This window comes from Mucilaginibacter sp. GW822-FHT03E02 (assembly GCF_058801545.1).
This window is the reverse complement of sequence record NZ_JBXANJ010000001.1, coordinates 5,937,408-5,995,078: the sequence shown is the minus strand read 5'-3', so window position 1 is coordinate 5,995,078 and position 57,671 is coordinate 5,937,408. Positions and strand designations below refer to the sequence as shown.

The 57,671-nt window shown below is 43.3% G+C and carries 51 protein-coding genes and 1 tRNA gene (1 of these 52 only partly in view); 21 read left to right on the top strand and 31 right to left on the bottom strand.

Annotation, left to right across the window (positions count from 1 at the left end):
• Positions 1–73 precede the first annotated feature (73 nt).
• From AC1RM2_RS25015 to AC1RM2_RS25000, 4 genes are all read right to left on the bottom strand, one after another.
• Positions 74–622 carry a 2OG-Fe(II) oxygenase gene (locus tag AC1RM2_RS25015; protein ID WP_492987841.1) on the bottom strand — a complete coding sequence of 183 codons (549 nt, stop codon included), beginning with the start codon at positions 620–622 and terminating at the stop codon, positions 74–76.
• Between the two features lie 333 nt (positions 623–955).
• A tRNA-Arg gene (locus AC1RM2_RS25010) sits at positions 956–1,029 on the bottom strand.
• A gap of 527 nt (positions 1,030–1,556) precedes the next feature.
• The gene (locus AC1RM2_RS25005) at positions 1,557–2,315 is read right to left on the bottom strand and encodes a DUF4184 family protein (RefSeq protein WP_492987840.1); all 759 of its coding nucleotides are present in this window, start codon (positions 2,313–2,315) and stop codon (positions 1,557–1,559) included.
• A 9-nt stretch (positions 2,316–2,324) separates the two neighbouring features.
• Positions 2,325–2,516: a hypothetical protein gene (locus AC1RM2_RS25000; protein ID WP_492987839.1), complete on the bottom strand. Its 192-nt coding sequence runs from the start codon at positions 2,514–2,516 to the stop codon at positions 2,325–2,327.
• A gap of 106 nt (positions 2,517–2,622) precedes the next feature.
• Here AC1RM2_RS25000 and AC1RM2_RS24995 point away from each other — a divergent pair, with 106 nt between their 5' ends.
• A complete protein-coding gene (locus tag AC1RM2_RS24995; protein WP_492987838.1) occupies positions 2,623–3,558 on the top strand; it encodes a Nif3-like dinuclear metal center hexameric protein in 936 nt (311 codons plus the stop codon).
• A 322-nt stretch (positions 3,559–3,880) separates the two neighbouring features.
• The gene (locus AC1RM2_RS24990; protein WP_090644932.1) at positions 3,881–4,741 is read left to right on the top strand and encodes an N-acetylglucosamine kinase; all 861 of its coding nucleotides are present in this window, start codon (positions 3,881–3,883) and stop codon (positions 4,739–4,741) included.
• A gap of 190 nt (positions 4,742–4,931) precedes the next feature.
• On the opposite strand, the gene AC1RM2_RS24985 is transcribed toward AC1RM2_RS24990, so the two are convergent.
• On the bottom strand, positions 4,932–5,624 hold the full coding sequence (locus tag AC1RM2_RS24985) for an NUDIX hydrolase (RefSeq protein WP_369829634.1): 693 nt from the start codon (positions 5,622–5,624) through the stop codon (positions 4,932–4,934).
• A gap of 128 nt (positions 5,625–5,752) precedes the next feature.
• Between AC1RM2_RS24985 and pfkA the strand changes: the two genes are divergently transcribed.
• Genes pfkA through gap form a run of 3 tightly spaced genes read left to right on the top strand, consistent with a single transcriptional unit; the run spans position 5,753 to position 8,593 of the window.
• Positions 5,753–6,739 carry a 6-phosphofructokinase gene (gene pfkA / locus AC1RM2_RS24980; protein WP_492987837.1) on the top strand — a complete coding sequence of 329 codons (987 nt, stop codon included), beginning with the start codon at positions 5,753–5,755 and terminating at the stop codon, positions 6,737–6,739.
• Positions 6,740–6,742: 3 nt separating this feature from the next.
• Complete coding sequence (locus AC1RM2_RS24975) at positions 6,743–7,591, top strand: hypothetical protein (protein ID WP_492987836.1); 849 nt, start codon at positions 6,743–6,745, stop codon at positions 7,589–7,591.
• A gap of 6 nt (positions 7,592–7,597) precedes the next feature.
• The gene (gap, locus tag AC1RM2_RS24970) at positions 7,598–8,593 is read left to right on the top strand and encodes a type I glyceraldehyde-3-phosphate dehydrogenase (RefSeq protein ID WP_492987834.1); all 996 of its coding nucleotides are present in this window, start codon (positions 7,598–7,600) and stop codon (positions 8,591–8,593) included.
• Positions 8,594–9,439: 846 nt separating this feature from the next.
• Here gap and AC1RM2_RS24965 read toward each other — a convergent pair.
• Complete coding sequence (locus tag AC1RM2_RS24965) at positions 9,440–11,845, bottom strand: ABC transporter permease (RefSeq protein ID WP_492987833.1); 2,406 nt, start codon at positions 11,843–11,845, stop codon at positions 9,440–9,442.
• 635 nt (positions 11,846–12,480) lie between these two features.
• On the opposite strand from AC1RM2_RS24965, the gene AC1RM2_RS24960 reads away from it, so the two are divergent.
• The gene (locus tag AC1RM2_RS24960) at positions 12,481–13,584 is read left to right on the top strand and encodes a Gfo/Idh/MocA family protein (protein WP_492987832.1); all 1,104 of its coding nucleotides are present in this window, start codon (positions 12,481–12,483) and stop codon (positions 13,582–13,584) included.
• A gap of 6 nt (positions 13,585–13,590) precedes the next feature.
• Entirely contained in the window at positions 13,591–15,879 is a 2,289-nt protein-coding gene (locus AC1RM2_RS24955; RefSeq protein WP_492987831.1) for a glycosyl hydrolase family 95 catalytic domain-containing protein, read from the top strand.
• Positions 15,880–16,173: 294 nt separating this feature from the next.
• Here AC1RM2_RS24955 and AC1RM2_RS24950 read toward each other — a convergent pair whose 3' ends face one another.
• The 15 genes from AC1RM2_RS24950 to AC1RM2_RS24880 all read right to left on the bottom strand — a co-directional run bounded on the left by AC1RM2_RS24950 (position 16,174) and on the right by AC1RM2_RS24880 (position 38,447).
• Positions 16,174–18,873 (bottom strand): putative phage tail protein, encoded by a 2,700-nt coding sequence (locus tag AC1RM2_RS24950; protein ID WP_492987830.1) that lies wholly within the window; start codon positions 18,871–18,873, stop codon positions 16,174–16,176.
• 292 nt (positions 18,874–19,165) lie between these two features.
• On the bottom strand, positions 19,166–19,453 hold the full coding sequence (locus tag AC1RM2_RS24945) for a hypothetical protein (RefSeq protein ID WP_492987829.1): 288 nt from the start codon (positions 19,451–19,453) through the stop codon (positions 19,166–19,168).
• Between the two features lie 619 nt (positions 19,454–20,072).
• Positions 20,073–21,161 (bottom strand): AAA family ATPase, encoded by a 1,089-nt coding sequence (locus AC1RM2_RS24940; RefSeq protein WP_492987828.1) that lies wholly within the window; start codon positions 21,159–21,161, stop codon positions 20,073–20,075.
• Between the two features lie 363 nt (positions 21,162–21,524).
• A complete protein-coding gene (locus AC1RM2_RS24935; protein ID WP_492987827.1) occupies positions 21,525–21,830 on the bottom strand; it encodes a DUF3784 domain-containing protein in 306 nt (101 codons plus the stop codon).
• A 133-nt stretch (positions 21,831–21,963) separates the two neighbouring features.
• The gene (locus tag AC1RM2_RS24930) at positions 21,964–22,170 is read right to left on the bottom strand and encodes a DUF2683 family protein (protein ID WP_477361183.1); all 207 of its coding nucleotides are present in this window, start codon (positions 22,168–22,170) and stop codon (positions 21,964–21,966) included.
• Positions 22,171–22,220: 50 nt separating this feature from the next.
• Entirely contained in the window at positions 22,221–22,412 is a 192-nt protein-coding gene (locus AC1RM2_RS24925; protein WP_090644396.1) for a hypothetical protein, read from the bottom strand.
• A gap of 93 nt (positions 22,413–22,505) precedes the next feature.
• Positions 22,506–24,677 carry a 1,4-alpha-glucan branching protein GlgB gene (gene glgB / locus AC1RM2_RS24920; RefSeq protein ID WP_492987826.1) on the bottom strand — a complete coding sequence of 724 codons (2,172 nt, stop codon included), beginning with the start codon at positions 24,675–24,677 and terminating at the stop codon, positions 22,506–22,508.
• Between the two features lie 231 nt (positions 24,678–24,908).
• Positions 24,909–27,389 (bottom strand): glycoside hydrolase family 31 protein, encoded by a 2,481-nt coding sequence (locus tag AC1RM2_RS24915; RefSeq protein WP_492987825.1) that lies wholly within the window; start codon positions 27,387–27,389, stop codon positions 24,909–24,911.
• A 112-nt stretch (positions 27,390–27,501) separates the two neighbouring features.
• Positions 27,502–28,863: an MFS transporter gene (locus AC1RM2_RS24910; protein WP_492987824.1), complete on the bottom strand. Its 1,362-nt coding sequence runs from the start codon at positions 28,861–28,863 to the stop codon at positions 27,502–27,504.
• A 286-nt stretch (positions 28,864–29,149) separates the two neighbouring features.
• Positions 29,150–30,958 carry an alpha-amylase family glycosyl hydrolase gene (locus AC1RM2_RS24905; protein ID WP_492987823.1) on the bottom strand — a complete coding sequence of 603 codons (1,809 nt, stop codon included), beginning with the start codon at positions 30,956–30,958 and terminating at the stop codon, positions 29,150–29,152.
• 238 nt (positions 30,959–31,196) lie between these two features.
• Complete coding sequence (locus tag AC1RM2_RS24900) at positions 31,197–33,506, bottom strand: glycoside hydrolase family 65 protein (RefSeq protein ID WP_492987822.1); 2,310 nt, start codon at positions 33,504–33,506, stop codon at positions 31,197–31,199.
• Between the two features lie 86 nt (positions 33,507–33,592).
• Positions 33,593–34,240 (bottom strand): beta-phosphoglucomutase, encoded by a 648-nt coding sequence (gene pgmB / locus AC1RM2_RS24895; protein WP_090644372.1) that lies wholly within the window; start codon positions 34,238–34,240, stop codon positions 33,593–33,595.
• A gap of 45 nt (positions 34,241–34,285) precedes the next feature.
• Entirely contained in the window at positions 34,286–36,148 is a 1,863-nt protein-coding gene (locus AC1RM2_RS24890) for an alpha-amylase family glycosyl hydrolase (RefSeq protein WP_492987821.1), read from the bottom strand.
• Between the two features lie 185 nt (positions 36,149–36,333).
• Positions 36,334–37,035: a L,D-transpeptidase family protein gene (locus AC1RM2_RS24885; RefSeq protein ID WP_492987820.1), complete on the bottom strand. Its 702-nt coding sequence runs from the start codon at positions 37,033–37,035 to the stop codon at positions 36,334–36,336.
• 104 nt (positions 37,036–37,139) lie between these two features.
• Positions 37,140–38,447, bottom strand: a complete 1,308-nt coding sequence (locus AC1RM2_RS24880; protein WP_492987819.1) for a flavin monoamine oxidase family protein — start codon at positions 38,445–38,447, stop codon at positions 37,140–37,142.
• Positions 38,448–38,647: 200 nt separating this feature from the next.
• On the opposite strand from AC1RM2_RS24880, the gene AC1RM2_RS24875 reads away from it, so the two are divergent.
• The 7 genes from AC1RM2_RS24875 (at position 38,648) to AC1RM2_RS24845 (ending at position 44,764) form a co-directional block, all read left to right on the top strand.
• The gene (locus tag AC1RM2_RS24875; protein ID WP_492987818.1) at positions 38,648–39,049 is read left to right on the top strand and encodes a LiaF transmembrane domain-containing protein; all 402 of its coding nucleotides are present in this window, start codon (positions 38,648–38,650) and stop codon (positions 39,047–39,049) included.
• A gap of 796 nt (positions 39,050–39,845) precedes the next feature.
• Positions 39,846–40,745: a LiaF transmembrane domain-containing protein gene (locus tag AC1RM2_RS24870; protein WP_492987817.1), complete on the top strand. Its 900-nt coding sequence runs from the start codon at positions 39,846–39,848 to the stop codon at positions 40,743–40,745.
• A gap of 152 nt (positions 40,746–40,897) precedes the next feature.
• Positions 40,898–41,263 (top strand): DUF4288 domain-containing protein, encoded by a 366-nt coding sequence (locus AC1RM2_RS24865; RefSeq protein WP_492987816.1) that lies wholly within the window; start codon positions 40,898–40,900, stop codon positions 41,261–41,263.
• 141 nt (positions 41,264–41,404) lie between these two features.
• Positions 41,405–42,439 carry a sensor histidine kinase gene (locus AC1RM2_RS24860; protein ID WP_492987815.1) on the top strand — a complete coding sequence of 345 codons (1,035 nt, stop codon included), beginning with the start codon at positions 41,405–41,407 and terminating at the stop codon, positions 42,437–42,439.
• Complete coding sequence (locus AC1RM2_RS24855) at positions 42,436–43,182, top strand: LytR/AlgR family response regulator transcription factor (protein ID WP_090644331.1); 747 nt, start codon at positions 42,436–42,438, stop codon at positions 43,180–43,182. The genes AC1RM2_RS24860 and AC1RM2_RS24855 overlap by 4 nt, the downstream gene beginning before the upstream one ends.
• A 670-nt stretch (positions 43,183–43,852) precedes the next feature.
• Positions 43,853–44,044: a hypothetical protein gene (locus AC1RM2_RS24850; RefSeq protein WP_492987814.1), complete on the top strand. Its 192-nt coding sequence runs from the start codon at positions 43,853–43,855 to the stop codon at positions 44,042–44,044.
• Between the two features lie 6 nt (positions 44,045–44,050).
• The gene (locus AC1RM2_RS24845; protein WP_492987813.1) at positions 44,051–44,764 is read left to right on the top strand and encodes a hypothetical protein; all 714 of its coding nucleotides are present in this window, start codon (positions 44,051–44,053) and stop codon (positions 44,762–44,764) included.
• Between the two features lie 170 nt (positions 44,765–44,934).
• On the opposite strand, the gene AC1RM2_RS24840 is transcribed toward AC1RM2_RS24845, so the two are convergent.
• The 6 genes from AC1RM2_RS24840 to AC1RM2_RS24815 form a co-directional block, all read right to left on the bottom strand.
• Positions 44,935–45,327, bottom strand: coding sequence for a hypothetical protein (locus AC1RM2_RS24840; RefSeq protein WP_492987812.1), 393 nt, complete (start codon positions 45,325–45,327; stop codon positions 44,935–44,937).
• A 94-nt stretch (positions 45,328–45,421) separates the two neighbouring features.
• On the bottom strand, positions 45,422–46,732 hold the full coding sequence (locus AC1RM2_RS24835) for an AAA family ATPase (protein WP_492987811.1): 1,311 nt from the start codon (positions 46,730–46,732) through the stop codon (positions 45,422–45,424).
• Positions 46,733–46,823: 91 nt separating this feature from the next.
• Positions 46,824–47,039 carry a hypothetical protein gene (locus AC1RM2_RS24830; RefSeq protein ID WP_492987809.1) on the bottom strand — a complete coding sequence of 72 codons (216 nt, stop codon included), beginning with the start codon at positions 47,037–47,039 and terminating at the stop codon, positions 46,824–46,826.
• Between the two features lie 36 nt (positions 47,040–47,075).
• Positions 47,076–47,771, bottom strand: a complete 696-nt coding sequence (locus AC1RM2_RS24825) for a hypothetical protein (protein WP_492987808.1) — start codon at positions 47,769–47,771, stop codon at positions 47,076–47,078.
• A gap of 305 nt (positions 47,772–48,076) precedes the next feature.
• Entirely contained in the window at positions 48,077–48,496 is a 420-nt protein-coding gene (locus AC1RM2_RS24820) for a hypothetical protein (RefSeq protein ID WP_492987807.1), read from the bottom strand.
• Complete coding sequence (locus AC1RM2_RS24815) at positions 48,486–49,235, bottom strand: N-acetyltransferase (protein ID WP_492987806.1); 750 nt, start codon at positions 49,233–49,235, stop codon at positions 48,486–48,488. The genes AC1RM2_RS24820 and AC1RM2_RS24815 overlap by 11 nt, the downstream gene beginning before the upstream one ends.
• A 413-nt stretch (positions 49,236–49,648) precedes the next feature.
• Here AC1RM2_RS24815 and AC1RM2_RS24810 point away from each other — a divergent pair, with 413 nt between their 5' ends.
• A complete protein-coding gene (locus AC1RM2_RS24810) occupies positions 49,649–50,173 on the top strand; it encodes a hypothetical protein (protein ID WP_492987805.1) in 525 nt (174 codons plus the stop codon).
• Positions 50,174–50,362: 189 nt separating this feature from the next.
• The gene (locus AC1RM2_RS24805) at positions 50,363–50,824 is read left to right on the top strand and encodes a hypothetical protein (RefSeq protein WP_492987804.1); all 462 of its coding nucleotides are present in this window, start codon (positions 50,363–50,365) and stop codon (positions 50,822–50,824) included.
• A gap of 80 nt (positions 50,825–50,904) precedes the next feature.
• Here the strand turns inward: AC1RM2_RS24805 and AC1RM2_RS24800 are convergent, their stop codons facing one another.
• Together AC1RM2_RS24800 and AC1RM2_RS24795 are read right to left on the bottom strand one after the other, a co-directional pair.
• The gene (locus tag AC1RM2_RS24800) at positions 50,905–51,624 is read right to left on the bottom strand and encodes a hypothetical protein (RefSeq protein ID WP_492987803.1); all 720 of its coding nucleotides are present in this window, start codon (positions 51,622–51,624) and stop codon (positions 50,905–50,907) included.
• Positions 51,625–51,760: 136 nt separating this feature from the next.
• Positions 51,761–52,123, bottom strand: a complete 363-nt coding sequence (locus tag AC1RM2_RS24795; RefSeq protein WP_090644288.1) for a winged helix-turn-helix transcriptional regulator — start codon at positions 52,121–52,123, stop codon at positions 51,761–51,763.
• Between the two features lie 109 nt (positions 52,124–52,232).
• Between AC1RM2_RS24795 and AC1RM2_RS24790 the strand changes: the two genes are divergently transcribed.
• From AC1RM2_RS24790 to AC1RM2_RS24770, 5 genes are all read left to right on the top strand, one after another.
• Entirely contained in the window at positions 52,233–52,985 is a 753-nt protein-coding gene (locus AC1RM2_RS24790) for an SDR family NAD(P)-dependent oxidoreductase (RefSeq protein WP_492987802.1), read from the top strand.
• Positions 52,986–53,045: 60 nt separating this feature from the next.
• Positions 53,046–53,669, top strand: coding sequence for an NADPH-dependent F420 reductase (locus AC1RM2_RS24785; protein WP_492987801.1), 624 nt, complete (start codon positions 53,046–53,048; stop codon positions 53,667–53,669).
• Positions 53,670–53,875: 206 nt separating this feature from the next.
• Positions 53,876–54,463, top strand: a complete 588-nt coding sequence (locus AC1RM2_RS24780) for a Crp/Fnr family transcriptional regulator (protein WP_492987800.1) — start codon at positions 53,876–53,878, stop codon at positions 54,461–54,463.
• 285 nt (positions 54,464–54,748) lie between these two features.
• Positions 54,749–55,510 (top strand): SDR family NAD(P)-dependent oxidoreductase, encoded by a 762-nt coding sequence (locus AC1RM2_RS24775; RefSeq protein ID WP_492987798.1) that lies wholly within the window; start codon positions 54,749–54,751, stop codon positions 55,508–55,510.
• Positions 55,511–55,761: 251 nt separating this feature from the next.
• On the top strand, positions 55,762–56,562 hold the full coding sequence (locus AC1RM2_RS24770) for a hypothetical protein (protein WP_492987797.1): 801 nt from the start codon (positions 55,762–55,764) through the stop codon (positions 56,560–56,562).
• Between the two features lie 270 nt (positions 56,563–56,832).
• On the opposite strand, the gene AC1RM2_RS24765 is transcribed toward AC1RM2_RS24770, so the two are convergent.
• Together AC1RM2_RS24765 and AC1RM2_RS24760 are read right to left on the bottom strand one after the other, a co-directional pair.
• Complete coding sequence (locus tag AC1RM2_RS24765) at positions 56,833–57,267, bottom strand: VOC family protein (protein WP_492987796.1); 435 nt, start codon at positions 57,265–57,267, stop codon at positions 56,833–56,835.
• A gap of 41 nt (positions 57,268–57,308) precedes the next feature.
• Positions 57,309–57,671, bottom strand: the 3' portion of a protein-coding gene (locus AC1RM2_RS24760) for an SRPBCC family protein (protein ID WP_492987795.1). 129 nt of this gene lie beyond the right edge of the window; only the last 363 of its 492 coding nucleotides appear in the window; its start codon lies beyond the right edge, outside the window; the stop codon is at positions 57,309–57,311.

Sequence of the window (57,671 nt, the reverse complement as noted above, 5' to 3'; positions counted from 1 at the left end):
ATTCTTAGTTTTTTTTCCACAGCTATTGGTCTGGCTATAGCATACCCCAAACAGTAACGGAGGGGGGGGCTTATTATTCATCTAACCTAAACATAATATCTGTTCGTAAAACGTATTTTATTCCTCCGCTAACCGGGCTGCCCTCATGCTCTAAATTATGAAAGAAAACCAGGGCCATGCCTTGTTTAGGCTTAATGGCTAAATCGCCAAAAATTGTATCTCCGCCATCGTAGCCCTCATTCAAATAAATCATGAAGGTGTAATAGCTTGCCTCGCCATTATTCCGGATATAACTTTGGTCCCGGTGGCGTTTAAATTCCTGCCCTGGTTGATATTTATAAAACCTAAAAAGTTCATTCAAGCCAACGACTTTACTGTTATCTATTTGTTTTGGAGCAAATGGCATTACTTGTTGCCAAAGCCTTCTGGCAAGTTCATAGTCTTTATAAATTACGCGGTTGTTGTTACGTACGCTTGTAACTACTTTTTGCCCGCTTTCGGTTTGAATGGTGGCAGGTTCAAACCCAATGGCCTCACTTTTCAAAATGAATTTATCACACGCTTCAGGCGTCCAAAATTGGTCTATTGTGAAGATATTATTTGTAAGGATGCGTTTTTGCATGGCGTTTCTTTACCTGGTTAGTGTATCTTGCTTTATCACAGCGCATTGTTCCTTTACTTTTTTGTTGGCTTTACGCCCGTAAATAAACAAGTAAAGCGCTGCAAATAATGATACGCAGGCATTGATTAACGTTCCTATGCCTTCGCCCCTATGGGCGCCGTGATGTGAATTTATGCTTTCAATCCCATTATAAACATCTCAAATGCAGTATAAAAACATAAAAATGCTTGCAACGAGCACAATTTTTCGGTACTTAATAAAAAAGGACAGACATGGTATTGGTTTAGTGTTAAATGCAAAAAAGCAAGCCACTCTCGGCCTGCTTTTATACTGTGATCCCATTTGGATTCGAACCAAAGACCTACAGATTAGAAATCTGTTGCTCTATCCAGCTGAGCTATAGGACCATCGGTAAAATCAACGACTTTGTGGCAAGGTATCTTGCCATCGTGTTTTTCGCGGTGCAAATATGCAAAATTATGCTGGATTATCAATCACAAATTTGTGATTTGATTAACGAACTGTTCTTTTTACGATTCTTTTATATAGGTATTCGGTAAATCGTGCATTCACATCATCGGGAAATTTCCAGTTGGGATAGTATTGTTTTTTAATGTATTTTAAACTACCAAAGAATAGAATACTTATTGTCAACAATAAACAAAGCGAGAGCAATATTGCTCCAAAGGTAATAACAAAGTCCATCTTAATTAGTATTTTATTGTTATTACGCAAATAAATTGTAAAGGTTATACATTTTTTTTGCCAGCGATTGTTTGATGGAAAAAATAAAAGCCCCTCGCACTCGCTGCTTGGGGCTTTAAACCTAAACCTTATCACAATTAATAAGTGTGGAACACTTACCTTATGAGGTGGCAAATATAGGGCACTTAAGTTTATTTTGCAACACCGGAGTGTAAATAGGACACCCCGATTATAAAATTAACAGAAATGTTACCTTTTTGTTAACTCCGTTATTCTTAACTAAAATAAGCGAAGCGATAATTAACCCGATTAACCCTCCCGCAATAGCGGTTACCAATAAATTCCCAAACTGATGTAATTTAAGGCCGGTTGATAATCTTATGATGATTGTTAAAACAATCGTTAGCACCACTATTGCCCAATATTTAGCCACTGAACCTTTCCTGACAACTCCCTTTTTAGGCATCGGCATAATAACTGCCGCGATGGCGGCGAACCCAATGAGTGTACTGCTGTGCTGTAGTATCTTATAAATAAACACGCGATGCGCCCCAAAACTTATCGTTGTTGCAAGTAGAAGAAAATATTGTACAAAATATCCATGAGGATGAGTAAAGCCATCCCAAAAAAGATGCGAGGCCGACCCAATTAAAACCGAACACGCCATGACAGCGACAGACAATAACGAAATGTTTAAAGGCAGGTGTCGATACTTCGCAAAGCGGTTGTTAAGGAACCGGGGCAAATTACCAATAAACTGATCCCTTATCAGTAACAGGTAAACATAACTAAGCAACATACCCAAGGGCACATCAAACCAAAACAAACCCGGCAATGTATGGCTGTAATTACTTTTTACCTGCATCCTGGTAAAATATTCAAAATCGGGCGTCATGCTGCCAACTATTAAACCGGTTAAGGAGTACCAGCGTTTGGGCAGATGTTTTAAGGGTAAGATGATGGCCGGATGGGCGAAGGTAAAGGGCATGAGGTTTGGTTATGCCTTAATTTGTTTTTCAATATCGAATGCATATTCCCTGCAGGTATTAAGCCCGTGTTCAAAATCAGCATCTGTCGTTCCAACCTGTCTTCCGGATCCATCTGTGGCTACAAATCTAAAAACGCCATTAGATACTTCTTCATAGGTTAATAACCAACCAGGCAGTATTTCGCTTGTATTTCTGTTCATTGTTGTTTCTTTCACGAAGATAACATGATTCTTTTAAATGTAAACCAAATGCGCTATTCATTTCAACCCCTATTATCTATATTTGATCAATCCCAACAATACCATCATGAATACAGCAAAAGAATTTTCCCCTTTAAATGAGTACCATAGCCGCCGTAAATTCATTGTCAATGTTGGCAAAGTTGCTGCAGCTTCGGCACTACTAAGCACTCCATATGTGGGCAGCGCTGCCAGCTTTTTTGATGTTAAAGAGGATGTTACCGTTGGGCAGATCATTGATAAATTTATCAGCCAGATTCCCGGAGCTCCCTTCCCCAAAACGGTTGATACGCTTAAATCGGGCAGTTTGGATATTAAAGTTACGGGCATTGTTACTACCATGTTTGCCACAATTGATGTTATAAAACAAGCCGTTGCGTTAAACGCCAATTTCATTGTAGCCCACGAGCCTACTTTTTATAACCATGCCGATGAAACCGACTGGCTGGCAAATGATGATATTTACCAATACAAAGCCAAGCTGCTTAAAGATAACAACATTGCCGTGTGGCGTAACCACGATTACATCCACAGCCTTAAACCCGATGGTGTAGGCATGGGCGTACTAACCCAATTAAACTGGGGTGCCTATTACCGGCCCAATTTAGGAAATGTGCTGGTGTTGCCCCCTACCAACTTAGCTGCGCTAATTGATTACCTGAAAAACAAATTATCCATTAACAAAGTACGCTACATTGGCAACCCGGCACAAAACTGCCAAAAGGTTTTATTTTTACCCGGTGCAGCAGGCGGCAAAAGGCATATAACCGAAGCCGGCAAAGTAAAACCCGATGTATTAATAGTTGGCGAAATACAGGAATGGGAAACTGCCGAATATGTTAGGGACGCGCAGGCTAAAGGCGATAACCTGGCCCTGATAGTACTGGGCCATATTGCCAGCGAAGAACCAGGATCGGAGTTTATGGCGGGCTGGTTAAAGCAGCGTTATCCGGCAATAAAATCTGTCCATATCCCTTCAAAAAACTCACTATCATTTATGTAATACAAATTGCCTTAGTGTAATTATATACAAGTATTTTTATTAGGGGTTGCTAAATAATTTAACATTACGTACAATTGCAAAAAAAACTAAACGTAATGGCCTAAACCTCAATTACATGTTAATTTTACATTTATTATAATACCGGGTGTAGTAAAAATGTGTTATTAATAATGATACTTTAAACCATTAACGTTAGATTTTGTGTAAAAAGAAAGTGTAAACAGCGTGAAAATGGCAATTTTTATGATTTAGGTTACAAAGTGTTTTTTTTACAATAAGTTAATCATACTTTTAACCCAATTTTTCTAATAAAACTTTATTTATGATCATAATTGCTGACGGTGGCTCAACTAAAACAAACTGGTGTCTGGTTACCGAAGAAGGTAAAAAAGTGTATTTCAACACTGAGGGATATAACCCCTATTTTTCAAGCACCGAGTACATCATCCAATCGTTAAACGAGAGTTTGCCTACCGACCTTGATAAAAACGAGATAACCGAAGTTAATTACTACGGTGCAGGTTGCTCAACAGATGATATGCGTAACCTTGTAAAGGTGGCGATGGAAGCTGTTTTCACTAAAGCTAAGGTTTACATAGGCCATGATTTGCTTGCTGCCGCACGCGCCCTGTTAGGCAATACCGAAGGCTTTGCAGCCATTTTGGGTACAGGTACCAATTCTTGTATTTACGATGGTAAAAATGTTGTACATAACATCGATTCGGGCGCTTATATCCTGGGCGATGAAGGCAGCGGCTGTTACATTGGCAAAAAGCTTTTAGTTGATTATTTACGCGGTTACATGCCCGAGCCTGTGCGCAACCTGTTTTGGGAAACCTTTAAACTTACGCCCGATGATATTAACGAGCAGGTTTATACCCAGCCACGTGCCAATCGTTTTTGTGCCAGCTTCAGCAAGTTTGTTTACGATAACAATGTGCACATTGAATACTCACGCAATTTAGTACGTACCTCGTTCGAAGATTTTTTCCGTAACCTGGTTACCCACTACCCCGATTATCAAAAATACACCTTCAACTGCATAGGCTCTGTAGGTTACAACTTCCGCAATGTATTGGAAGAGGTTGTTACCGAAAACGGAATGGTTGTAGGCAACATCATCCGCTCGCCTATAGATAACCTGGTTAAATACCATTTGGAGTTATCGCCGAGCAGTTTGTAGTTTTTAGTCGGAAAGTCCGGAAGTCGGAAAGTCAAAAAACATATATTAGAAAAGGCCCGGAAGTTTTCCGGGCCTTTTCTAATATATTACTCTATGATTGATAACAGCCTAAGCAAGTGCAGCCTTACTTCCGGTCTTTCTGACTTCTGGTCTTCCGGACTTTCCGACTTCCGGACTTTCTGACTCCCTCCTATCCCAAACTCATTTCACCCTGAAATATCTTCCCGTATTTGCGTTTATCAAACTTGTATAGTTTGGCGGCACGGTACGATACGCCTTTTTGTTTCTCGTCCAGTTCTTTCAGGAAACCGTAGCTGAGCATTTTTTTGCGGAAGTTACGTTTATCCAGTTTTTTGTTGAGTACGGCTTCGTACAGAGATTGTAGCTGGGTAAGCGTAAATTTTTCGGGCAATAGTTCAAACGCTATAGGCTGATAGTGCAGCCTGCGGCGAATTTTATTAAAGCCGGTGTTAAAAATCTCGCTGTGGTCAAAGGCCAGCTTTGGTAAATCGTTTACCGGGTGCCAGATGGCTTTTTTGGCAAACTGGGTTACCGGGCGTAGCTCCTTTTGGCCATTAATACGTATAAGCGCATAGTAGGCTACCGTAATCACGCGCCCCTGGGGGTGCCTGTTTACCTCGCCAAAGGTATGAAACTGCTGCATGTGCAAATCCCGCAGGCCGGTAAGCTCATACAATATCCGCTCGGCGGCATCGTCTATGCTTTCGTCCTGCTCAACAATATAGCCAGGTAGTGCAAACCAATCTTTATATGGTTCTTCATTACGCTCAATCAGTAAAATCTTAAGTTCTCCGGCTTCAAAACCAAAAATCACGCAATCAATAGAGAATACGGAATCAAACTTAGGCAGCATTAGTTCCAAAATAGTTATCGGGATTTAGTTTACAGTTTAAATATATGACGTTAATTTCTAATCTAAAAAAAAACAAATAAATTTAATGGTGTAATTTACACACTGTATCTTCGTAGCACAAATTTAGTAGTGTAAAAATGCAGAAAATTTCAAAAATTGCTGTTTTAACTTCGGGTGGCGATGCACCGGGCATGAACCCATGTATCCGCGCCGTTGTTCGTACAGCACTATATAATGGCCTTGAGGTGGTAGGTGTGCGCCAGGGCTATAAAGGACTTATCGAAAACGACATGTACGATATGAACAAGCGGTCGGTAAGTAACATACTGAATTTAGGGGGTACCATTTTAAAAACCGCCCGCTGCCTGCCATTTAAAGAAGATGAAGGCATGGCCACTGCTTACCAGCATTTAAAAGAACACGGCATTGATGCCCTGGTAGTAATTGGCGGCGATGGCACCTTTACCGGCGCCCTGCGTTTTTCAAAAAAGTATCCTGATATTGCCGTAATTGGCGTTCCGGGCACTATTGATAACGACCTGTGCGGCTCAACCTACACCCTGGGTTTTGATACGGCTACTAACACGGTTATTGAAGCTATCGACAAAATTCGCGATACGGCCGATGCGCATGACCGCCTTTTCTTCATCGAAGTAATGGGTCGCGATTCGGGCGCTATTGCCCTGCGTGCAGGCATTTCATGCGGCGCCGAGGCCATTTTGCTGCCCGAAAAACAAACCGCTATAGAGGATCTGATCGAGAACCTTAAAACCGGTCACATGAATAAAAAGTCATCAAGCATTGTTATTGTAGCCGAGGGCGATAAGAATGGCGGCGTGTATGACGTGGCCAAAGCGGTACAAAAAGAAGTTAAAAACTACGACATTAAAGTAACTATATTAGGCCACTTGCAAAGAGGGGGCAGCCCATCCAGTTTCGACAGGATTTTGGGCAGCCGTTTGGGCTTTGCAGCAGTTAACGCTTTGATAGCCGGCGAAACGCAAAAAATGGTAGGTTTGCAGGCCAATCATATTTTGTTAACCAGTTTAGAAGAAGCGCTTAACCACCATGAGTTTAAGCTGGAAGCAGACCTTTTACAAATGGTTGATATATTATCAATATAATTAATGATTGCAGTAGTTTATAGCGGTTCGTATTTTGCACATTGGCGCCTGGCCGATAAAGGAAGAACTATTGCTTCCTTTAAAACCAATGGCATCAATCCCTACTTTAACGACGAAAAGCATATCCTGCAGCTCCTCAATAAAAACATCAACCTTATTCACCACGCCGAAGAGATAAAACGTATTTACTTTTTTGGCGCCGGTGCATCGTCAGATGAACGCAAGGCCGTTGTGTACAACGCCCTATCGGCATTTTTTAAGTTCGGTAAGGTAACGGTTGATCATGATATCACCGCGGCGGCTATTGCCTGCTGTAAAAACTCGCCCGGTATTGTAAGCATTTGCGGCAGCGGCTCAAACGCGGCTTATTACGATGGTAAAAAAGTTGCCCCCAACAACTACGGCATGGGCTATATACTTGCCGATGAGGGTAGCAGCAACTGGCTGGGCAGGCAGCTTATTAAAGGTTTCATGAACGAAACTCTGCCCCAAAACATCCGCAAAAAGTTTATCCATAAATACGATGCCGACCGCAAAACGCTTTTAGAGAAGGTTTACCGTCAAAAACAACCGGCCTTATTCCTGAGTTCGTTTGCCGATTTTTACCTGGAAAACCGTACCGATCATCATCTCCAAAGCGTCATAAAAAAAGGATTTAGCAGCCTAATTTCTACATATTTAGTACCTTTACATCAGCAACATCCCGAGTCCTCCATCCATTTTGTGGGTACGGTTGCTGCCAATTTTCAGGAACTTTTGTATGAAAGCGCTGCCGAAGCCAATTTGCAGATAACCAACATTATAAAAGAACCCATAAATAATTTATTAACCTACTATTCAAATAAAAATTAAAAAATCATGAAAATAGGAATTAACGGTTTCGGCCGTATTGGCCGCCTGGCATTCAGGGCCGCAATTGAAAGATCCGACATTGAAGTTGTTGGTATTAATGACCTGGTTGAGCCAGATTACATGGCTTACATGTTAAAATACGATTCAACTCACGGACCATTCAAAGGCACTATTGCTGTTGAAGGCGGTCATTTGGTTGTAAACGGTAAAACTATCCGCGTTACTGCCGAAAAAGACCCTGCTAACCTTAAATGGGGCGAAATAGGCGCCGAAGTGATCATCGAATCAACAGGCCTTTTCCTTACACAGGAAACTGCTCAAAAACATATCGATGCCGGTGCTAAAAAAGTAGTAATGAGCGCGCCAGCAAAAGATGATACCCCTACCTTTGTAATGGGTGTTAACCATAAACAACTGAAAGCCGATCAAAACATCGTTTCAAATGCTTCATGTACTACCAACTGTTTAGCGCCTATCGCTAAAGTATTAGATGATAGCTTTGGCATCGAAGAAGGCTTAATGACTACTGTACACGCTGTTACAGCTACTCAAAAAACAGTTGATGGCCCAAGTGCTAAAGACTGGAGAGGTGGCCGTGGTGCTTACCAAAACATCATCCCTTCATCAACCGGTGCTGCTAAAGCAGTTGGTTTGGTATTACCTCAGTTAAAAGGTAAATTAACAGGTATGTCGTTACGTGTACCGGTTGCCGACGTATCTGTTGTTGACTTAACCGTACGTTTGAAAAAAGGTGCATCATACGAAGCCATCAAAGCAGCTATGAAAGCAGCATCTGAAGGCGAACTGAAAGGCATTTTAGGTTACACTGAAGACGAAGTAGTATCTGAAGACTTTAAAGGCGATGCACGTACATCAATTTTTGATGCAAAAGCAGGTATCGGCCTTAATGATAACTTCGTAAAAGTGGTATCATGGTACGATAACGAGTGGGGTTACTCAAACAAACTGATCGACCTTGTTCAGGAATTAGGTAAATTCTAATTTCCCTTTCCCAACATTAATTTATACTAACAAAGCCCTGGCCATAGCCGGGGCTTTGTGGTTCATAGTATCAGTAGTAAGTATCAAGTAGTAAGATTTTTTTATTCCCCTCTCGAGAGGGGGCGGGTCGGAATTGTGCGGCTGCAGGGGGTGTGTTGGCCAGCGTTCAACCGTCCGCTTATATAACACACCCCTCCGCCCCTCTCAAGAGGGGATTCGCACATGTCCACGCTTTTTTCTCATCAAGTAGTAAGATTTTTTTATTCCCCTCTCGAGAGGGGGCGGGTCGGTATTGTGCGGCTGCAGGGGTGTGTTGGCCAGCGTTCAACCGTCCGCTTATATAACACACCCCTCCGCCCCTCTCAAGAGGGGATTCGCACATGTCCACGCTTTTTTCTCATCAAGTAGTAAGATTTTTTTATTCCCCTCTCGAGAGGGGGCGGGTCGGTATTGTGCGGCTGCAGGGGTGTGTTGGCCAGCGTTCAACCGTCCGCTTATACAACACACCCCTCCGCCCCTCTCAAGAGGGGATTCGCACATGCCCGCGCTTTTTTTCTTATATTAACCACAAAGGCCCGGTTAACGCCAATAAAAAAATCTTGATACTTACTACTTGCTACTTACTACTTGCTACTTAACCATGGCAATGCCTGCGGCCCGGGCTGTACATTCATACTGCACAGGCCTTAGCCACATTGGCCGGTATCCATTTCCATCCCTATTGCTACGCTGCAAAGTGTCCGTCCGTCCGGTATCCCTCCCGCCATGTTCGGGACAAGCGGCTTTGTAATATAGCCGCCGCAAACCATCCGTAGCCGCTTTGCTTAATTCCCAGTCTTACACAAACTACTCCGTTTTCAAACTCTTAACCGGGTTCATCAATGCAGCTTTTACGGTTAGTAATGATACCGTAACAAAGGCGATGATGAATACCACTATAAATGGTATAACAAACAACAGCCAACTGATACTAAGCCGGAACGAGTAGGTTTGCAGCCATTTGTTAATGGCATACCAGGCCAGCGGTGCCGATACAACAAAAGCAACAACTACCAACACGGCAAAATCTTTATAAAGCAACTGTAAAATATTACTAACGGTAGCGCCAAGTACCTTCCGGATGCCAATCTCTTTGGTGCGCTGTACAATGGTGTATGATACCAGGCCAAATAACCCAAGGCAGGCAACAAAAATGGCTATGAATGTAAATATGCCAAACACCTGGCCAAAACGCTTATCGGCCTGGTATTGCTTGTTAAAATGCTCGTCAAGGAAAAAATAATCAAACTGATCATTGGGGAAATATACTTTCCAGTCTGTTTTTAATACAGCTAATGTTTGCTGTATGTTGGCTGTGCTTATTTTAATAGATACCTGGTTGCGCAAATCCGGTATACACCTAAAAATCAAAGCGTCGTAATCATCCCGTAATGATTGCTGATGAAAATTTTCAACAACACCAACAATAGTATAGGTTTTGCCCCAAAAATCAATTTGCTTACCTATGGCCTGTTCGGGCTTATCAAAACCCATTTGGTGAATGGCCTTTTCGTTAAACACTACCGAAGCCGTATCCGTAGTAAACTGGGGCGAAAACCTGCGGCCTGCAAGCAGCTTCATATCGTAAAAAGTCAGGTATTCCTGGTCGCCCCCAATAACACGGTATTGCTTGCCTTGCGACTGATCGGCGCCGTGGGGCTTAATGCCGCCCGCGTTCCATGACACCGGCTCGCCCGGCACCGTGGTCGATACTGTCATCCCTTTAATAGCCGGGTTAGTAAGGATGTTGTTTTTAAACGCCTTCATATTGCGGTAAAACGAATCTATTTTGGCTATTGGCGGCTTAACCACAATGGTTTGATCAATATTGATACCCAGGCTTTGGTTTTGCATATATTGAATTTGCCTGAATACCGTTAGCGAACCAATCAGCAGGAAAATTGATGCTGCAAACTGAAAAACCACCATCCCCTTGCGCAAAATTATGCCCCGCGGTGATGCCGATAGCTTACCCTTCATCACCTCAACAGGTTTAAAAGACGATAGCACCATAGCCGGGTAAAAGCCCGAAAAGAACGACCCAACCAGCAATATACTCCCTACCGTTATCCAGAATACCGGGTTTAAAAACAAACTAAAGCTGACATGCAGGCCCGATATATTGGCAAAAACGGGCAAAAAAACAATTATCAATATAACCGCCAGCAACAGCGCCAGTAGGTTAAGCAGCCCGGCCTCCAGCATAAACTGTACAATAAGCTGCTGCTTTGCCGATCCTAATGTTTTACGCACCCCAACCTCTTTGGCCCGGCCTATCCCCTTGGCGGTAGCCAGGTTAATATAGTTTATCCAGGCTATAATAATTACAAATATGGCTATGCCCAACAACAGGTAAACAGAGTTACCATCGCCATTGGGCTGCAGTTCAAACATCAGGTTGGAGTACAGGTGAATGCTGCTTACCGGCTGCAGCGTATAAATACCGCTTTCGCCCGAGCCTTTAAATTTATCATACGCCTTTTTTACAATGGGGATAAACTTAGCCTCTAAGGCCTTAGGGTTAACACCCGGCCTAAGCAGCAAATAGGTAGTACAGCCATCATTCATCCACTGGTTATCAATACCCGGCGCGTAAATTTTTGACAACGTAGCCCACGACTGTAAAAAATCGAGTTTCATGTGTGTATTTTCGGGCATATCCTCCATTACCCCCGTAACCTTCACGCCCTTATCGTTATAAATAGTAATATTCTGGCCAACAGGATCCTGGTTGTTAAACAGTTTTTTGGCCACACTGCGCGATATAACTACCGTATTAGGCTCGGCCAGGGCGGTTTTAGGGTCGCCGCTTAGTAATTTGTACGAAAATATGTTGAAAAACGAATTGCCCACAAAGTAATTATTGGCAACCGTCATTTTCTGATCCTTATAACTCAGCAAAATATCGCCCGCCGGCGATAATTTCACCATATCTTCCACCTCGGGCAAATCATTTTTAAACTCCGTTCCCGGAGCAAAAGCCCCACCCGCCCAGCGCGTACTTAATTTGCCATTATTAAAGCGGTCCTGGTTAATGCGGTAAATACGATCCTTCTTCGCCTGAAAATTATCAAAACTCAGTTCAAACGTAACATACTGCAAAATTAAAAGGCATGCAGCCATACCAATAGCCAGCCCCACAATATTAATAAACGAAAAGGCTTTGTTTTTAGTGAGGTTACGGAAAGCAACCAGCAAGTAATTTTTAAGCATAACACCGGGGTTTATGCCAAAATTGAGGCTAATTACATGCCAATGTTTTAATTAATTAACAATCAAATAGTTATAAAAACATTCAAATTAAATAACCGTCTGAATTCGTTACAATCAGCGTGCGGCAACGAACATACCGGGCGATAGTCAAAAAGGATTTCTAACATGCTGCGGTAGCCGGGGCTCTCAAGAGCGGAGAACAAAAAATCTTGATACTTGATACTTACTACCATGGCAATGCCTGCGGCCCGGGCTGTACATTCATACTGCACAAGGCATTAGGCGCGGGCCGGTATCCATTTCCATCCCTATTGCGAGCTGCGTTTTGTCTGTCTGCCGCCCCTCCCCCATATTTCGAACAAGACCAACAAGCTCACCGCCATTCATCAATCAACTTAACATTACTATTATACTATTAGCTATTGCTTTTGCCTGCCGGCAACTACTATGCTGTTTCGCAAGGAGGTGGATTTATCTAAAAAACTTAATTCTGATGCTGAACAGATAGAATATTAGCTATTTAATCACCCGGTTTGTCATATACGCATAAAAGCCGCTGAATGAATAAAGCTTTTATTAATTTCAGTCATTATAAACCTGTAGCCTGCTTTAGTTTAATACCAAAATTGTAGTGTATGAAAAGTAATCCTGTTTCTCGCCGGGCCTTTATAGGGCAGATGGGCGTTGGCGCTGCTGCATTATTAACTCCCTCTTCGCTATATGCGGCATGGCCGGTGCAACGGCCTTTGGGCATCGCGTTGGTTGGCTTGGGAAAATATAGTACCAGGCAATTAGGCCCGGCTTTAAAGCAAACACAGTATTGCAGGCTTAAAGGTGTAGTAACCGGTGATAAAGCCAAAGGCTTGCAATGGGCCAAAGATTATGGTTTCCCCGAAAAGAATATTTACAATTATGAAACCATGGCTCAACTTGCCAATAACCCGGATATTGACATTGTATATGTGGTAACCCCCAACGGCCTCCATGCCAGGCACGCTATTGCCGCGGCAAAGGCAGGTAAACACATCATTTGCGAAAAGCCTATGGCAAATACTGTTGCCGAATGTGATGCTATTATAAAAGCCTGCAATAATGCTAAGGTTAAATTATCTGTAGGCAATCGTTTGCATTTTGATCCTTACCACCAGGAGCTGATGCGGCTGGCGAGGGATAAAGATTTTGGCGCGTTCACTAAAATGACAGGTGATCGCGGATTTATAATGAACAGTAAAGTTTGGCGGGCAGATAAAAAGTTAGCAGGTGGTGGCCCTATGATGGACCTGGGTATTTACATTATTCACGGGGCATGTATGGCTGCCGATGGCGCGGGCCCAATATCAGTGACCGCGAGCGAGATACCCAAAACCCGTCCTGATATTTTTAGTGATGTAGAAGAGGGTATGAACTGGACCATGCAGTTTCCGGGTGGCGCTGAATGTAGCGCTTTTACCAGTTACCGGCACAACTCCGATCGTTTCAGGGCCGAAGGCGCAAAAGGATGGATTGAATTTAAAGAACACGCTTTTACTTACCGAGGCATGGTGGTGGATACCAGCCGGGGTCCGCTTAATTTTACACCTCCTGTACAGCAGGCATTGCAGATGGATAATTTTGCCCAATGTATTATAAATAACAGCGAGTCTGTCGTTTCGGGAACGGTAGGGCGGCGGGACCTGGTAATCCTGGAAGCTATTTACAAGGCGGCGCAAACCGGCAAAAGTGAAGCATTAACTTATTAGTGTTTCATGAAATTAATAAAAACAATAATTATCCTCCTGCTGGTTTGCCCCGCGCAAAGCTATGCCCAGTCTGTTTATGCCGGGCGTTATAAAGCAATATTTACCCAGCCCCCCAAACAAACGCCCACCTCAAAAACACCTGATGCACCGCTTGCCGGTAACGGAGATATCGGCCTGACGATGGGTGGCAATCCGGAAAATTTATGTTTCTTTTTAGGTAAAAATGATTTCTGGCGGGCATACCCTGTATATCCCGGCGGTGGTATTGCTTTGCCGGGCGGGTTAACCATTGGTATTGATGCGCTAAAAGGCGCTACCTATTACGCCGAGCAAATACAGGACAAGGCTGTTATTAAAGCATCTTTCAAAAAAAACGGGCTCACGGTTACGTTTAATACCTGGGTAGCAGCAAAAAACAATATGATGATAGCCGAATTTTCGGCCAATAAAACCTGTCGCTTAAAGCTAAATTTATGGTCGGCTAAAGGTAATACGGCCATTAACCACTCCGGTAAAACCGGCGATGTGATTTGGGTAAGCCGTTCTTTCGAAAATACACCCATGCTGGAGTGGCCCTCGCATGTGCTATTGGCCTTGAAGGTATTAGGCGCTGAACTAAAAAATGATGGAACGGTTACACTATTACCAAATCAAAAAGCAACCATTTCAGTCATCATGTATACCAATCATGACCGTAAGGACTGGAAGGATGCCGCTATTAACGAGGCCCGGTTATTAACACGGGAGCAGATAGGGAAAATACAAACCGTGCATGAGCAATGGTGGAAAAGCTTTTGGGGCCGTTCAAATATCAGGATTGGAGATACGGTACTTGAAAAATACTATTATGCTTCTCAATACCTGTTTGCATGTACTACGCGGGGAAATAAATTCGCTCCAGGTATATGGGGCCCGTTCATTACCCGCGACTCAACCGCATGGGGTGGCGATTATCACCTGAACTATAATTATGAAGCCCCTTTCTGGGCGGCTTATTCATCCAATTACATTGATCTGGTTGATAATTATGACCAGCCCTTGCTGGATTACATGAAGATGGGCAAATTCCATGCACAGGACCTGCTTCATATCAATGGCATCTACTACCCGGTTGGTATCGGGCCAAAAGGATTGTGTACCACGCGCTGGCCGCTTACTCCTGATGAAATGGAAAAACGATATGGTTCGCGGGAAGATACTATCGATCATGGTTATAAGTTCCTGGGGCAAAAAATTAATGCAGTTTTTGGTGCAGGCAATATGCTGATGCGTTTTTACAGTACCTATGACGCTAATTACGCCCGGCGAATATATCCTTACCTGTTGCAGTGTGTAAACTTTTGGGAAGACTATTTGAAGCTGGAAAATGGCCGTTATGTGATCTATAATGATCATTTTGGCGAAGTAATGCCTAACCTTAAAAATAAGGGGCAATGGCGTAACCAACTGGGCGATTTTAACTCCACACTTTCATTAGGTTTGGTGAAAATGCTTTTTAAGGGAACTATGGATGTTAGCCGTTTTTTAAAGATGAATGAAAACCGGCAGGCTAAATGGCAGGATATCCGCAATCATATCAGCGATTTCCCCCTGGGAGAAACTAATGGCAGAATTGCCCTGAAAAATGCAGAGAAAAGCCCTTCAGCGTGGGTGAACCGTACAGATGGATTGTCGCGTGTGTCTATTCATGGGCTAATATTGCCCGGTGGTGTTGCGGGGCCAATTAGCACGCCAGAGTTTAATAAAATATTGCTTAGTGATATATCCCACTGGAAAGACAAAGCAGAAAGCCCTGCAGATTGGGGTAATACCCTGGGCAATGGGATAGAAACTTGTTTCCCCGGAGCAGTACGTGCAGGCTATAACCCGGATGAGATTTTATATTATTTGAAAGCCCGTATCGCTGCGCAATCATTACCTAACCTGTGGATCACGCAAAGCGGAGGCGGCACTGAAACTCTTGCCGCTGTACCGCTCACCATTAATGAAATGCTGTTGCAAAGCTATGAAGGCGTAGTACGGGTGTTCGCAAATTGGAACCACGCTAAAGATGCAAGTTTTGATAAACTTAGGGCTTATGGCGCATTTGTAATCAGCAGCAAATTAAGAAACGGAAATGTGGAATATGTTAGCCTGCTTAGTGAAAAAGGCAGAAACTGCACTATGGAAAACCCATGGCCGGATCAAAAAGTGCGCCTGATTCGCAACGGGAAAAATACGGAAATACTTAGCGGTAAAACATTTACTTTTAACACGAGTGAAAATGAAAAAATAATTTTGAAAGCTGCTGATTAGGTTTTTAAATGCCGCATTGCACCAGTCGGTCGACCAGGAACTAAATCAAAATCGCCTATGATGGCCACCGTAGATATGACATAAACATCCCCTATAAATCACTGGAACAATGCCTACCGGGATGTACATTCATACGCAAATTAGGAGCTGGCAGGTATCCATTCCATCTCTATTGCGCATGGTTAGCAATTATTGAATAATAGCTTTGTGGTTATTTGCATTAACACACTCAAATGGCATTGATTTGCAAATCAACTAATTCCGATAGCTCCTCAGCAATATATTTTATTAAACCTACAAATTTGCCGTTGCTATCCATCCACCAGGAATAGAAAGCAACTTAACCACCCCTCCGTTTGTGCTAATAATATATGACGAGACCGAGTTGTTAATTTTTTCTCCTGATGCAGATGTGATTGTTATATTATGCGTAGCCGCAGTGAATGTTTCATCGGTAACAATCAATTGATAACCATAATTCGTTTTACTATTGGTTGGTCCTGCCTCAACTAACGGAAGCGTGATCGTGATTGCAATTGAGGAAGTTGTTACGCCCAATACATCTTCGGTAAGAGCCACAGTATAATTTGCTGTGACGGCAACACGTTTTAAGACTTTTGATGCTGCGATTTGAGTTGATGCGTATATTGAATGCTTGATTTTGCCAAAACAAATTTTATTTGCGCCGGTAACGGAACTATCTATAAACCATGGCCTGTATTCTGCATTTGTTGTTGGTGAGTCAAACTTAACATCGGTAAAATCAAGATCGTCGAGCAGTAAACTTCCAATAGTAGCGTTTTGCATTAATATTCCCGCAGGCATCTTAGTCCCAACGGACGAGAATTTATAGTTGTTTATCAGACCAGAAATGAATGTACCGGCCGCCTGTATAGTAATTCCTGTATTCTGACCAATTATATTAGATCCGCTTAGTAATCCATGTCGAATGTTTATATCCTGCCAATTTATATCCCAATTACCGTGTTGAATACTTATCCCGTAGTAGATATTATGGCCCGCAGTATCTAAGATTCCGTCTCCATTTATCCTTATGTTTTTCAGGTTCAATATTGTTCTTGGTATTAGCGAGTTTGCCCCGTTCGTGGTATCATAATCCGAATTTGTAAAATACATAGCTGACCCTAGGCCAGATCCCGATGTTACATTGATGCCAACAGTATTTATTACGAGCCCATCAATATATATATTGGGAAAACCTTGAGAAGTTACCGCACCTCCATTAGATAAAAAAGTTCGGCCTATTTCCAAATAAGTACAATTTTTAATATACATCGATGCACCAGGATACACTCCATTTCTTACCGCTTTCCAACCTTTATGTTCATCTTGAGCGGTAAGTTGTGTATTCTCGTAGCGACAATTTTCAAAACAAATTTTTTGTTTGTCGATTTCAATGAATTTAACAACTGTTCCGTCGGAATGAGAAACGCCTGCGGTAGAGTTTAATCCTCGTGTAATGAATAAGGTATTTGACCCGGAATAATTATAATAACAAACTTCACTGTCCATAATGAGAAACCCATTATTGGCAACATTTGTTGGAAATGCCGCTATGACCAATGCGGTTGAACTATTGTCTATTCCTGAACCACTCGAAATGGTAGTTTTAGGAGCTCCCGCAGATGTATATGCAGGCGCGTTTTGGTTTGTTTGATAATATCCAGTAGTATAGGCATTTTTTATCAAACAATCTTTTACTTGCGCGTTGAATAATGCATCAATCTCAATTCCTACATCTCCTGAAAACTCGCCTATGCACCGTTCAAGTAAAACACGGTTTCCGTAGCCACAATTACCGATTAGAAAATTTTGGCATGAATAGGCATTTGGAGCCAGTTGATTTGTTGTATGATATAGATCCCTGAATATAATATTGTCGATAAAGTATTCTGGACCATTGCTAGCGGCAATCACAGCAAAGCCAGCTGCTCCCCCGAACATATTTACTCTTTCAACAGTTATATTTTGGGCATATACAACTCCTGAATATCCACCTAATCCTTGTGACGAGGAAGTATTGGAAATAATGCTGATTGCTCCTCTTCTTGTTGTTGCTTTATCAAAATGGAGGGTGGATGGAATTGTTTCCAACGGAACATTAATCACATCAATGTCAGAAACATTTAGCGTATCAACATTGATATTGTAACTAACGACTCCCAAAGCCCCCATTCCAATAATAGTATGTTGGCGACACGCTCCTTGTAATGTGTCTCCCGCCGCTATCGATTCGCCGGATAAGAGAAACACCTCAATAGCTGAAGTACTTCCTGCTTTCAATCTATAACTACGGAGGTTTCCGGCCGCTGTTCCGGTATTAGTATATGGTAAAAATAGCGCTCCGGTTGGAAAGAAATTATTATTACTGCCAACGTTTATAGTTACCCATGCTGATGTTCCTGAACCTCCGGTTACGACGGTTGTATCTGGTAAAATAGCAGCGCCATCGATATTATTAACATCTATATCAAATTGTTTAATTGTGATGTTTTGATACAGGTTGACGGATGCCACATTAGCGGAAGAAACAAAATCAAAAACACGTGATACATTCCTGCTAAGCTTAAGGGTTGTTGTTTTTTTTCCGTCGCCCATGATAGTTATTCCTGTTGCATTTACAGGAAGGATAAGTGCACCCGCATTGTATTTATTAAGATAAAAAACTCCTGTGCCAAGCATTACAACGCCGTTACCATTTACAGCATTAATAGCATTTTGTATTGCATCGTAACAATCAGTTGTCCCGTCGCCTATGGCACCAAACCAAGAAGCATATACAGTATTATAAGGATAAACACGCTTGAAGCATCCTCCGGCCACAGACGAAATAATAGTACCTATGTTCTCGGTGCTCGTATCCGAAGCATTGTAATAGAATATCCCCTGCTTTCCCAGTTCGGTTAAACAATACTCAATTGTTGAACTGGGACTGGCAATAGCTTGCATTGCAGCGACAGACGAAATTATCATATATTAAAATGTTTATAATGGTTATTATAATAAAGATAAAACTTTTTTTAACAACATTTTAAACATTTACCAAAAAATATAATAATGGATATACAGATAATTTTTTTTCAATATTTAGGGAGGGGGCTTCCGCTGGCGTTCACTATATTTCGCGTATGTCCCCGCTGATAGATGAACGAATACAAGCTAATAAATATAAAAAGCCAGAATACTTAATGATTTGGGCTTTTGATACTACTGTCGAATTTTAAACTAAATAAGTAAGATCTATATACTCCCGCATAGTACCCGGCTAAAGAAAGTGCTGCACCAATTGCTCCCATTCCTCGTCCAATGATACGTTAGGCCTGCTTTGCCCTGCCCTGTTGTACCAGTAATCGGCATTCCAGGTGTCGCCTTCTTTGCGGTGCAGATAGGCGTGAACCCATGCTGATGCCTGGTCGTTCAGGTGATCGACCTGTGCATGCGCAAGGTGCCAATCGCCTTTGCCATCATACCAAAGGCTTTTCAACTGCACGGATAAATCGGGGCCGGGCTGGTCTAAGGTCAACGATGATTTAAATTCAGATGGCGTATTCATGGCACGTTAGTTTTGGATTGAGGAGGTTATTACTGCAAAGTTCATATAAACTTAGTTATTTTATCAAATGCAGTGTAAATTATAGTAGGGTAAGTACAACACCACCAATCTCCGCATTAGCGATAGCAGTGGATACCGGCCAGGTGATTAAGGCCTGCGCAGTATGAACGGATAGCGCGGGCCGCAGGCAATGCCAAAATTATTACAACTCGCGTTAAGGTATGTGATTTATAGTCGGGGGGGCGAAACCCCTGCCTTTGCGCTCAAAACCAACCACACCCCTCGCGTGGGGCTACTGTGTGTACACATGTTTATATGAGATAGTAATTTTGAAAAGTCACTCCGTTAGGAGTGAAATGTCGGTAGAATAATTAAGTATCCCTCCCATTTCGTTCCGTAGGTACGAAACTAATCATCAAACTGGACTATTTATCCATACTCATTCGGCTGGAAAAGCTCGATAGTGACGTACCTACGGCACGTAAAGCTATTTTTGATCCATTTCTACCGACATTCAACCCCTCTGGGGTTTTCCCTAAAAGATATATACACATAGTAGCTCGTGGGGGGAATAAAAAAACCTTCTGAACACCTGCTGTGAGTGCAATACAAGGATTATTTAAACTCCCGGTTCTGCCGCGTTAACCTTTGCCTCGGCTTTGATCTTTTTCACTGCACGGTGTACGGCCGAAAAATGCAGCCCCAATTCAATAGCTATCTTCCGGAGCGATAGGCCTTGCAGGTGTAGCTGCCGGATCTGTTGGATATCGGCCTGGCGATTTGTGCTTTGGTGGTGCAGGTGCTCGTACTCCGCGGCGTAGCCTGCAAATTTGTATTCTAAAAAGGTATAGTCGTTTTCGGCCCTGATGAGCACTACATTGTCTTCGCCGTATTGTACCTGCTGGTTGCGTTGTTTAATTTGTTTGAGGTAACGCAGGCTGGGGTCCTGGTGGCTTTGGCCAATGGCAAAGGCGCTGTCGGCAAAGTTGATGAGCATTTTGCTGCCCTGCAGGTCGTTGGCGGTAAGGGGTTTGCGGTTGTCGCGCTTGGGGGTATGGGCCAGTACCAGCACGCTTAGCTTGTATTTAATTTTAAGCGCTTTGAGCATTTTCATGAGCGGCTGAGCTTCGCTGGCCTTTTCGGTACCGCGGCGCATGTAGGTTATGTTATCGATTATGAGCACTTTGGCCTTGGTTTGCTGGATGGCCCGGCTTACGGATTCTTCCACATATTTTTCGTAGCTGGCGTACATTACCGGGTCGTCGGCCTCGGGGTTAAACTCAGCGCGGTAAAATATATCGCTAAACAGGTGGCTGCCCCATTGATGGTGATGGTAACGCGACTCGAACTGTTTGGCGCTCAGCTCAAAATCAACGTAGAGCACGGGTAACGGCTCGTTGTTTGTATTATAAAATGGTTCAACCGTATTGCCAATAGTGAGGTTGTTGCCCATTTGTACGGCCAGGATAGATTTTCCCAGGTTGGTATCGGCAAACATGATGCACAGCTCATGCTCGAACCAGAAACTGCCAAACAACATACGGGCAGGGGGCTTGCCGTATTCCTGTTTCATCCAGTCGTTAACCTTTCGGGTGGTGAGCAGTTCGATGCCCATAAAAACTTTGCCAAACTGCCCGGCCTTAATCTTGCGATCGGTAAAAGCGGCCGTTTCGCGCCGGATAGATTCGATGTAGGGGTGACGTTCCATAAAGTTATTGGGATTTATACCCAAATTTACGGCTTACCCAAATAACAAATGGTGACAGTAGTTTGTCAGTAGATTGGAAAGTATCAGGTATCAAGACTTTTTTTGAGAGGTGTAGATGCTAAATCGATGCAAACGCGCAATCAAGGTTCAGTCAAAAACCGGCAAAATGGCAAAGCCATTCTCAATATCCATAACGGTATTGGTGGCACTTTTGACCGTTGACTGTTGCGGTTTTGTTGCGGTTTTTATTTTATGACAATTTTTAATTAGTTGATTATCAATAAAATGAATTTTTTAACTGTTTCACCTGTTGCGCAACGCAACACTTTTGGGGTACCGCCCGGGCCGCAGGCAATGCCCCGATTACTGCCGCCCAAACCTGCGCTTGCCGGCAATGGCAAAAACGGAGGTTGCGAGGATGCCAACGACAAAAAATATCAGGATGATGTTCATTTGGGCGGGCAGGTAGGTCATGCCGATACCGGTGAGCAGGGCTATGGCGGCGTTGATGAGCATGAGGTTGCCAACCCAGTTGCACAGGCCGTTAACATCGCTCACCAGGTTTTCGTCGAACCCGGATATGAGGCTGGCTTTCTTTTTATATTTTATCTGGTAGCCAAATAATAGCATCACCAGGGCTATAGCACCAAAAGCAAGGAGGTTAAGCATATTATTAGGGTAAATGGGTAAAGAATGGTTCTTGCCGGGTGTCCCAAAAAAACAAAAGGGTTATAGATTTGAATAGATGTGTATAATACCAACAGCGTTTCTTTAGCTGGTTGGGTATAATAAACTTTAAGGCTCATGAAAGGCCAAGCATATCTCTTACTCCGGTATAGGGCGTTAACTTCCCTTCTTTGGCTTGTTTCAAAGATTCTTTTACGCCTTGTACAACATAATCGGGGTAAACCTCGCTTTTTTGTTCAAAGGTGATTTTCATCGCTTTCATAACTGCCTTCATGGCCGCCAATTGTTCTTTATTTTCGGGATATACGATCAATGCATCCATATTCAAAATTAAAGATTATTATAACCAAAAGCAATGTGACTATCTTCAATTTACATCAGTTCGCCATCTTTATGCTCATGGTAGGTTTTATAGGCCAGGTAATAAAGTACCAGGGCGGGCAAGGCGTTTAATAATATGTTTACGGCGTTTATATCGGGGTAGGTCATGAATACCTGTATAATTAGCAACACCAGGGCTACAGAGCCACCTATAATAAAAAGGTTACGGAATTTGGGATTCATGGGCAGGTAAATGTATAATATGAATATTCAACCATTTATTAAACGCAAAAGCTTAATAAATGGTTGAATATATTTATAGCGATTTGATGTTATTTATCGCTTTAGTTCGTATTTGGCAGGGGCATCAGGTATTTTTTTAAATACGGTAGCTGCCAAAGGTGGTATGGTAATGCTGATGGAGTTATCCTTGCCATGCCATTTTTCGGCATCGGCATTTACCGCATCGTAATTGATGATGCCGCTGCCCCAAAGGTTTTGAGCGTCGGAGTTAAATATCTCTTGCCACTTACCGCCTGCGGGTACGCCAATGCGATAGTTATAACGCGGTACCGGGGTCATGTTCAGGATAATTACCAGGTCGTCGGCACGGCTGTGGCCCATGCGGCCGTAAACCAGTATCGAGTCGTTGGCGTTGCCACCGTCTATCCACTCAAAGCCGGTAAAATCAAAGGCTTTTTCGTACAGTGCAGGCTCATCTTTATACAGTTGGTTAAGCGCCTTTACGGTTGCCGACATACCCTGATGATTAGGGTATTGCATTACATGCCATTGTAACGATTGGCTGTAATTCCACTCATCGCCCTGGCCAAACTCGGCACCCATAAATAATAGTTTGGTGCCGGGGTGCGTAAACATATAGCTGTACATGAGGCGCAGGTTGGCAAATTGCTGCCACTCATCGCCGGGCATTTTGCGCAGCATGCTGCCTTTGCCGTATACCACCTCATCGTGCGAGAAAGGCAGCATGAAGTTTTCTGTAAAGGCGTATATGGTGCTAAAGGTGATCTCGTTATGGTGATATTTACGGTGGATAGGATCTTCGTGGAAATAATCGATGGTATCGTGCATCCAGCCCATCATCCATTTCATCCCAAAACCTAAACCACCCAAATAAACCGGGCGACTAACACCTGTAAACGAGGTAGACTCTTCGGCAATGGTTTGGGTTGATGGGAAATGGCTGTAAACGGCCTCGTTAAACTCTTTCAGGAACGAGATGGCTTCGAGGTTTTCGTTACCGCCATAAATATTGGCTTCCCACTCGCCATGCTTGCGCGAGTAATCAAGGTAAAGCATTGATGCTACGGCATCTACCCGTAAACCATCGGCATGGTACCTATCCAGCCAAAACAGCGCGTTACTAATCAGGAAAGCCCTAACCTCGTTACGCCCATAGTTAAATATGTACGATTTCCAATCCGGGTGGAAACCTTTGCGTGCATCGGCATGCTCATACAGGTGTGTGCCATCAAATTTGTACAAGGCGTGAATATCGCCCGGGAAATGCGATGGTACCCAATCCAATATCACCCCGATACCGGCTTTGTGAAACTCCTCGATAAGGAACATCAGTTCCTGCGGCGAGCCATAACGGGAAGCAGCAGCAAAGTAGCCCGAAATTTGGTAGCCCCAGCTTGGGTAATACGGGTGCTCCATAATCGGCATAAACTCTACGTGAGTAAAGCCCATTTCTTTAACGTAGGGTACCAACTTGTGTGCCAGCTCGGTATAAGTTAAAAACTGGTCGGGGCTTTCGGGGCTGCGGGCCCATGAACCCAGGTGCACCTCGTAAACGCTGTATGGTTTATCAAGCCCGTTATGCTCGTGGCGGTTGGCCATCCAGTCGCCATCGGTCCATTCGTAAAAGGTATCAACAACTATAGATGCCGTGCTTGGCGGTACTTCCCAGCGCAGGGCAAAAGGATCGGCCTTTTCCAGGTCTTCGCCGGTTGATGATTTGATATAATATTTATAGGTTTCGCCTACGCCAATATTCGGGATAAAACCTTCCCAAATGCCGGATGAATCCCAACGGGCATTTAAACTGTGCGACCCGCGGTTCCAGCCGTTAAAATTTGCTATAACCGATACATACTGCGCGTTTGGCGCCCAAACCGCAAAGTAGGTACCCACCACACCCTGAAACTCCACCACATGCGAGCCAAACTTTTCATACAACTTAAAGTGCTTACCCGATTTGAATAAACTGATATCAAAATCGGTAAAGCGGCTATAGGGTTCAACTGCTTTTAATATCACAGGGGGCGCAGCTTGAACAGCTTCGGCAACTTTTGCTTTAACCGTTTTAGGCTTAGCAGCAACTGCTTTTTCGACCGGTGCGGCTTTAGCCTTAACTGCTTTTTTTGCGGTAGCGGCAACTGGTTCAGGTTCGGCTTTGGCAGGTTTAGCTTTAACTACTTTTTTTTCTTTTACAGGCTTTTCTTCCGGTATCGGGGTGTCGGTTGTTTTTGTTTTTTTGGCCATGATATAGATACCTGTCAGGATTTGTAAGAATAACCCAAATTACAGGATTGAGTTTGGTTTATATAAATCAAATATAACAGGATTATGACATTATGCAGGATTTAAGGGATTTATTTTTGAAATAGAGTCAAGAGGCAAGAATCAAGAAATAAGACTGTAACCGGGTATTAAAAAGTGCTGTATCGCATTAAGCACAAAAAAAGCCGCCCTTTTGGGGCGGCTTTAACCTTTTTATTTTGAGATTTCTATCTGCTTAAACTTTTTACTGTATTTAAACTCCATAGTGCCATCAGCGTTGATGGTAAAAGCTGTTACATTTTTACCGTCGACCATTATTTTGTGTGGCTTAAATGGTAAGCCGATAACGTTAAAGTGATAGCCCTCGTAGCGTGGAGTGTACAGACCCTCCATGCTTTGGCCTATGGTTAGTTTTCTTGAGTTGCCATTTACCACAAATTTTTTCTCGAGGTAAATATCTTGCTCATAGGCAAAAGTTTCGCCGTAATCTTCAAACAGGAAGGAGTTTACTTCGTAATCGGTATAGTAAACGTTCAGTTTAACTTCTTCAATTTCCTTTTCGCCTGTGTATTGCATCACCGGGTATTCGGGTATTACCGATCCGGCCTTTACAAACAGCGGCATGGTTTCCAGCGGGGTGTCAACGGTTATTTCCTTACCGCCTTCCAGCACTTCAAACGTCCAGTAATTGAACCATTTACCTTTTGGCAGGTACACGTTCCGTTTTATCTGGCCTGGCTCCATTACCGGGCAAACCAAAATTTTATCGCCATAGGTAAATTCATCCTGGCGGAAGTGGTTTAACAACACATCCTGCTCATGCATTACCACCGGCCTCAAAATAGGGAAACCGTAGCGGTGGTGCTCCCAAAAAGTAGAGTATAAGTACGGGATAAGCCTGTAACGCAACTCGATAAACTTACGATTGATTTCGGTAAACGGTTCGCCAAAACTCCAGGGCTCGCGCTCTTTGGTATCACCTGCAGAGTGCGCGCGCATAAAGGGCGAGAAGGTGCCCAACTGTATCCAGCGGGTAAATAGTTCGCCATCAGGCTCGCCGCTAAAACCGCCAATATCTGTACCGCAGAAAGGGATGCCCGATACTGATAGGCGCTGGCATTGGATGTTGCCTAATTTGAGGTGTTCCCATGAGGCCACATTATCGCCCGTCCACGCGGATGAGTAACGTTGTACGCCCGAGTATCCCGCCCTGGTTATAGTAAAAGGACGTTTGTTTTTCATGATCTTACGCAAACCTTCGTAGGTTGAGCGTACCATTTGCATTCCGTAAACATTATGTGCCTTGCGGTGCGACCCACGGTGCCCATCATATTGATGACGAACATCATCCGGGAAGGTGCCTGCTCCAAACACGGCAGGTTCGTTCATATCATTCCAAACGCCGGCCACGCCCATCTCTACCAACTCCTCAAATAAGCCTCCCCACCATTCGCGCACTTCGGGGTTGGTAAAATCCGGAAACTGGCAGCGACCCGGCCAAACGTGACCTTCCATAAAGTAATCATCGCTGCGGCGGCAAAAATATCTATTTTCTTTACCTTCTTTAAACACCCAATAGTTATCATCAACACGGATGCCCGGATCAATAATTACAACGGTTTTAAACCCATCTGCAGCCAATTCGCTGATCATTTTCTTCGGGTCCGGGAAGTATTTCTTATTCCAGGTAAAGCAACGGTAGCCATCCATGTAATCGATATCTAAATAGATACCATCGCAGGGGATCTTATTTTCGCGGAAACCTTTGGCAATTTTACGCACCTTGGCTTCGGGATAATAACTCCATCGGCACTGGTGATAACCCAGCGCCCAAAGCGGTGGCATTGGGTGCGTGCCTGTTAAAATGTGGTAGCTTTTTACCACATCCATCATGTGGGGTCCGTGGATATAATAGTATTGCAGTTCGCCGCCATCAGCCCAAAAACTGGTTTTGGTTTTGTCTTCGGCGCCAAAATCAAAATGCGCCTTAAAGGTATTATCAAAAAATATACCGTGGGCAATACCCTCGTTTACGCTGATGTAAAAAGGAATGCTACGGTAAAGCGGATCCTGGTTCCAGGCAAAGGAGTATGCATCGGTGTTCCAGTTCTTCAGCCTTTTACCACGCAGGTTAAGCTCGGTAGGCTTATCGCCCAGGCCAAAAAAGCTTTCATCTTTAGCGCATGTTTTGGTGCAAAACACGTAATAACCACCAAACTGAACATTCTCTTCCCAGTGCATAGGCACAGCGTCGGAGCTGGTTACATGGTTATTGCTATCCGAAAACGAAATGAAGAAATCCTTTTTACGGATGTGGCAATTTATCGATTTAGTTGCTACACGAAACTCGTTATCATCCTCATACAGGGTGAAGGCTGCGGCTTTATGCTCCAGCTTTGGAACGGCGTATGAGAATTCTTCAAGGAAAACGCTATGCGGCGCCAATCTTACACGGATAATCTCGTCGGTAACAACAACAACTTCTACTTTGGCATCGCCATCTGTAAAGTAAAATTTATTGCCTATCTGATCGGCATGGTTTGGTATGCCAAGGTATTTTTTGATGATGGGTTTTATGCCATCGGCTGGGTTATTAAGGTGATGAAACTCCTCTTCCTCTTCTTCTTCCAGCAAGTTTTTAATTTCAACTATCTTACTGGTTAGCTCTTCCGGATTGGGTGTGTTACTTTCCATTCAAATTATTTAACGGGGTTTGTGCAAATATGTATAATGTGTACTTACTACGCAATATACGACATTTGATTTGAGGAAAAATCATTAACCGAGGTAGTTTTTAACGTTTTCTTCAATTTGAAGCCTCTATTATTTGAATTTTCTTACCATCCTGCACAAAAAACACCGATATAGCTGCGATAAACATAAAAACACCACCCATAATTAAACCGTAAATCGACTCGCTATTAAACAAATGTTTGATAATAAGGCTGCTGCTAAGGCTGCTTACTATTTGCGGAAACGTGATAAAAAAGTTGAACAGCCCCATGTAAACCCCAATTTTTTTTGCCGGTATCGAGCTTGATAATATGGCATACGGCATGGCCAAAATACTGCCCCACGCCAAGCCTACGCCAACCATTGACAAGTACAACAAATTATGGTTTTCAATAAAAAACACCGAAATTAAACCAATACCGCCCATGGCTAATGAAAAAGCATGCGTTCTTTTCCGGTTAATCTTTTTAACTATCCACGGTAATGATAGTGCGTACAATGCCGAAACGCCGTTGTATACGCCAAACATTTTACCTACAAAATCACTGGCATTGTTATAAGCCTGTGAAGATGTATCGCCCGAAGGCAGATGAAATATGTGTGTAGCTATGGCAGGGGTTGTCCAAACCCACATGGAGAACAGGGCAAACCACGAAAAAAACTGTACCAAACCAAGCTGTTTCATGGTTTTGGGCATGTTTACCAAATCATTTATAAATTCCATAATGCCGCTTCGCTTTACCGTTTCTGCATCTGGCTCATGAAATTTAGCATATTCTTCAGGCGGGTATTCTTTTGTTTTTACAACTGTCCATAAAATACAGCCGATTAATATCAGCCCGCCTGCATAAAATGAATAAAGCAGATTATCAGGTACGATGCCCTTTGCCGCAACTGAAGGCACATGAAGCCATTCGCTTAAAACAGATGGCAATACCGACCCCATGATGGCGCCTACGCCTATCAGGCAAGTCTGCATGGAAAAGCCGGCAGTATGCTGGCTATCGGGCAGGTTATCGGCAACCAACGCCCTGAACGGCTCCATCGCGATGTTAAATGATGCATCCATCAGCATGAGCATTCCTGCGCCAACAATTATCGGCGGGATTAAAAATGCAAGCCCCGATGAATTGGGCAAAAAACAAAGCGCCAAACCAGACAGCAATGCTCCGGTTAAAAAATAAGGGCGACGGCGACCCAAACGGTTCCACGTACGATCGCTGTAATGCCCGATAATTGGCTGAATGATCATCCCGGTAAGTGGGGCTGCCAACCAAAAAAACGACAGGTTACCTACATCGGCACCAAAGGTTTGCAGTATGCGGCTTGCATACCCGGTTTGCAGCGCGAAGCCAAACTGGATGCCCAAAAAGCCAAAGCTCATGTTCCAGATTTGCCAGAAACTTAATCTTGGCTTTTGTAATACTTTATTCATCACGTTGGTTTATTGGTTCACTTGTTCATTAGTTCATTGGTCTTGTCTGAACCGGAATTCATCGAATTAGAGAATTTTCAGAATGCTTTTATGTTGCCTCATGCCCACCACCCTGTCATCCTGAGGAACGAAGGACCTGCTCGCCGATAGAAAAGTTTGCGAATAGATGCTTCGTTCCTCAGCATGACAGCGGGGTAAGTATTATCTTGCTGCACTCCCTGATGATTCCCTTCCGTTCTTCCTATTCTGTTAATTCTAAAATTCTGTAAATTCTGATTCTGACAGTTTAAAACCCCAACATCAACCCGCTACTCGCCTCCACAGTTACTTCAACACCATTTTTAATATCATTGGTGCTGAACTTGCCGCCGCTGAGCAGATCGGTAAATTGCTGTTTGCCGTTTATATTTAGTTTGTGTAACAGGTCATCCGGAAGTTTTACGCTTAATTTGCGAACGTCCCGGTTAAAATTGGTTATCACTAATATACGCTGATTATTGGTATAACGCAGGTATACGTACATTTTAACATCAAAACCAGGTTGGTGCTCATTAGCCATCATCAGTTCATAAAAAGCGCCCGTTTTAATGGCTTCGCTGTTGTGCACGGCATTAAGCAGGGTACTATAAAAGCCACGCAGTTTTTTCTGATCATCAGACAGTTTACCGCCATCATAAGTGCCGCCGTTGAGCCATTTCTGGTGTTCGGGCACACCCCAATAGTCAAATATCGAGCTGCGTCCATCATTACCGCTAAAGCCTTCACTACCTGCTCCGGGTTCACCAACTTCCTGGCCAAAGTAGATCATTACCGGCCCGGTGTTTAGCGTTGCTGTGATAATCATACCCGGCACGGCCAGCCACGGGTTGCCGGCAAAATCAGGCGATGCGATGCGTTGCTCGTCATGGTTTTCCATAAAGCGCAGCATATGCTCGTCTATTCCTTTGCTATCATGGTTCCAAACCGCGTTTATTCCCCAGGTGTTGGTGTGGTAATCGTTGCGGGTTAAATTCCTGATGGTATCATACAGGCCAACCTTATCATACAGGTAATCAAAATGCCCCTTAAATATATAATCGCAGTATTTGCCTTTATCATAAGCTTCGCCGATGAAGACGATACCAGGATGCTCGGCCTTCATTTTCGGGATTACCCAAGCCCAGAATTCGATGGGTACCATTTCCACCATATCGCAACGAAAACCATCGACACCTTTGGCGGTCCAGTATTTTAAAATATCATAAACCTTGTTCCAAAGCGGTGGTATCGGGTCGAAGTGGCCACGGCGATGATCCATGTAATCAACCCCGTAGTTCAACTTCATCGTCTCGAACCAATCATTGATAGATGGCGATGCGCTGAACACATCATTACCGGTTGCTTTGGCCGGGTTCTCACCAAATTTGCCGTCCTTTAATGGGCTTTTAAATTCATCGCCGCCGGGATTGTATCCCGCAGGAACCGTAAATGGCTGCCCCGGTATGTAGTAAAAATCGTTTTGAGGGCTAAAGCCTTTGCTTTTATCATCATCCTGACCAAAATCGCGCACGCCGGCCGGTTTTACATCTGATGCATAAGTACGGGCCACATGGTTGGGTACCAAATCCATCAACACCTTTAAACCGCTGGCATGGGTACGTTTGATGAGTTCCTCGTATTCACGGATGCGGTTTTTCACGTCAACGGCCAGATCAGGATCAATATCATAATAGTCCTTAATAGCATATGGTGAGCCCGCCCTGCCCTTCACAATATCCGGATCATCGGCTTTAATGCCATAAGCCGAATAATCAGTCATGGTCGCATGCTCAATTACGCCGGTATACCAAACGTAGGTAAAGCCCATTTTTTTTATTTCCTGAAGGGCTTTATCGTTAATGTCGTTCAGCTTACCAACGCCGTTTTCTTCAATTGAGCCATTGGTTTTGTTAAGCGTTTTAGTATTGCCAAAAAGCCGTGGCAATAGTTGGTATATAATCAGCTTATGATTGGCTGCGGTTTGTTCCATTTTTGTTTTTTTGGGGTGATGTTTTTGTGCGTAACTGGCATTAGCAAGCAATAATATCATTAAAACAAGTATCTGTTTATTTTTCATAAAGATATTTTGCTTAAATGTAGTTTGGATAAAATTTCAGCCGCAAGTGGATTTGAAAAAAAGAAAAGGGCAGCTAAAAAAGCATTGGCCTGTGCGATTCCCCTCTTGAGAGGGGTGGAGGGGTGTGTTAATAGTCCACTTTTGAACGCTGGCAGACACACCCCTGCAGCCGCACAATCCTTCGCGCCCCCTCTCGAGAGGGGAACATTTAATGAAAAAGAGGTAACTAATAGTTTCATTATGCCTCTACCAATAATTCATCGTTGGCCTTTACCAACTGATCTTTACCATAAACGGATACCGTTGTTGCCACATCCGACAGGTTTTTAATGTTTACACCATCTTTGCTCACTTTGATATTCAGCAATGCGCCACGGAAACCGATATGGAACGAAAAAGACGCCCATTTTTCGGGGATAAACGGCTGGAACAACAGTTTGCCATCTCTTACACGCATACCGCCAAAACCTTCCACAACAGCCATCCATGTGCCGGCCATCGAGGTGATGTGGCATCCATCTTCGGTATCGTTATTGTAATCGTCCAAATCTAAGCGGGCAGTACGCAGGTAAAATTCGTAAGCACGAGCCTCATCACCTAATTTGGCAGCTAAAATAGCATGCACACATGGCGATAATGACGACTCATGCACCGTGCGTGGCTCGTAATAATCAAAGTTTCTGCGGATGGTATCTATATCGTAATCATCTTCAAAAAAGTAAATACCCTGCAATACGTCGGCCTGTTTAATGTAGCAGGAACGCAGGATCCTGTCCCAGCTCCATTTCTGGTTCAACGGGCGGTCTGTTGCCGGCAAATCTTTTACTAATATCTGCTCTTTATCCAGGTAACCATCCTGTTGTAAAAATATGCCTTGCTTTTCATCATGGCCCAAGTACATATTTTCGACAATATGGCCAAAACGACTAAACTCTGTTGCTTCATCCAAGTCAATTTTGGCGGCAAGGGCATCGTATTTAGCCTTATCGGCTGTCTTCACTTTTTCGGCAGCTTCCATGGTATATTTCATACACCAAACGGCCAGCATGCTGGTATACCAGTTATTGTTTACATTATTCTCGTACTCATTTGGCCCGGTAACACCCAGCATTACATATAGTTGCTTATCCTGCGACCAGCTTACCCGTTGCGACCAGAACCTGGCTATCGCGATCAACACCTCAAAACCATAATCGGCCAGGTAGGCTTCATCTTCAGTATAACGCACATAGTTAAAAATAGCGTAAGCGATAGCGCCATTCCGGTGAATTTCTTCAAAGGTGATCTCCCACTCGTTATGGCATTCGGTACCATCCATAGTAACCATGGGGTACAATGCTGCGCCGTTTTTAAAGCCCAATAAAGCAGCATTCTCGATAGCCTTGCCCAATTGTTTATAACGGTAAAGCAACAGGTTGCGGGTAACCTTTTGCGGCGCGGTGGCAAGGTAAAAAGGCACACAATAAGCCTCGGTATCCCAATAGGTCGAGCCTCCGTATTTTTCGCCGGTAAAACCTTTGGGGCCTATGTTCAGGCGGTCGTCTTCGCCGGTATAAGTTTGGTTAAGCTGAAAAATATTAAAGCGGATGGCTTGCTGAGCCGATTCATCACCTTCTATAATAATATCGTTGTGTTTCCATTTTTCAGCCCAGGCGGCGGCTTGTTCGGCCAGCATGGTATCAAAACCTTTATGGCTGATGCTATTTAAAGTAGCTGCCAACGTGGCAACCAGGTCTTCTGGTTTATGATTTTGCGACGACAGGTTAGCAACGTATTTAATAATACTGATGCTTTGGCCCTGTTGCGCCTGTAATTCAATTTTTGATGCTATGTATTTTTCTTTCGATATCGTTGTTGTTTTTGGCCGGATAGTTTCGCCATTTTTCAAAACACTGAATTTCATACCGGTAGCTACTTCAAAACCGGTTTTTTTGGTGCGCATTACTATGTAGCCGCCATCAGGCTGGTTAGCTTTGGTCACCTCGTCCCAAAACTTCTCGTCGTAGTTGGAATCCTTGTTCACCACATCGCCGTCAATAGCCGGGGTAATAGAGATGGCACCGCTAAAGTTTAATGGAGTGACAGTGTATTTGATAGCCGCAGTTTCATCATCTACCATACTGCAAAAGCGGCAGGCTTCAACCGATACTTCTTTACCCGATGCGGTTTTTGCGGTAAATGTACGTTTCAGGTAACCTTCCTTCATGTTCAATTCACGGCGGAAGCCGGTAACCTCGCATTTGGCCAAATCCAATTGTTCGCCATCTAAAACTACATCAATAATTGTCCAGTTAGCGGCATTCAGCACTTTGGCAAAGTATTCCGGATAGCCGTTTTTCCACCAGCCTACGCGGGTTTTATCTGGATAATATACCCCGGCAACATAGTTGCCCAGCAGGGTTTCGCCGCTGTATGCCTCCTCAAAGTTAGCCCGCTGACCCATTCGGCCATTACCCAAACTAAATATGCTCTCAGATACCTGGTGATGATGTGCATCAAAGCCCTCTTCGATTATCTTCCACTCATCAACTTTAATGTAATTTTTCATAACAATGCATTAAGCCCCTCTAAATCTCCCCTAAAGGGGAGACTTTTAAAAGCCCTACCCTTTAGGGGAGGGTTGGGTGGGGCTTCTTATATTTTAAATAATTTATCTAACGTCATTTTATCTAACCCGCTGATTACCAAATCGGCATCCAGTACGCCGGGTTGGCCTATGCCAACTACCTTCATACCGCCGGCTTTAGCTGCCTCTACCCCGGCAATGGCATCTTCAAAAACCACACATTCTTCGGGTTCAACACTTAGAGCTTTGGCTCCTGTTAAAAAAACTTCGGGATCGGGTTTGGCTTTGCTTACTTTGTTGCCATCAATAACCGCATCGAAAAGATTGGTAATACCAATTTTGTTGAGGATGGTCATCGAGTTTTTGCTGGCCGAGCCTAAGGCTATTTTGATACCTGCTTTTCGGCATATTTCTACAAACTCCTTTGCACCGGGCAGTATTTCATCGGGTTTCATCTGGTTAACCATTTCCATGTACCAGGTATTTTTTTGGGTAGCCAAAATTTCCTGCTCTGCAGCAGTTTTGGTTACGCCTCCCCAGCCTAAAATAAGCTCGAGCGAGCGTACCCGGCTTACGCCTTTTAATTGTTCGTTCTGGTGTTCTGTAAAATCGAAGCCCAGGGAGTTGGCTAATCGTTTCCAGGCCTTATAGTGATAAACGGCTGTATCAACAATTACACCATCCAGATCGAAAATACATGCTTTAATATTGTTCATTGTAACTTTTTAGATACGCGGCTCAAAGCCACTAAGATATAATTTTTAATGAGTACCACCGGGTAATATTTCGAGCACTAAAGCAGTTTTGCCAGGTATGTTCACCTGCGCCAGGTCAACGGGCTCGTCGGTTATCACGTTACGGGCTTTTTTGGCATCGCCAATTCGTTCAAAATACCGGTCTGTTGTTGTTGCTTGGTCTTTGTCGCTGCTATTGAAAATAACCATTACCGTTTTGGCAGCATCATACCTGAAGTATACATAAATCCCCTTTTCGGGCACAAATTGCATCAATTTACCTGTTTGCAGGGCGGTCGTACCTTTACGGTAGTTGGCCAGCTTACTTACGTAGTTAAATGCCTCGTTTTCCTTTTTACTGCGGCCATCGGCAGTAAACTTATTTTCTTTATCGCCCCGCCAGCCGCCGGCAAAATCCTCGCGCACTAAACCATCCGGATCAGAATAGTTTTTCATCAGGATCTCATCGCCATAATATAATTGTGGTACACCACGCATGGTAAGCAGCATTGCCATTGCCGATTTATATTTGGTAAAATCCTCTTTAACCACAGATAAAAGGCGGCTCATATCATGGTTATCCATAAATATGGTATTATGGGTGGCATCCTGGTATAAAAAGTCCTGGGCGATAACCGAATACAGGCGGCCAACACCATCTGTCCAGCCATCGTTGCCATTCAAAGCCTCGTAAATGGCGTCTTTCAATACGGCATCTGTTACGCCAGGCAGGTGGGTATCCATACCACGGTTAACGGTATTGCCCTGTGTAAAAAAGGCCTGATTTGCGGCAGACCATACCAGCGTTTCACCAAAAATGGAAAGCTTTGGAAATTCGGCCTTAACATCCTGTGCCCATTTAGCCATATATGCCGGATCATTGTAGGGGTAAGTATCTAAGCGAAAACCATCAATACCGGCATACTCCACCCACCAAACATGATTTTGGGTAAGATAATTTTGTACATAAATATTATTCTGGTTCATATCGGCCATCCGATGATCAAACCATCCATCGGCCATCAGTTTCTTATCCATTAGCGAGGCGTGCGGATCCATCACGGCAGCATCCCTGAAATTTGATTTGGTGTATTTTGGCCACTGATGTACCCAGCTTTTCATCGGCATATCCATAATGGTATAGCCTTCGGTACCGGCATGGTTGTGCACCAGGTCTTTAATTACCTTCAGGCCCATGCTGTGGCACTTTTCTACAAATTTTTTGTACAACTCATTGGTGCCATAGCGGGGGTCTATTTTATAATAATCGGTAACTGCGTAACCATGATATGATGCATGCGGTTCGTCGTTCTCAATTTCGGGAGTCATCCAGATAGCAGTAACGCCTAAGGCTTTTAAATAATCAAGATGGTTCATCACTCCCTGGATATCACCGCCGTGGCGGCTGTACATCGAATCGCGGTGAACGCCTTTCTCGCGCATATTGTCAAATGAGTCGTTGCTTTCATCACCGTTGCTGAAACGATCGGGCATGATAAGGTATATCAAATCCTTGTTGGTTACGCCCTGGATGCGACCGGCAGATTTGTCGCGTTTATTGAGCGTATATTGATAAACCAAGTCCTTTTGACCGGCCTTTGTAAATTTTATCGGGAACGTTCCCGGAACTACCGAAGAAAAAAGCTGCAGATCGAGGAATAAATAATTTGAGTTTTCAACTTTATGTACTGCTTTTAGCTTTACGCCAGGGTAATTAAGTACTACATTACGGCCTGCAATGTTATTGCCATGTACTATTAATTGCAGGTTAGGGTTGCTCATACCCACCCACCATGACATGGGCTCAACGCGCTCTAAAGCAGGTATTTGCGCCGATGCGCCTAACGCAAGCGCAAGGCTGCATAAGGCAAAAAGTAAAGTTTTTTTCATATTATAAAACAGGTCAAAAAAGTATAATTGGCTGCGGCCTGCTATCAGGCACTATCCGCGTTCCAAATTTATAATAAAATTGATTTGTTGTATGGAAATTTTGATAATTATTGATAAGCCGAAATGGGGTTTGAAAAACCTTCGAGCCAGAACCATTATTGGTCGGCTTATTTCTTTGCCAACCATCAAAAAGCATAGTCCTTCCCTTTGATAAAATAGTTAACCGGAAGGCGTGTTTTTTCAAACTTTTCATATCCGGGCTTTAACGTTTTCCAGAAAGCCATATAGGATTGATGGCTGTAAAAATCCATGTGTGCTTTATCCATTCTGAACGGAAATATATCGAGGTTGATTTTTTGCTGGCCCGCTTCAAAGGCTTTGTAAACCAAGGTATAAATTTCTTCAATCCGCGCATCGGTCATGGCGTAGCAACCAATTGATGCACAATGCCCATGTACCATAATAGCATCGCCGGTGTAACCTTTTAACTGTTCAACCTTGTTTGGGTAGCCTACATTAATAGCCAGGTAGTAATTACTCACCGGGTTAAGCTGTTTGGGTTGGATGGTATAAAAGCCTTCGGGGCTTTTATTATCGCCCTTTTTGGTTTTGGTGCCCAGGTTGCCCGAGTAGTAGCAAATTTCGTAAGTTTTAAACAACTTATATTTATTGCCTGCCTTTTTCCAAACTTCCAGCGCATCCTGGTCTTTAAAAATACGGATGTAGATGGGGGCTTCCTCTTTGAAGCCTTTATCGTTTAATTCTTGTTGCAAGCGGGGCCATACGGTAGTGCGCACATCGCTGGCCCGTTTGCTATCAGGCAACTTGGGCCGTGGATTGACAATAATTAAATAGGAAAACAGCAGGGTTAGGAATAATTTGGACATCGGATAAGGTACTTATCCGCCTATAACGAAAGACTTAGTTAATATCGTATGCCTAATCAAAAATATTAAATACCGGCTGCTTAAAAGTTGAAAAAACGGTCTTTCTATAGCTGCTTAATCCGCTCCGCGGCGCGCAACCCGCTATCAAGTGCAGCTTCAACGGTGCCCATGGCGGTGCCGTTGTACAAGTATTCGCCGGCGAAGAAAATGGTATCTTCTACAGGTTCAAGTAGAATGGAACGCGCCTGGCTGGCTTCTACCGTATCATAAGCGTAGGAGCCACGGGCAAATTCATCTGCCGTCCAGTTCACTATGTGGTAGTTAAGGAGTTTTTGTTTGAGTTGCTGCTCATCGCGGTTAAAAATAATGGCCAATGATTGCAGACTTTGTTTTAATATTTCGACATTGGGAGCATCGATTTTTTCGGCAGCTTCGGGGCCGCCTATCCAGCCGGTTAGCATATTAGTATGTTGGGGCGCCTGTGTCCACCAGGTGGGAATTTCCTCGGTGCTAAATAAATAGCCCATGTTACTGAGGCTTTTACCGGCCAGGATTTCGGTTTGTTTGTCTTCCCAAAAAGCCTCATCAAACTCCAGCAGGATTTTTATTACCGCCCCAAAGCCTAAAGCGTTGATAGCTTTGATATGGCCCGGAACCTCAGGAATAAAGCTGATAGCGCCGGAATCACCTGCGTTAACCTGCAGAACGCCAAGTGGTAAGGCCACAATTATTTGCTTTGTCGAATGCGTACAGCCAACACTGCTAACCACTTTTACACAATGCTGTTGCCAATAAATTTTCTTTACTACAGCATTCAGGTGTATCTGCCCACCGGCGGCAATTATCTCTCCGGCCAAAAAACTCGCCAATTTAATATAGCCACCGGCTACCCGGTATTGTGCTCCATCGTCTTCAGATTGCCATTCGCGGCGCAGGGAAAACGCGCTTGCTTTTTTGGGGTCGGCGTTATCATATCCGGATACAAATTGGCGTACAGACTCCCTTAAACGCCGGTATTTTTCGCCTTTAAATTCGCGGAGCAGGAAGCAGTTGATGCTCATATCCTGCTCTAATTCATCCAGTTTATTAAGGAAGGCGTCCCAATGTTCAACAAAGGATTCGTTCTGCTTAAACTCGCCATCCTCGTACCGCCACATGGATGCGCCGGCGTGCTCATAGGCAATGCCTGCCTCATCCAATAAGGATTTTGTGAGCGGCAAATCACCGTGTATGAACTCAGCGCCCAGTTCCAGGGGTTGTTGGCCCGATGCATTTTCGAGCGTGTGGATGCGGCCGCCAATGCGGTCGCGGGCCTCCAGTACGGTAACTTTTTTACCGGCTTTTACCAGCGTACGGGCAGCCATTAAGCCGGCGGCACCGGCACCTATGATCAATATATCGGTATCTTCCATGGTGTTATTATGGTAGGGCAATGTAATTATTGTAATGATACAATGCGGCATTTGTTTGTCAAATTTCCGGCGAAAACGGCAGCCCCATTCACCGACAAAATATACTTGCTTACCGGGTTGTTATACCCTGTTCGCCAATATTGCCTTGCTGTGCCTTATATAGCGCAGTACTTTTAGGGTATAATTTAAAACTTACGACGATGAACAACGATATAAACACCCTGAACACCCCAAACAACAGCAAAGTAGCCGCAGGGGCAATTTTATTAGTAGCTGGCAGCCTTTTACTGATAAACCAATTCGATTTATTTTTTATACCCGACTGGCTGTTTAGCTGGCCAATGTGGATGATTGCCTGGGGTACTTACATGGGTGCCAAATACAATTTCAGGAAACCAGCCTGGATAATTGTTACCCTGATTGGCGTTGCCTTTTTGCTCGACGAAAACATCCCCGATGCCGACCGCATAGTATGGCCACTGGCTATCATGGCCTTTGGCGCCTGGATGGTAGTTAAACCACGCAAACACACTGAGGAACAAATATTTAACCAGCCCAAGCAACCGTTCCATTTTGATAACACAACCGAACCGGGCGTTTAATACATTTTGATTTAATAGTTTTGATTTGAGGGAGGGCCTGTATAGGCTCTCCCTTTTTTGTGAGTGTTCGGTTTTGTGAGGGAATAACAGGGGTGTTCGGGGGCGAACACTTATGTGATTGAAGTACAAGTAATTAAGTGTTCGGATAAAACAGAACGTAAAAAGCATGATTTTACCAACTAACTGATTTTTAAATACTTGATTACAAACCCCTCGATTTTGGCCTCCATAAACCCGAACACTGACAGAATTTTGTCAGTACCGCCTCATTTTTATGTGTTAGGGATAGTAACGGGTACCGGCCTTTGCGCGTAAGGCCTGCAGGCGTATGTATGGATAGCCCGGCACCGCTTCTATCAGCGGGGCAACACCCTGATGTGCATTTTTAAAACAAAAACCCACAAAAAAAATCAAATAATGTGCAACAGATACCAGGTTTTGAGCAATAAAAATGCACTTTTATACCACACTTTTCTACAACTTGCAAACCACCCGCCAACTACCTGCCGCAACCTTTAAACATACCACCCGCACATCCTCACAACCCTCCTGCCCCTTTGTTTTACCCCAATTTTTCGGATGGTATTTGCCTGTCCGGAATTTTCACAAAAGGAAAATATTTCATCTAACGAAAAATACTGAATCCTAACCATTGCGTCGTTTAAACACCGGCAAACTTTTTCACCGACAAAACTTCCCCCCTTACCGATTACTTTAAATATATCGCCAGTATTTGTTTGGCACATGTATAATGTTACCTTAGTTTTGGGATATGATTTAAAATGCAACAGAACAAATGAACAACGATATAAATTCTCCGCAAAACCCTAACCGAGGCAAAGCCATGGCCGGGATAATATTGCTTGTTGTAGGAGCAATATTATTACTAAAACAATTTAGCCTTTTCTTTCTTCCGGAATCATTGGAACTTTGGCCGCTGTGGTTGGTGGCCTGGGGCCTGTATGTAGGCGCCAAACATAATTTTCAAAAATCATCAGGCCCTATGCTGATAGCTATCGGCGTGGTGTTGTTCATCATCAACAACATTAATGATTCCGATCGTATTGTATGGCCCATCGCCATTATAGCCTTTGGCATGTGGCTTATTGTAAGGCGCGGCAAAAGCCATGACCCTGTTACCGGTAAATACAAAACCAAATGGGAAAAAGATTATGCCGACCCTGCCAACTGGGGCAAAAAAACCGAGAAACCTAAGTTCGACTTTGGTAAAATGGAAGACCCGATTGTTGACTACACCGTAAAAGATGGCGGCGAAATACCACCATCAGGCGAACCCGCCGCGGCCGGCACCAACACACCGCCAAAGGATACGCCGCCTTTTGGCCACCATAACGGCGATGATTACCTGGATACCGTTTCCATCTTCGGCGGGGTTAATAAAACCATCCTGAGCAAGAATTTTAAGGGCGGCGACATCGTTAACATCTTCGGCGGGGCCGAGCTCGACTTTACCCAGGCCGATATTGACGGCCGTATATACCTGGATATTACCCAGATTTTCGGCGGCACCAAAATCATCGTGCCATCCAACTGGCAGGTAGTATCGGATTTGGCCGCCGTATTTGCCAGCGTAGATGATAAACGCATCCGCAGTACAGCATCAAACGTTAACGGCAAAATACTGGTGCTAAAAGGGGTATCGATATTTGCAGGGGTAGATATAAGGAGTTATTAGACAGCCCCACCCAAACCCTCCCCTGAAGGGGAGGGCTTAAAAAAACGAAAACATCTTCAAACGAAGGAATATTTACAAACAAAAAAACAACCCAAAAGTCTCCCCCTTCAGGGGGAGATTTAGAGGGGGCTTGGGCTGGAGGCCTTCTAATCATGAACTGGTACATAGCAAAATTAGTTTTCAGGGTAATAAGTGGCGATGGCGACCATCAGGCGCAATTTGATGAGCAGTTGCGGTTAATCAGCGCCGAAACCGAGCTGAATGCCTTTGAAAAAGCTAACAAGATTGGCCATGCCAACCAGGATAGCTTTAAAAATATTGAGCGCCAAACCGTTAAATGGCAATTTATTGATGTGGCCGAACTTAACCGCATCAGCGAACCCACCGACGGCGCCGAACTATATTACAACATACACGAAACACCCGACGCCGACCTGTACATCGCCTGGGCGCATCACAAGGCGGCGTTGCTGGGGAAGGCAGCCCCTCCCAAACCCTCCCCGGTAGGGAGGGCTTAAAAAAAAGAGGTTTTAAAAGTCTCCCCTACCGGGGGAGATTTAGAGGGGGCTGTGCTGTGCTGCGCTTAACATTAAAAAAAACAATCTCTTCAAAGTCTCCCCTACCGGGGGAGATTTAGAGGGGGCTAATACGATAACATTTTGGCCATACCAAATTTAAAAGCTTCCAGATTATACGGTGCGTTTGTGGGCTGCGGCTTCGGCTGGGCGGCGCTGCAAACGTATATTATCCATAGTTTTGGTTTTTTGTGGTTCACCTCAACTATCGATGGTTTGCTTAGCGCCGTGTTGCTATCGGGCGCCTGCTGGCTTATCAACAATAACCTGCGCTACTACCAGCCGGGCAAGGGCAGCTATATTAACCTGTTTATATGGGTGGTGGCGCTGGCGGGCATTTGCGCCGCGGGCTGCCGGTATTTGCTGCCGCTGCTTAATACCGACCCTATCTTCGTCAACTTTGTTATTCAATCCCTAACCATCCGCTTTTTTATCAACTTTTTGGCCGTGGGCTGGATGGCCATGATCAGCTTGTTGTGGTACTCACAGCTGGATCAGCGCGAAACCATGAAACGCAAAACCGAGGCCGAGCAGCTGGCCCGTGATGCCGAGCTGTACAACCTGCGCCAGCAACTGCAGCCGCACTTTTTGTTCAACAGCCTCAACTCCATCAACGCGCTCATCGGCTTTAAACCCGACCTGGCCCGAACCATGATCCATCAACTGTCCGACTTTTTGCGCGGCACCCTTAAAAAGGACGACCAGCAACAGGTGCCCCTAAGCGACGAACTGGCCCACCTGAATTTATACCTGGATATTGAAAAAGTACGCTTTGGCCACCGCCTGCAAACCGAAATAAGTTGCGACCCGCGTTGTGGGGCCGCCCTGCTGCCCTCCATGCTGCTGCAGCCATTGGTTGAAAATGCCATCAAATTTGGCTTGTACGATACCACCGGCGAGGTTACCGTAAGCATCCGTGGCGAAATGGAAGACCATTACCTGGTAGTGATGGTGCAAAACCCATACGATCCGCAAACCAGCCGACCAAAAAAAGGTACCGGTTTTGGCTTGCGCGGGGTGCAGCGCCGGTTATATTTGTTATTTGCCCGTAACGACCTGATGGAAACTTACGCAAATGATAATATATTTACAACCATAATAAAAGTACCACAAGTATGAAGCGCGCCCTGATTATTGACGACGAGCCATTAGCCCGCATGGTTGTAATGGAATACCTGCAAAATTTTAAAGATATTGAGCTGATACAGGAATGTAACGACGGCTTTGAAGGCCTTAAAGCCATACAGCAGCACCAGCCCGACCTGATATTTTTAGATGTGCAGATGCCCAAGATCAACGGCTTTGAAATGCTGGAACTGGTAGAAAACCCGCCCGCCGTTATTTTCACCACCGCTTTTGACGAATACGCCATCAAAGCCTTTGAGGCCCACGCGGTCGACTACCTCATGAAACCCTTCAGCAAGGAGCGTTTTAATAAAGCTGTCGAAAAATTCCTGGCCACCGCGCCCGAAAAACATACCCCCAAACATACCGAAGAACTGCTGGACGCCGTTGCCGCCCATTCGCCCGCCCAAAACGAGCGCATTGTGGTAAAAACCGGCACTAAAGTAAAAATTATCCCCGTTGCCGACGTGGAATACCTCATGGCCGACGACGACTACGTATCCGTTATCACCAAAGAAGGCTCGTACCTCAAAAACAAAACCATGAGCTTCTTCGAACAAACCCTCGACCCGCGGCAATTCGTCCGCGTGCACCGCTCGTATATCATCGCCATCACCCAAATCACCAGGATTGACCCGTACGAAAAGGACGCGCATTTAGCTATTTTGAAATCGGGGGCTAAGATACCTGTCAGTAAAACGGGGTATGTGAAGTTGAAGCAGGTGTTGGGTATATAAACACGATTTTCAGGATTTTGCAGGATTGACAGGATTTTGATTTGCAGGTGGGTATGCTGTATTACCCCCGAAGTCATGCCGAACTTGTTTCGGCACCCCACGTGCTAAGTGACCGTCATACCGGCCACCTGTCCTATGGGATCCTGAAACAAGTTCAGGAAGACTCCGGTTTGGGGGACTTGTAATGCTAAGTGTTAAAATTTCGCGAAATTCTGAAGGGAAAATGACAAATATCGCATGTCGGCGACGACTCACCCCGACGAGGCTACGCCCGTCTGCCCCTCTCTCCGACTGCGTCGCATAGAGGGGCGAAAAAGGGAAAACAAAAATGGGCTTCACCCTCTTTGCGGCTTCAGCCGGAGAGAGGGTCGGCCAGCGCAGCGTAGCCGGGGTGAGTCGTAGCCCGCGTTCAAAGCCGATGGTTATGTAAAGGGGGAATTCGTCATGCTGAGTAGTAAAACCAGCGGATTCCGAAGGGAAAATGACATCGATTTACCCCCGAAGTCATGCCGAACTTGTTTCGGCACCCCACATGCTAAGTATACATCATACCAGAACCCTTTTTTGTTAACGGTAACCAGGGGTATAATAAAAGCACCATCCCCTCTCCCACCAACCAAAGCAAAGCCCCGTGCGATTCCTTCCTTGGGGAAGGGAAGGTAGGGGTTTAATGAACTATGAAGGTAACAGAAATAATTATGGCGTAACCCCGCTGATAGAAGCGGGGTCGGGCTATACGCTTATACGGCTTCAGGCATTAGGCGCGGGGCCGGTATTCGCTGCTATCCCTTACGCGGGGATAAAAACTACATACTATATTTTCAACTGTCCGCTAATACTGGTAAATTGGCAAATCATATAACCTTACATGAGCAAAGCCTACCTTGTCTTACTGATCGTCCTGCTATTTGGATGCAACACCAAACCCAAACAGAAAACTGTCCCGCCCCCACCTCCAAAACCCGGATGGAAAACCATCGACCTGCATGATTTTGTAATTGACGTTCCCGATTACTTTACCCTCAAATTTGAAAAGGGCATCGACTCGCAACCCGGATTTTTAAAGGGAAAGGATTTTGATCTCTCTTTTGACTATGGCTGGTATTGCGATACTCTTGTAATGAGCGAGCAGGAATATATCCGGCAGGGATGGTGGAAAGACGAGGGAATTACAAGATTTGTAAACAAAAGGTTACACCCCGATATTGGCTGGATAAAAACCCAGGTAACCCAAATAAGGCCATGCAATAAAAGCGACAGCACATTTGCCCGCGGCTGCGATTTTATAGCAGCATGCACTTACAAGAAAGACAAGTTTAAATTGCCAATTTTTATTCCGCAGGAGGTTAAAAACCATATTGTAAAATTAGATACCATACAGCGCCATTACCGCCGTTTGGTAATACCTAAAAAAGGGTTAAAAGGAATAACGGGGATTTACATGCGTAAACAGGAAGCCCATATGTTTTCGGGAATAAGCGCGAACGCTATTGTGGTGGGTGCCCGGAATCTTAATGAAGCGCAGCAGGCTTTGGCGAAGGAAATATTTTTGACGTTGAGGCCGAAGCCGGGCCTGAAATAAATATGGCGTACCCCCGCTGATAGAAACGGGGTCGGGCTATCCGCTTATACGGCACAGGGCCATAGGCGCGGGTACGGTATTCGCTGCTATCCATTACGCGTAAAACAAAACCACGAGTATCGATCAAACGCTCAGATGGTAAATTGTGGATACGACTTACAATAAACAACTTAGACTTGGATTTTTTTAAGGGCGTTAGCGACATCTAATGAAATCAAAGTAGGGAAATCATCGATTACTTTTTCAATAATTGCGAGCTTAAGTTTATCTTCTTTTTGTTTTTTTAGCTCGTTTAGTTTCGGGAAGGCCTTTAACAACATGTCTTCTAAATGATGACCTTGGTTTAACAGATACCAGATTGGAATGTCTATCGTTAATCCATTCAGCATTGTGCATTGCTTTGCACTCTGATCTTGTACGCTATTTTCTGCAAGAGTTTTGGCCACTACATAATCAGATAATTTTTGCAGATTACTTTGACTGTGGGTATTAACATCATTATATACAAGTTCTGTTGCACCCAACTCAGATGTCGTAATAATTTTCTCTCTAAGGAGTAACATACCCAACAATACGGGATCAAAAATGTAGTTCTCTATGCTATATCTGTTTCCCTCTCCCAGAACTATTAAGTTAGATGTCGAATTGTTTTTTCCCTCATCGAAATCTATTATTCCATATATGTGGATTTCCTGCGTCTTTAAGAATTTTGGTGATTTTTATCACTTGGTCACAATTAGCCGCTGGCCTACCATTTTTATCAGTTACCGCATCGCCTGACGATATAAAGTTCAAGTTTACGTCCTGATTTAGATGCTGAAAAATGCGCTTATATATTTTGTCATAGTAATTTACATCATATTCACTTTCTACAAACACCTGTCTTCTATCCTTATAACTGACGTACAAGTTTGGAATCCCAGACAGTAGAGATTTTATCGCAAGATCCTTTTCCATTGGCTGTGGATATCCAATTGACGGGTTCATCAAAAAAATCGAGTCCTCTGATGAAATGGCAACTGTTGACGGGGAATGTGTAGTCATAATCACTTGAACACCATATTTATCGACCAACACATTTTTCAATACTTTCAGCAATTGGGCAGTCATTGAAGGATGTAGGTGTGCATCTGGTTCGTCTAATAATAACAGTTTTGGATATCTTTTCGCCTCTTGTGAGTTGAACATTAAAAATGCTAACGAAAATAAAACACGTTCACCAGATGAGAGATCGTCAAACTTAACCGCCTCCATTGTGGTTTTTTTGGTAATAGCAAACTTATAAGAACCTCTGATTCCCATAGTTTCTGGATCATTAATCTCGAAGGACAGATTGGCTTCCTTTATTATATCCCTTAATATAGCCCATGGTTTAGCACCAATTTGTTTAAGAATATCACTATCACTAATTTCCTGAACCTTTAAGTCAAGGTAATTTAGTCTGTATTCATAAAAAAATTCCGAAACCTTTTGGACTATAGCGGTATCGTCGGCAATAGTCGATTTTGCCAGTTGTTCTCGGAATGCATCGGGTGTTATGTCGTTATTTTCTATCCCTTTTGATTTGAAGTAATCCTTAATGTCCACCAGCTTTGTATATAACTTAAAATCCGTTTGCCTATATCTATCGAAGTCTGGCCCCCCACTCTTCATGTGATTCAACAACACTGAGTTATTGGTTTGAATTTTGGCCAAATCAACATCCTTTGATTCGTTTAATTGCCATTCCCCTTTTAAATACATCACATCTGACGCTTCAAATTGTGCATCATTGATTTGCATATTAAACGGATTGATCTTGTTAAAATCTCGTGGACCTTTATATGTGCTCTTCAAAAACTGATTGATGAGTTCAAGTAGCTGGCTTTTTCCAGCGCCGTTAAGACCTGTTATAATTGCCAACTTGGGAATATTATTCCACTCAAAGTCTTTTAATGATTTGTATCTTCCTGTAAAATTTATATTCATGGAAACTCAGTTTATGTGAAATAGTGTCTTTCCGCCTTTGTTGGAGTTGTCTGGAGACTATATACCTGTTAGACCCCGCCAATTCATTCAGTTATTTCAATGATATATATTTTGAAAACTCATGACCATTAGGGCATTTGAATTGTACTACTAAATTTCGACCATCTTTTACTACGGGTGGTATAAAACCACCGAGTAACCCGCATTTTGGGCATTTTTCAGCCTCAAAAGTTTGAGGCTTTACAGATGCTTTCATAATGCTGTGAAATTTGTTAGATACTTCATTTGGTGATTTCTTATCTGACATAATTTTTTAATTAAATGTGCCATGTTTTAACGCCCCCTATTTGTGCTCATCGTAAGGTTTGTTAAGGCTGATCCTATCGTTTCGCAGATTGTCCAAGACCCGCGCTAAATCATTAGTAATTGCTTCCTGCATACCCAAACCGTGACAATCTTTATATAACAACGGTTTTTCGCAAAAACAAAGCGTTTCCGGATTACCTCCTGCCGTAACATAGGAATCGTAGTTTTTAACGAAATTTTCAAGTCCTTCGAGGAAGGGTGCTATAACTGGAGGCACGCTAACATGTTGATCGTCGATGCGTTTTGTGTACGTGTATAATTCGTCTATTACTTCGCATACAAATATCCAGTCGTCAACTACATTATTTTGTGTCACGTTTACTCGAACATTGCCAACTAACTGACCTTCATATTTGAACTCATCGTCAATGACGAATTGCAACATAGGGATAGGAAATGGTCTTGGAGTAATGTCGATGTATTTTCCGTCAGGCATTTTCCAAATCGCATGCTTTTCGGCTTCCAGTATGTGCCGTTGCGGCAAAAGGGCCCATCCATAAACAATACTTCCACCTTCCTTAGCTACTTTCCTTGCAACGTTATTAAAACAATTACTGAGGGCCGCACCATCTTCCGGTTGAACCGCAACATTTATCGGGTCATGTTTGGCCCCAATTCTATTAAGTAGTTCTTTGAAAAGAGCTTGGATTTGAGTTTGATTAAGTTGGTCCATCTCATCGCAATATAGGAAGTAGAAATGAGATTACCGGATTGCGTTGACAAAAGGGCAGGTTTTTATTTGGCCCTTTTACCCCCTTGGTGCAAGTCTTGTGCGGCTGCCTGGGCGTTGACGACTTGTGACTTATTTTACAAAACGTATCCCATTTTAGCGCAAGTGTTGTGCGGCTGCATGCGGGAGGATCACTTATGATTTATCAGACAATTTCGCAAAGCAGAAATCTGCCCTCACGCCATTACTTTACGCAGAGCTACGCTAAAACTGCTGCGGGTTCTATGAAACAGAAAAGGCTTAGTTAACTAAGCCTTTTCTGTTGTACTTTCTATTTCCTTCGAAATCTTATTTAATTCATCCTTTACTTTTTGCATTCGCCGGGAGATATTTTTATCTCCCATTTTTTCAGATATAGATTCATCCAACATTTTCACAACTACGTCAAAGTACATGGAAGATGCATAGGATACTGTCCATCCAAAAGACATTCTTGTTCCCTTCGAAAGACTATTAAAAATATTGGAGTTTGTTTTACGGGCAACATAACTCTCATATTCTTCTTTAGTAACTATATAAGCCTCCAATGCCTCATCCAAAGTAAAATCACCGTCAGCGATTGTTTGCTCAACAACCATACATTTGTGCATACGATCCTTTTCAGGGTCGCTGAACAACTCTTCGCCGATATAACCCGACTCCTGGTATTTGTTTCTATCAAGCAACATAATGTCTAAATTTAGATAAAACATCCGGATTATTCAAATCCAATTCGCCCTGCCATTCGCTTTCGCTTAAAATTACATCCATTCCAGGCAGGGCACTCCATTTAACCATCGGAAACGCCTTCCCCTCGGGATAAACACTATAATAGTTTTCATACACCCTTTTCACGAATTTGAATTGAGCAGACGTTAATTTTTTTTCTGCCAGGTCTAATATTACCTTAACCTCGGATGGTACTGTCGCAACAAAAAATGCCTTTGCCCAAACATAGCCGCCATTTGTCGATCCTGCGGTTAATCTTATTTTATCAACGCCAGCCCGGAGGTATTGTTGCAAACTGATATTTAGCATTTGTTTACCAATGCCTTGTCTGCGCGCGGTTAGTGGTATCCTGAATGAGTCATGATCAATAATTAACTGGTCGGGATAGCGGATAAACGCCCGCGAAAATCCAAGTCCGGTTTCATCGTTAGCCTCATCTTCTGAAAAATATTGAATCAACAACATCGGGTTTTCATTTTCAAAATAGGCCAATTCTTTTTCTATCTTAACTTCTGTTAACGGGCTAAGTAAATCGTCGATAGAATGCAGATATTCGCCCAATTGAAAACCCGGAAAGTATTCTCGTAGCACTTCTACGAGCGACGTTTTGCTCGCCGTAATTGCAAAGCCCAACGCCTCAATGTCGGCGATTTCTTCTTTAGTTACAATATACTTGTTTCCTGCTACAGGGGGTGTCATTAGTTCAAATATCGACTTTGTTTTTTAAATGACAAATCGCCCCTTTGCCCAAGTCTTTGTGTGGCTGCCCGTGGGTGGATGACTTGTGACTTATCGATAACGAAGTATATCAAAAGAACAGATCTCAGGTCATGCAATCCATTTTAGCCTCTGATCGGTGTTATCACCGCGCCAGCCAAAGCTTGTATTTTACAAATGCTTTAGTTGCAAATCTGCATAATACCGGGCTTCCGTAAGGCCTACAGGAAGTGGTTCGGTGATAAAAGGTCGACCACAGGATAGATGAGAAACTTCACGGGGGACATAAGCCTAAAAAATTAAGCAGAGATCCTTTTTTAAATACTACATTTATGCATGTCAAATAGTATTAATTTAAACAGAAAGAGTTTTCCTTGTGTTCCTTCTTGTTAGTAATGGCAATAAACGAAAAAGAATTTAACAACAATTTGTACAAGGCTATTTCATGGACGAATAGGCTTTCGGAGGGTTTTGACTATGAAAACGGATTTTATGGTACGGTTTTTCGTCAAACTAACCCAATTATAAATGGGCAGTTTCTTTATAATATAGATATCGATTACGCCACCTGGAATATAAGTCCCTATGAATTTTCGCATCATCAGAAAGCGTTAGACCAGGTCTTAAAATTGAGAAAAAACATTCAATACATAGATATTGATGACTTATCAAAATTAGGCAGAATTTTACGTAAGGAAATAGGCATGACAACACATGATGGAGCTATGATAGTTGAAAGTCAATGTTTTTTTGATGAAAGCGATGTGCCTCCAATTGATACATGGTTTTACCTGGAAAGTAAATCCCACCTAAAAGGCGAAATAGATTTACTTTATTGTTGGATACCCAAATCTTTTGAACATGTTGTGGGAGAAGGAATGAAAGTTGAACTTTTAGGAAGTTGTTCATGGTATAAATAATTGTTCCGAAGCGTGAGTATTTAGCTGTGGTCGATATTACCACCGCACCAGCCAAAGCTTGTATTTTACATATGCTTTAGTTGCAAATCTATATAATACCAGCCTTCCGTAAGCCCAACTGGACGTGGTACGGTGAAAACATCTACCATGAGTTAAATTAAATTTCTTATTTTTAGCCAAAACCTTGTCATGAAAAAAATTTACGCGTTACTATTTATTACACTTCTTGGTTTAAGCCTTTACTCTTGTAAAAAAGATTCCTCAGAACAAAACACAAACAAAATTAGTGGAGAATGGAGAGTTGATTACCGCGTTTTTGAATTGTACGGAGGTGCCAAACTTATGGATACCTACACTAAAAAATACGATATGACTAACCCGGAATATGTAATTTTAAACGAGGATGGAACCGGCAGTTTTAAAGCATCAGGAGAGGTTAATACTAAATTTAACTATACGATCTCAAACGCCGCAATTAACGGTACCAACGCATCCCAGCTTTCCAACGGCAAATGGTATCCATTAAATGATTTTAAGTATACGATCATTACATCAAAGACTAATGAATTGTTTTATTGGACAGAAGGTCCTGTAGCCAGCCCCAGTTCTTACGATAAATATATTACCCGTGTTCATATGGTGAAGCAATAATCTGACCAGACGAATATCAGGTTTAGCTTCTGGTCGGTGATAACAGGCTGACCACCGGCTAAATAAGGCGTCATATGGTTCTATTTTGTTGCGGCCTTCTCTGCATCTTGATTGTATCTTTTCACGGCTTCATACAGCCCCTTTTTTTCAACATATTCGGTAGCCTTTGAATTACCGGCAACAATTTTCAACACATTTTCCTTTGATAATTTTTCAATAGGCCCATCATTTAGCTGGATGCCGATTATTTCAGCAGAATCAAAATCCATTTTAGGCGCGCCAAATACAGGGGTACTAACCACGGTAAGATAATAGCCGCTTTTGGCATAAATTTTTATTGCACCTAATATTACTTTTATAGTCCACCCGCTATCAGTCGGCAATCCGGGCCTGGTTTCTTCATAGCCTTGATTATCGGGTATCAATGCAGTTATATCTGATGTTTGATCCGGATAAATTCTCTGGAAGCGATGCGCGCTGTCTGATTTCGGGAACTTTTTATTTACATACACCAGGAAATTTTTATGCAGAACGGTATCCAGGAACATGTAAGATCGGATCTTTTTCATATCGCCGTCTTTAAATATCACAATATATCCTTGTCCCTGCCCTGCATTTTTTCGCCAATTTCTGTTCATGTTCATTTGCATCTGCATACGCATTTGCTGGCTCATGAATTGTTGGCTCTGCTGTGCACGAAATGCTGCCATCCCGGGATATTGAGCATATGCTTTATAAGCGGAAAAGCCGGATAAAATAATTATTGTAAAAAAAAGTTTTATGTTACGGATATGTGGCATGATAAGGTTGTTTTACTGACCAAAGATAAAAAAAGTAAGTATATCATTCAAAATATCGGAAAACCGTCTTGCGTCCTAATAGCAAACAGGAGATATGATTTATATCTCCCGTTCATTGCCAGGTTTCAATTTCGCACTATCCGGCATAAGTTACCCTATCAGTCTCTTTGGGTATTAAAGCAACTTCATATTTTAAATTCCATTCTTTGATGTGTTCTAAAATTGGCAAAAAAGCTAAGCCTTTTTCCGATAACTTATATTCTACCCTTGGCGGTAATTCCTTATAGGCCAATCTTTCCAATAGTCCGTCTTCTTCCAGCTCTTTTAACTGCTCGGTTAATACTTTCCTTGAAATGAGTGGTATTATAGAATCCAGCTGGCCAAAACGAATGGTACGGGTGCCAATTACATTTATAATTATCGGTTTCCATTTATTACCAATAGTGCCAATAGCCCTTGTAAACGGGCAATTCGAGTTGCAAAATCGTTCGTCCTTCATATCATCTAAAATTGTAGTTACCCAATGGTAACCAGAATACACTGTCGATAGTTACAAATATAAACTATTGGCAATATCTTTGCGAAACAAATTTAAATAGAAATTAAAAATGAGTAGATTAAAAGATAAAGTAGTAGTTATTACAGGCGGTAATAGTGGCATTGGCTTTGGCATTGCACAGGAATTTAAAAGTGAAGGTGCTAAAGGAGCTATTGTGGGCAGAAACCAGGAAACTTTAGATAGTGCCGTGGCCCAGCTTGGCGATAATTTTATAGCCATAAATGCCGATGTAACCAACCTTGCCGACCTGGAAAGGGTATTCAAAGAGACAGCCGAAAAATTTGGTAAAATAGACGTGGTTGTAGCCAATGCAGGTGCCGGAACTGTAGGAACTGTGGCAACTTTTAGCGAAGCCGACTTTGACAAGGCAATTGACCTGAACCTGAAAAGTGTTTACTTCACTGTTCAAAAAGCATTGCCCTATATGAATGATGGTGGCTCTGTTATTTTGATCGGGTCGAACGCTGCGCATCGGGCATATGCCAATTTTACACTTTATGGCGCTGCAAAAGCAGCTGTTATCTATTTAGCCAAAGGATTTTCAAGCGACCTTTTAGACAGGAAGATCAGGGCAAATGTAATCACACCAGGCACAACAGATACACCGGCATTTGACAAGTTTGTTCCCGCAGAACAAATGGAAGCGGTAAAAAAGCACTTTGCAGATCAAATGCCGATAGGCAGAATTGGGCAACCAGCCGACATTGGTAAAACAGCGGTTTTCCTGGCCTCCGACGATTCTTCATTCATGCTTGGTGCCGAACTCCTTGTTGATGGCGGTATGACCTATTTGGCTAAATAATTAACCTCACACGGCACGGGGATGTACCCGTGCCATTAAATAATTAAAATAATTTTCAAAATGAGTAAATCAGAAAATAAAGCAGCAAGCTACGCAATTATCGGCTTCGGCAAGATAGGCCAGGCCCTGGCTAAGGCATTTGCACGCAAGGGCATCAAAGTATCCGTTGCAACCACCCGCGACCCTGAAAATTTTGCATCCGATGCGGCAGCGATCGGGTCAGAGATCATTCCCGCAACACTGGCAGAAGCCGTTACGGCAGACGTCATCTTTTTGGCTGTGCGTTTTGAGTCGCACCCGGATGTTGCGAAGGCGCTGCCCAACTGGCAGGGGAAAACCATCGTCGATGTGACCAATGCCTACGGCGTGCCCCCCGAGAAGCTGGGAGGACTACCTTCCGGTAAGTTAGTGACCCAGGCCTTCACCGGCGGAAAACTGGTTAAGGGCTTCAACCATTTAGGAGCTGCCATTCTTGCCCAGGACCCGGCCGTACATGGTGGCCGGAGAGTGGTGTTCCTGGCAAGCGACGATGACGGCGCAGCAACAGAGATTGCTGCGCTTGCGGAAAATCTCGGTTTTGCGCCGGTCAAACTTGGCGGGCTTTCGGAGGGCGGACTGCTTGTGCAGGCACACGGAAACACCTGGGGTAAACTCATATTTCAGGACCTGGTCAAGTTCAGCTGATGAATAGTAGTCGCAAATTTCGATGCGATCATGCCTCGTTGACAAGGAAACCATAGTTTGATTAAATTGTCTTTTAAATCCCTGTTTCCTAAGGAAGCAGGGATTTTTTGGTGAGCATGAACTTGTGGCAAATCCCCCACCTCGTTATATTTTTTAGTCTTTTATCAGCAGCTTGAGTAAATTGCGAATAATTATATACTTGAACGATGTCTAATTTTGAAGCGTTTTTCGATTACATTCAGGAAATATCAGGCAAACTGCTTTCGGAGGATGATAAGCATTTGCTGGTGGCCCATTTCAAACCAAAAAAACTTCGAAAACGGCAATACTTTTTACAGGAAGGAGATGTATGTAAATATATCGGCTTTATTGTAAAAGGATCTGCCAGTACCTTTACGGTAGACGACAAAGGGCATGAACATATCCTGAAATTAGCTTTGGAAAACTGGTGGCTGGCCGATTTTGAAAGCTTTTACAAGCTAACCCCAAGTCGCTTTAATATTGAAGCGCTGGAGAACCTGGAGGTGCTGCAATCAACCAATGCTCAAATTGAGGAGTTTTTGAAGGATATACCTGCCTTTGCGGCGATGGCGAACGTAATAAGTCAAAATAACACCATTGCAAGCCAGAAAAGGATGCAGGCCGCAATGAGCTATACGGCTGAAGAACGTTACGAGGATTTGATTAGTAATTATCCGCAATTTCTGCAGCGGTTCCCGCAAAACATGATCGCTTCTTACCTGGGTTTATCCCCGGAAACTTTGAGCAGGCTGAAGAAAAACTCTATTAAATAGAACCTCATCAATACATCTCCCCGAATGCAAAAAAGCGCTTAACAATGGAATATAAACCGTTGTAACCTGCCGCGCTTTCTGCTACTTTGTTTTTCTCTACTATCTTAAGTCGCTATTTTACAATTACTTATCCGACTAATGTGATATAGGTCATCACCTTGAGTTGACCTATATCAAGCGTATTTAATGATTCATATCAACCCCCGGTTCGTTACAATACAGCAACTTTGGATATGATTCAGAACGGAAAAATCGGGAAGAATCTGAATATATTAAGATATAAAAATGATGAGTAAATTAAAAAACAAAGTAGCGGTAGTTACGGGTGCTTCAAAAGGAATAGGCGCATCTATCGCCAAACACTTCGCGGCAGCAGGCGCAAAGGTGGTTGTAAACTATGCCTCAAGTAAAGAAGGCGCAGATAAGGTGGTTAAGGAGATAACCGACAATGGAGGCATAGCCATTGCAGTACAGGCCGATGTATCGAAACAAGCCGATGTAAGCAGGTTGTTTAAAGAAACTGAGAATGCTTTCGGTACGCTGGACATTTTAGTAAATAACGCGGTATCTCAAGGATATGCGCCTATTGAACAAATTTCGGTAGAAGATTTTCACCAAAGTTTCAACGTGAATGTGTTAGGGCCAATATTGACTATCCAGGCAGCTTTGAAACTTTTCTGCGGCAAGGGTGGTAACATTATCAATATCAGTTCGGGTGCAAGTAAATACCCTCTTCAAAATGCCTCATTGTACTCTTCAACTAAAGCGGCATTGGATGCCTTCACCATAGCTTTATCTAAGGAGTTGGGTATTAAAAACGTTCGTATCAATTCCATTTTGCCAGGCGCTACAGCAACAGAAGGCGCAGCCAGCGCGGGCGTTACCGCCGGGAGCGAGTATGAAAAGATGTTTGTCGAAAAAACACCACTTGGACGTAGAGGCCAGCCCGAAGACATTGCGAAAGCTGCCGTTTTCCTTGCCTCGGATGATGCAGCCTGGATTACGGGCGAGCAAATTTCCGTTTCGGGTGGTATGTATGGTTTTTAAATCCATCAACTCCCAAAAATGAAATACAATGAGACGGGATATTGGTTGACGATGGTTTCGCCACAAAGCAAAAATAATTGCTTCAAAAGTATAAGTTTCTTTCAAATCCCTGCTTTCTTCCGGAAGCAGGGATTTGTTGCATCATCATCAAATACGTAAATTTGTTTTAGTTAACTTGTTGATAGTTCGGTGTTTTCATGTAGCTTTGTTAAGACGTTCTCCAATTGTATACTTGTTTAAGCTTTAATCTCATGAATTTTAAACACATGATCATGATGGTTGCATTAATGGGTTTGATGGCCAGTTGCAAAAAGGATAGAAATTCGGAAAAATTACCAGACACCGAAGTCACAAAAAAAGACACCATTTATCTTTTAAAGGCCATAGTAACCAATGAACTGCTGTCGCCAGCGCCGGTAACGAAAACGGAGAACTTTACTTACACCGATGCACACCAGCTAACCAAACATACCGTTGTTTATAAAAGCGCTTCGCAGAATTTTACGGTAAGTTTTACCATAAATTACGATGGCACCGGAAAGATAACAGAAGTGATTAAAGCCGGAACGCAGTATTACCCTTGGAGTAAGCTTACCTATTCCTATTCGGGTAATGTTATGACAACCTTTTATCATTATCCGGAAGCACCGACGGATAGCCTGGTCACTACGCTGAATAGTAAAGGCTATGCAGAAAAAATAGTAGGCAGACAACAACAATATCAACTTGTATATGACGTTGACGGCAATATCACCAAACGGGGTTTATATAATAATTCAAATCCATCAGTGCCTACTTTTGTAACTAATTTTAAGTATGATAAAAGAAATAGCCCCTTCAAGGCCCTGAAAAGCAATTTATACGTTTTGTACCAGGCTTTTAATGATATATACAGCCCGGTTAATAACAGAATAAGTGATAACGACCTGGAATTTTATAATTATACTTATAATAAAGGCGGTTATCCCCTGCAAATGGTGGTTGTACACAGTAGCGTAGCCGTTCGCAAACTTGACTATACTTATACTGTAATCGTACAGGATAAAAAATAAGTTAGCGATATGCGGGCTAAACTGGCACTACAGATGCTATTTCTGTCCCCGCGGGGTCTCTCCAATGCTATTAAGTTAAAAGAAGCAGAAGTGAAAAATAATATCGAACACTGAGTTTCGAATATCCAGCACCGAAGTTTTTCCTTCATTATTCGAAATCGAATATTCGGTGTTCGATATTAAATCGTCCTTAACTTAATAGCATTGGAGAGACCCTGGGGGACGGCGAACGTTTATATGACGTTACAAAACAGGGGTTTCTCCGTCTGTTTACCCGTTATAACTCCCATCAAACTCCACAATCCATTCAATACCATATTTGTCCCTGAACATTCCGGCATATGTGCCCCATGGGGTATCGCCAATAGGACCTTCCACGTCTCCGCCTGCCGACAGGCCGTTAAATATTTTATCGGCTTCTTCAGGGCTATCGGCGCTCACATATATTTTCGACCGGTTTTCGGCTTCGCTCACCCGACCCATAAAACCGGGAACATCATTGGCTATTAGCACATTGTTTTTACCCAATGGTAAACCAATGTACATGATTTTATTGGCCTCATTTTCTGCTACCGGCAATTCGGGGCCTGATATGTCCTTGAAACGGATGATCTTTGTAAACTCGCCGCCAAAAACTGATTTGTAAAAAGTGAATGCTTCTTCGGCATTTCCATTGAAGTTGATCCAGGGATTAATTGCTCTCATGATTTTTATGTTTTAATTGTTAATTATTTCGGTTTAATATCTTAGGATAAAGTTGACAACAAGTCTTCCAGGTTTTTTAACGTCATGGTAAAGCCTATTTTGAAGCCTTCCAATAATTTCTCCATTCGTTCAAACGATTCATTAAAAACGGTAATGTTCACTTTTGTTATGCCGTTTTGTTCGCTGAAATTGTAATCCCATTCAGAACCCGGCAGTTCACGATTTTCGTCTTTATCTGCAAACGCGTTGTACATCTTAAAATTGGTTTTCGGGGTAATGGATGTAAATTCCTGCACCGACCAACGCTCCTGCCCATCGGGGCTTATCATCGCGTAAAATCGCCGCCCGCCTACTTCAAAATTCATATACTTGGTTTTGGCACGCATAGGTGCAGGTGCCCCCCA

Excerpts from the sequence above, each read along its gene's own strand:
- AC1RM2_RS24825 (WP_492987808.1), bottom strand. The coding sequence starts at position 47,771 with ATGGACCAACTTAATCAAACTCAAATCCAAGCTCTTTTCAAAGAACTA.
- AC1RM2_RS24790 (WP_492987802.1), top strand. The coding sequence starts at position 52,233 with ATGAGTAGATTAAAAGATAAAGTAGTAGTTATTACAGGCGGTAATAGT.
- AC1RM2_RS24915 (WP_492987825.1), bottom strand. The coding sequence starts at position 27,389 with ATGGAAAGTAACACACCCAATCCGGAAGAGCTAACCAGTAAGATAGTT.
- AC1RM2_RS24865 (WP_492987816.1), top strand. The coding sequence starts at position 40,898 with ATGAACTGGTACATAGCAAAATTAGTTTTCAGGGTAATAAGTGGCGAT.
- AC1RM2_RS24930 (WP_477361183.1), bottom strand. The coding sequence starts at position 22,170 with ATGGATGCATTGATCGTATATCCCGAAAATAAAGAACAATTGGCGGCC.
- AC1RM2_RS24905 (WP_492987823.1), bottom strand. The coding sequence starts at position 30,958 with ATGAAAAATAAACAGATACTTGTTTTAATGATATTATTGCTTGCTAAT.
- AC1RM2_RS24995 (WP_492987838.1), top strand. The coding sequence starts at position 2,623 with ATGAATACAGCAAAAGAATTTTCCCCTTTAAATGAGTACCATAGCCGC.
- AC1RM2_RS25000 (WP_492987839.1), bottom strand. The coding sequence starts at position 2,516 with ATGAACAGAAATACAAGCGAAATACTGCCTGGTTGGTTATTAACCTAT.
- pgmB (WP_090644372.1), bottom strand. The coding sequence starts at position 34,240 with ATGAACAATATTAAAGCATGTATTTTCGATCTGGATGGTGTAATTGTT.
- AC1RM2_RS24945 (WP_492987829.1), bottom strand. The coding sequence starts at position 19,453 with ATGAATACGCCATCTGAATTTAAATCATCGTTGACCTTAGACCAGCCC.
- AC1RM2_RS24925 (WP_090644396.1), bottom strand. The coding sequence starts at position 22,412 with ATGAATCCCAAATTCCGTAACCTTTTTATTATAGGTGGCTCTGTAGCC.
- AC1RM2_RS24780 (WP_492987800.1), top strand. The coding sequence starts at position 53,876 with ATGTCTAATTTTGAAGCGTTTTTCGATTACATTCAGGAAATATCAGGC.
- AC1RM2_RS24785 (WP_492987801.1), top strand. The coding sequence starts at position 53,046 with ATGAGTAAATCAGAAAATAAAGCAGCAAGCTACGCAATTATCGGCTTC.
- AC1RM2_RS24950 (WP_492987830.1), bottom strand. The coding sequence starts at position 18,873 with ATGATAATTTCGTCTGTCGCTGCAATGCAAGCTATTGCCAGTCCCAGT.
- gap (WP_492987834.1), top strand. The coding sequence starts at position 7,598 with ATGAAAATAGGAATTAACGGTTTCGGCCGTATTGGCCGCCTGGCATTC.
- AC1RM2_RS24800 (WP_492987803.1), bottom strand. The coding sequence starts at position 51,624 with ATGCCACATATCCGTAACATAAAACTTTTTTTTACAATAATTATTTTA.
- AC1RM2_RS24975 (WP_492987836.1), top strand. The coding sequence starts at position 6,743 with ATGATTGCAGTAGTTTATAGCGGTTCGTATTTTGCACATTGGCGCCTG.
- AC1RM2_RS24805 (WP_492987804.1), top strand. The coding sequence starts at position 50,363 with ATGAAAAAAATTTACGCGTTACTATTTATTACACTTCTTGGTTTAAGC.
- AC1RM2_RS24880 (WP_492987819.1), bottom strand. The coding sequence starts at position 38,447 with ATGGAAGATACCGATATATTGATCATAGGTGCCGGTGCCGCCGGCTTA.
- AC1RM2_RS24990 (WP_090644932.1), top strand. The coding sequence starts at position 3,881 with ATGATCATAATTGCTGACGGTGGCTCAACTAAAACAAACTGGTGTCTG.
- glgB (WP_492987826.1), bottom strand. The coding sequence starts at position 24,677 with ATGGCCAAAAAAACAAAAACAACCGACACCCCGATACCGGAAGAAAAG.
- AC1RM2_RS24830 (WP_492987809.1), bottom strand. The coding sequence starts at position 47,039 with ATGTCAGATAAGAAATCACCAAATGAAGTATCTAACAAATTTCACAGC.
- AC1RM2_RS24890 (WP_492987821.1), bottom strand. The coding sequence starts at position 36,148 with ATGAAAAAAACTTTACTTTTTGCCTTATGCAGCCTTGCGCTTGCGTTA.
- AC1RM2_RS24820 (WP_492987807.1), bottom strand. The coding sequence starts at position 48,496 with ATGTTGCTTGATAGAAACAAATACCAGGAGTCGGGTTATATCGGCGAA.
- AC1RM2_RS24815 (WP_492987806.1), bottom strand. The coding sequence starts at position 49,235 with ATGACACCCCCTGTAGCAGGAAACAAGTATATTGTAACTAAAGAAGAA.
- AC1RM2_RS24850 (WP_492987814.1), top strand. The coding sequence starts at position 43,853 with ATGAACTATGAAGGTAACAGAAATAATTATGGCGTAACCCCGCTGATA.
- AC1RM2_RS24885 (WP_492987820.1), bottom strand. The coding sequence starts at position 37,035 with ATGTCCAAATTATTCCTAACCCTGCTGTTTTCCTATTTAATTATTGTC.
- AC1RM2_RS24910 (WP_492987824.1), bottom strand. The coding sequence starts at position 28,863 with ATGAATAAAGTATTACAAAAGCCAAGATTAAGTTTCTGGCAAATCTGG.
- AC1RM2_RS24870 (WP_492987817.1), top strand. The coding sequence starts at position 39,846 with ATGAACAACGATATAAATTCTCCGCAAAACCCTAACCGAGGCAAAGCC.
- AC1RM2_RS24965 (WP_492987833.1), bottom strand. The coding sequence starts at position 11,845 with ATGCTTAAAAATTACTTGCTGGTTGCTTTCCGTAACCTCACTAAAAAC.
- AC1RM2_RS24960 (WP_492987832.1), top strand. The coding sequence starts at position 12,481 with ATGAAAAGTAATCCTGTTTCTCGCCGGGCCTTTATAGGGCAGATGGGC.
- AC1RM2_RS24765 (WP_492987796.1), bottom strand. The coding sequence starts at position 57,267 with ATGAGAGCAATTAATCCCTGGATCAACTTCAATGGAAATGCCGAAGAA.
- AC1RM2_RS24875 (WP_492987818.1), top strand. The coding sequence starts at position 38,648 with ATGAACAACGATATAAACACCCTGAACACCCCAAACAACAGCAAAGTA.
- AC1RM2_RS24810 (WP_492987805.1), top strand. The coding sequence starts at position 49,649 with ATGGCAATAAACGAAAAAGAATTTAACAACAATTTGTACAAGGCTATT.
- AC1RM2_RS25015 (WP_492987841.1), bottom strand. The coding sequence starts at position 622 with ATGCAAAAACGCATCCTTACAAATAATATCTTCACAATAGACCAATTT.
- pfkA (WP_492987837.1), top strand. The coding sequence starts at position 5,753 with ATGCAGAAAATTTCAAAAATTGCTGTTTTAACTTCGGGTGGCGATGCA.
- AC1RM2_RS24840 (WP_492987812.1), bottom strand. The coding sequence starts at position 45,327 with ATGTTACTCCTTAGAGAGAAAATTATTACGACATCTGAGTTGGGTGCA.
- AC1RM2_RS24940 (WP_492987828.1), bottom strand. The coding sequence starts at position 21,161 with ATGGAACGTCACCCCTACATCGAATCTATCCGGCGCGAAACGGCCGCT.
- AC1RM2_RS24835 (WP_492987811.1), bottom strand. The coding sequence starts at position 46,732 with ATGAATATAAATTTTACAGGAAGATACAAATCATTAAAAGACTTTGAG.
- AC1RM2_RS24795 (WP_090644288.1), bottom strand. The coding sequence starts at position 52,123 with ATGAAGGACGAACGATTTTGCAACTCGAATTGCCCGTTTACAAGGGCT.
- AC1RM2_RS24845 (WP_492987813.1), top strand. The coding sequence starts at position 44,051 with ATGAGCAAAGCCTACCTTGTCTTACTGATCGTCCTGCTATTTGGATGC.
- AC1RM2_RS24775 (WP_492987798.1), top strand. The coding sequence starts at position 54,749 with ATGATGAGTAAATTAAAAAACAAAGTAGCGGTAGTTACGGGTGCTTCA.
- AC1RM2_RS24935 (WP_492987827.1), bottom strand. The coding sequence starts at position 21,830 with ATGCTTAACCTCCTTGCTTTTGGTGCTATAGCCCTGGTGATGCTATTA.
- AC1RM2_RS24855 (WP_090644331.1), top strand. The coding sequence starts at position 42,436 with ATGAAGCGCGCCCTGATTATTGACGACGAGCCATTAGCCCGCATGGTT.
- AC1RM2_RS24900 (WP_492987822.1), bottom strand. The coding sequence starts at position 33,506 with ATGAAAAATTACATTAAAGTTGATGAGTGGAAGATAATCGAAGAGGGC.
- AC1RM2_RS25005 (WP_492987840.1), bottom strand. The coding sequence starts at position 2,315 with ATGCCCTTTACCTTCGCCCATCCGGCCATCATCTTACCCTTAAAACAT.
- AC1RM2_RS24955 (WP_492987831.1), top strand. The coding sequence starts at position 13,591 with ATGAAATTAATAAAAACAATAATTATCCTCCTGCTGGTTTGCCCCGCG.
- AC1RM2_RS24770 (WP_492987797.1), top strand. The coding sequence starts at position 55,762 with ATGAATTTTAAACACATGATCATGATGGTTGCATTAATGGGTTTGATG.